At 57.1% G+C, this 56,276-nt stretch carries 57 protein-coding genes (2 of these 57 only partly in view); 30 read left to right on the top strand and 27 right to left on the bottom strand.

Going from position 1 to position 56,276, the window contains the following annotated elements; all coding sequences use genetic code 11:
- The 3 genes from DSM3645_RS25465 to DSM3645_RS25475 form a co-directional block, all read left to right on the top strand.
- Positions 1-35: the final stretch of a universal stress protein gene (locus DSM3645_RS25465; protein WP_002655518.1), read on the top strand. 403 nt of this gene lie to the left of the window's left edge; the window shows 35 of its 438 coding nt (coding positions 404-438); its start codon lies off the left edge, out of view; its stop codon occupies positions 33-35.
- A 53-nt stretch (positions 36-88) separates the two neighbouring features.
- On the top strand, positions 89-562 hold the full coding sequence (locus DSM3645_RS25470) for a hemerythrin domain-containing protein (protein ID WP_002655519.1): 474 nt from the start codon (positions 89-91) through the stop codon (positions 560-562).
- A 149-nt stretch (positions 563-711) separates the two neighbouring features.
- Complete coding sequence (locus DSM3645_RS25475; protein ID WP_002655520.1) at positions 712-2,067, top strand: chemotaxis protein CheW; 1,356 nt, start codon at positions 712-714, stop codon at positions 2,065-2,067.
- A gap of 139 nt (positions 2,068-2,206) precedes the next feature.
- Here DSM3645_RS25475 and DSM3645_RS25480 read toward each other — a convergent pair whose 3' ends face one another.
- Positions 2,207-2,650, bottom strand: coding sequence for a response regulator (locus DSM3645_RS25480; protein ID WP_002655521.1), 444 nt, complete (start codon positions 2,648-2,650; stop codon positions 2,207-2,209).
- Positions 2,651-2,858: 208 nt separating this feature from the next.
- Here DSM3645_RS25480 and DSM3645_RS25485 point away from each other — a divergent pair, with 208 nt between their 5' ends.
- Positions 2,859-5,924, top strand: coding sequence for a YCF48-related protein (locus DSM3645_RS25485; RefSeq protein WP_002655522.1), 3,066 nt, complete (start codon positions 2,859-2,861; stop codon positions 5,922-5,924).
- Between the two features lie 16 nt (positions 5,925-5,940).
- Positions 5,941-6,897: a hypothetical protein gene (locus DSM3645_RS25490; protein ID WP_002655523.1), complete on the top strand. Its 957-nt coding sequence runs from the start codon at positions 5,941-5,943 to the stop codon at positions 6,895-6,897.
- Positions 6,898-6,905: 8 nt separating this feature from the next.
- Here the strand turns inward: DSM3645_RS25490 and DSM3645_RS25495 are convergent, their stop codons facing one another.
- A complete protein-coding gene (locus DSM3645_RS25495; RefSeq protein WP_002655524.1) occupies positions 6,906-8,390 on the bottom strand; it encodes an oligosaccharide flippase family protein in 1,485 nt (494 codons plus the stop codon).
- On the bottom strand, positions 8,390-9,232 hold the full coding sequence (locus DSM3645_RS25500) for a glycosyltransferase family 2 protein (RefSeq protein WP_116344571.1): 843 nt from the start codon (positions 9,230-9,232) through the stop codon (positions 8,390-8,392). The genes DSM3645_RS25495 and DSM3645_RS25500 overlap by 1 nt, the downstream gene beginning before the upstream one ends.
- A 123-nt stretch (positions 9,233-9,355) precedes the next feature.
- Between DSM3645_RS25500 and DSM3645_RS25505 the strand changes: the two genes are divergently transcribed.
- From DSM3645_RS25505 to DSM3645_RS25545, 8 genes are all read left to right on the top strand, one after another.
- Positions 9,356-10,165 carry a carbon-nitrogen hydrolase family protein gene (locus DSM3645_RS25505; protein WP_040353016.1) on the top strand — a complete coding sequence of 270 codons (810 nt, stop codon included), beginning with the start codon at positions 9,356-9,358 and terminating at the stop codon, positions 10,163-10,165.
- A 634-nt stretch (positions 10,166-10,799) separates the two neighbouring features.
- Positions 10,800-11,531, top strand: a complete 732-nt coding sequence (folK, locus tag DSM3645_RS29010; RefSeq protein ID WP_002655527.1) for a 2-amino-4-hydroxy-6-hydroxymethyldihydropteridine diphosphokinase — start codon at positions 10,800-10,802, stop codon at positions 11,529-11,531.
- A 12-nt stretch (positions 11,532-11,543) separates the two neighbouring features.
- The gene (gene panC, locus DSM3645_RS25515; protein WP_002655528.1) at positions 11,544-12,425 is read left to right on the top strand and encodes a pantoate--beta-alanine ligase; all 882 of its coding nucleotides are present in this window, start codon (positions 11,544-11,546) and stop codon (positions 12,423-12,425) included.
- 33 nt (positions 12,426-12,458) lie between these two features.
- Positions 12,459-13,793 carry a prolipoprotein diacylglyceryl transferase family protein gene (locus tag DSM3645_RS29015; RefSeq protein WP_002655529.1) on the top strand — a complete coding sequence of 445 codons (1,335 nt, stop codon included), beginning with the start codon at positions 12,459-12,461 and terminating at the stop codon, positions 13,791-13,793.
- Positions 13,794-13,833: 40 nt separating this feature from the next.
- The gene (locus DSM3645_RS31545; protein ID WP_002655530.1) at positions 13,834-13,986 is read left to right on the top strand and encodes a hypothetical protein; all 153 of its coding nucleotides are present in this window, start codon (positions 13,834-13,836) and stop codon (positions 13,984-13,986) included.
- A gap of 252 nt (positions 13,987-14,238) precedes the next feature.
- Positions 14,239-14,952, top strand: a complete 714-nt coding sequence (locus DSM3645_RS25535) for an RNA polymerase sigma factor (protein WP_237564935.1) — start codon at positions 14,239-14,241, stop codon at positions 14,950-14,952.
- Positions 14,953-15,064: 112 nt separating this feature from the next.
- Entirely contained in the window at positions 15,065-15,271 is a 207-nt protein-coding gene (locus DSM3645_RS25540; RefSeq protein ID WP_002655533.1) for a CDGSH iron-sulfur domain-containing protein, read from the top strand.
- Positions 15,272-15,513: 242 nt separating this feature from the next.
- Positions 15,514-16,440 carry a hypothetical protein gene (locus DSM3645_RS25545; RefSeq protein WP_002655534.1) on the top strand — a complete coding sequence of 309 codons (927 nt, stop codon included), beginning with the start codon at positions 15,514-15,516 and terminating at the stop codon, positions 16,438-16,440.
- Between the two features lie 100 nt (positions 16,441-16,540).
- Here the strand turns inward: DSM3645_RS25545 and DSM3645_RS25550 are convergent, their stop codons facing one another.
- On the bottom strand, positions 16,541-16,960 hold the full coding sequence (locus DSM3645_RS25550; RefSeq protein ID WP_002655535.1) for a hypothetical protein: 420 nt from the start codon (positions 16,958-16,960) through the stop codon (positions 16,541-16,543).
- Between the two features lie 223 nt (positions 16,961-17,183).
- Entirely contained in the window at positions 17,184-17,816 is a 633-nt protein-coding gene (locus DSM3645_RS25555; protein WP_002655536.1) for a response regulator, read from the bottom strand.
- Positions 17,817-18,223: 407 nt separating this feature from the next.
- On the opposite strand from DSM3645_RS25555, the gene DSM3645_RS25560 reads away from it, so the two are divergent.
- From DSM3645_RS25560 to DSM3645_RS25570, 3 genes are all read left to right on the top strand, one after another.
- Positions 18,224-19,603: a sigma-54-dependent transcriptional regulator gene (locus tag DSM3645_RS25560; RefSeq protein ID WP_002655537.1), complete on the top strand. Its 1,380-nt coding sequence runs from the start codon at positions 18,224-18,226 to the stop codon at positions 19,601-19,603.
- Positions 19,604-19,788: 185 nt separating this feature from the next.
- The gene (locus DSM3645_RS25565) at positions 19,789-21,195 is read left to right on the top strand and encodes a sulfatase-like hydrolase/transferase (protein ID WP_002655538.1); all 1,407 of its coding nucleotides are present in this window, start codon (positions 19,789-19,791) and stop codon (positions 21,193-21,195) included.
- A 56-nt stretch (positions 21,196-21,251) separates the two neighbouring features.
- Positions 21,252-22,946 (top strand): FAD-dependent oxidoreductase, encoded by a 1,695-nt coding sequence (locus tag DSM3645_RS25570; RefSeq protein ID WP_002655539.1) that lies wholly within the window; start codon positions 21,252-21,254, stop codon positions 22,944-22,946.
- 2 nt (positions 22,947-22,948) lie between these two features.
- Here DSM3645_RS25570 and DSM3645_RS31670 read toward each other — a convergent pair whose 3' ends face one another.
- From DSM3645_RS31670 to DSM3645_RS25580, 4 genes are all read right to left on the bottom strand, one after another.
- Positions 22,949-23,080: a hypothetical protein gene (locus DSM3645_RS31670; RefSeq protein WP_261339874.1), complete on the bottom strand. Its 132-nt coding sequence runs from the start codon at positions 23,078-23,080 to the stop codon at positions 22,949-22,951.
- A gap of 215 nt (positions 23,081-23,295) precedes the next feature.
- Positions 23,296-23,451, bottom strand: a complete 156-nt coding sequence (locus DSM3645_RS30565) for a hypothetical protein (RefSeq protein WP_002655542.1) — start codon at positions 23,449-23,451, stop codon at positions 23,296-23,298.
- Positions 23,452-23,705: 254 nt separating this feature from the next.
- Complete coding sequence (locus DSM3645_RS25575; protein ID WP_002655544.1) at positions 23,706-24,425, bottom strand: hypothetical protein; 720 nt, start codon at positions 24,423-24,425, stop codon at positions 23,706-23,708.
- 59 nt (positions 24,426-24,484) lie between these two features.
- A complete protein-coding gene (locus DSM3645_RS25580) occupies positions 24,485-25,078 on the bottom strand; it encodes a hypothetical protein (RefSeq protein WP_002655545.1) in 594 nt (197 codons plus the stop codon).
- Between the two features lie 203 nt (positions 25,079-25,281).
- On the opposite strand from DSM3645_RS25580, the gene DSM3645_RS25585 reads away from it, so the two are divergent.
- Positions 25,282-26,028 carry a sugar phosphate nucleotidyltransferase gene (locus DSM3645_RS25585; RefSeq protein ID WP_002655546.1) on the top strand — a complete coding sequence of 249 codons (747 nt, stop codon included), beginning with the start codon at positions 25,282-25,284 and terminating at the stop codon, positions 26,026-26,028.
- A 68-nt stretch (positions 26,029-26,096) separates the two neighbouring features.
- Positions 26,097-27,065, top strand: coding sequence for a ribose-phosphate diphosphokinase (locus DSM3645_RS25590; protein ID WP_040353018.1), 969 nt, complete (start codon positions 26,097-26,099; stop codon positions 27,063-27,065).
- A gap of 22 nt (positions 27,066-27,087) precedes the next feature.
- Here DSM3645_RS25590 and DSM3645_RS25595 read toward each other — a convergent pair whose 3' ends face one another.
- Complete coding sequence (locus DSM3645_RS25595; protein ID WP_116344572.1) at positions 27,088-27,600, bottom strand: EVE domain-containing protein; 513 nt, start codon at positions 27,598-27,600, stop codon at positions 27,088-27,090.
- 183 nt (positions 27,601-27,783) lie between these two features.
- Between DSM3645_RS25595 and DSM3645_RS25600 the strand changes: the two genes are divergently transcribed.
- The 3 genes from DSM3645_RS25600 to DSM3645_RS29020 are packed head-to-tail and all read left to right on the top strand — an operon-like array spanning position 27,784 to position 30,941.
- Positions 27,784-28,725: a hypothetical protein gene (locus tag DSM3645_RS25600; protein WP_002655549.1), complete on the top strand. Its 942-nt coding sequence runs from the start codon at positions 27,784-27,786 to the stop codon at positions 28,723-28,725.
- On the top strand, positions 28,725-29,900 hold the full coding sequence (gene bioF, locus DSM3645_RS25605) for an 8-amino-7-oxononanoate synthase (RefSeq protein ID WP_002655550.1): 1,176 nt from the start codon (positions 28,725-28,727) through the stop codon (positions 29,898-29,900). The genes DSM3645_RS25600 and bioF overlap by 1 nt, the downstream gene beginning before the upstream one ends.
- Positions 29,901-29,921: 21 nt before the next feature.
- Positions 29,922-30,941, top strand: a complete 1,020-nt coding sequence (locus tag DSM3645_RS29020; protein ID WP_002655551.1) for an NAD-dependent epimerase/dehydratase family protein — start codon at positions 29,922-29,924, stop codon at positions 30,939-30,941.
- A 3-nt stretch (positions 30,942-30,944) separates the two neighbouring features.
- Here DSM3645_RS29020 and DSM3645_RS25615 read toward each other — a convergent pair whose 3' ends face one another.
- From DSM3645_RS25615 to DSM3645_RS25625, 3 genes are all read right to left on the bottom strand, one after another.
- Positions 30,945-31,304 (bottom strand): hypothetical protein, encoded by a 360-nt coding sequence (locus tag DSM3645_RS25615; protein WP_002655552.1) that lies wholly within the window; start codon positions 31,302-31,304, stop codon positions 30,945-30,947.
- 176 nt (positions 31,305-31,480) lie between these two features.
- The gene (locus DSM3645_RS25620; protein ID WP_002655553.1) at positions 31,481-33,001 is read right to left on the bottom strand and encodes a hypothetical protein; all 1,521 of its coding nucleotides are present in this window, start codon (positions 32,999-33,001) and stop codon (positions 31,481-31,483) included.
- A gap of 195 nt (positions 33,002-33,196) precedes the next feature.
- The gene (locus DSM3645_RS25625; protein WP_002655555.1) at positions 33,197-34,252 is read right to left on the bottom strand and encodes a transaldolase family protein; all 1,056 of its coding nucleotides are present in this window, start codon (positions 34,250-34,252) and stop codon (positions 33,197-33,199) included.
- 239 nt (positions 34,253-34,491) lie between these two features.
- Here DSM3645_RS25625 and DSM3645_RS25630 point away from each other — a divergent pair, with 239 nt between their 5' ends.
- Both DSM3645_RS25630 and DSM3645_RS25635 read left to right on the top strand, forming a co-directional pair.
- Positions 34,492-35,547 carry a DUF1559 domain-containing protein gene (locus DSM3645_RS25630; RefSeq protein ID WP_040353019.1) on the top strand — a complete coding sequence of 352 codons (1,056 nt, stop codon included), beginning with the start codon at positions 34,492-34,494 and terminating at the stop codon, positions 35,545-35,547.
- On the top strand, positions 35,540-35,845 hold the full coding sequence (locus tag DSM3645_RS25635) for a hypothetical protein (protein ID WP_002655557.1): 306 nt from the start codon (positions 35,540-35,542) through the stop codon (positions 35,843-35,845). The genes DSM3645_RS25630 and DSM3645_RS25635 overlap by 8 nt, the downstream gene beginning before the upstream one ends.
- An 8-nt stretch (positions 35,846-35,853) precedes the next feature.
- Here the strand turns inward: DSM3645_RS25635 and DSM3645_RS25640 are convergent, their stop codons facing one another.
- Together DSM3645_RS25640 and DSM3645_RS30740 are read right to left on the bottom strand one after the other, a co-directional pair.
- On the bottom strand, positions 35,854-36,240 hold the full coding sequence (locus DSM3645_RS25640; protein ID WP_002655558.1) for a glyoxalase superfamily protein: 387 nt from the start codon (positions 36,238-36,240) through the stop codon (positions 35,854-35,856).
- 85 nt (positions 36,241-36,325) lie between these two features.
- Entirely contained in the window at positions 36,326-36,691 is a 366-nt protein-coding gene (locus tag DSM3645_RS30740; RefSeq protein WP_002655559.1) for a DUF4259 domain-containing protein, read from the bottom strand.
- A 294-nt stretch (positions 36,692-36,985) separates the two neighbouring features.
- Here DSM3645_RS30740 and DSM3645_RS25650 point away from each other — a divergent pair, with 294 nt between their 5' ends.
- Both DSM3645_RS25650 and dgt read left to right on the top strand, forming a co-directional pair.
- The gene (locus DSM3645_RS25650) at positions 36,986-38,107 is read left to right on the top strand and encodes a potassium channel family protein (RefSeq protein ID WP_002655560.1); all 1,122 of its coding nucleotides are present in this window, start codon (positions 36,986-36,988) and stop codon (positions 38,105-38,107) included.
- Positions 38,108-38,361: 254 nt separating this feature from the next.
- Positions 38,362-39,714, top strand: a complete 1,353-nt coding sequence (gene dgt, locus DSM3645_RS25655; protein ID WP_161603419.1) for a dGTP triphosphohydrolase — start codon at positions 38,362-38,364, stop codon at positions 39,712-39,714.
- A gap of 68 nt (positions 39,715-39,782) precedes the next feature.
- Here dgt and smpB read toward each other — a convergent pair whose 3' ends face one another.
- A complete protein-coding gene (smpB, locus tag DSM3645_RS25660; protein WP_040353021.1) occupies positions 39,783-40,277 on the bottom strand; it encodes an SsrA-binding protein SmpB in 495 nt (164 codons plus the stop codon).
- Positions 40,278-40,488: 211 nt separating this feature from the next.
- On the opposite strand from smpB, the gene DSM3645_RS25665 reads away from it, so the two are divergent.
- The 3 genes from DSM3645_RS25665 (at position 40,489) to DSM3645_RS25675 (ending at position 42,630) form a co-directional block, all read left to right on the top strand.
- Positions 40,489-41,256: a lipoyl(octanoyl) transferase LipB gene (locus DSM3645_RS25665; protein WP_131282833.1), complete on the top strand. Its 768-nt coding sequence runs from the start codon at positions 40,489-40,491 to the stop codon at positions 41,254-41,256.
- Positions 41,231-42,169 carry a lipoyl synthase gene (gene lipA / locus DSM3645_RS25670; protein WP_002655564.1) on the top strand — a complete coding sequence of 313 codons (939 nt, stop codon included), beginning with the start codon at positions 41,231-41,233 and terminating at the stop codon, positions 42,167-42,169. Before DSM3645_RS25665 ends, lipA begins: the two co-directional genes overlap by 26 nt.
- A 122-nt stretch (positions 42,170-42,291) precedes the next feature.
- Positions 42,292-42,630, top strand: a complete 339-nt coding sequence (locus DSM3645_RS25675; protein WP_002655565.1) for a zinc ribbon domain-containing protein YjdM — start codon at positions 42,292-42,294, stop codon at positions 42,628-42,630.
- 17 nt (positions 42,631-42,647) lie between these two features.
- On the opposite strand, the gene pheT is transcribed toward DSM3645_RS25675, so the two are convergent.
- From pheT to rpmI, 4 genes are all read right to left on the bottom strand, one after another.
- Positions 42,648-44,663, bottom strand: a complete 2,016-nt coding sequence (gene pheT / locus DSM3645_RS25680; RefSeq protein WP_002655566.1) for a phenylalanine--tRNA ligase subunit beta — start codon at positions 44,661-44,663, stop codon at positions 42,648-42,650.
- Positions 44,664-44,684: 21 nt separating this feature from the next.
- Positions 44,685-45,713: a phenylalanine--tRNA ligase subunit alpha gene (pheS, locus tag DSM3645_RS25685; protein ID WP_002655567.1), complete on the bottom strand. Its 1,029-nt coding sequence runs from the start codon at positions 45,711-45,713 to the stop codon at positions 44,685-44,687.
- A gap of 99 nt (positions 45,714-45,812) precedes the next feature.
- Positions 45,813-46,169, bottom strand: coding sequence for a 50S ribosomal protein L20 (gene rplT, locus DSM3645_RS25690; protein ID WP_002655568.1), 357 nt, complete (start codon positions 46,167-46,169; stop codon positions 45,813-45,815).
- Between the two features lie 115 nt (positions 46,170-46,284).
- The gene (gene rpmI / locus DSM3645_RS25695; protein WP_002655569.1) at positions 46,285-46,488 is read right to left on the bottom strand and encodes a 50S ribosomal protein L35; all 204 of its coding nucleotides are present in this window, start codon (positions 46,486-46,488) and stop codon (positions 46,285-46,287) included.
- A 438-nt stretch (positions 46,489-46,926) separates the two neighbouring features.
- Between rpmI and rsfS the strand changes: the two genes are divergently transcribed.
- Entirely contained in the window at positions 46,927-47,388 is a 462-nt protein-coding gene (gene rsfS / locus DSM3645_RS25700; protein ID WP_002655570.1) for a ribosome silencing factor, read from the top strand.
- On the opposite strand, the gene DSM3645_RS25705 is transcribed toward rsfS, so the two are convergent.
- The 4 genes from DSM3645_RS25705 to DSM3645_RS25720 all read right to left on the bottom strand — a co-directional run bounded on the left by DSM3645_RS25705 (position 47,385) and on the right by DSM3645_RS25720 (position 52,091).
- Entirely contained in the window at positions 47,385-48,644 is a 1,260-nt protein-coding gene (locus tag DSM3645_RS25705) for a hypothetical protein (protein WP_202595009.1), read from the bottom strand. The genes rsfS and DSM3645_RS25705 overlap by 4 nt on opposite strands.
- Before the next feature lie 122 nt (positions 48,645-48,766).
- Positions 48,767-50,065, bottom strand: a complete 1,299-nt coding sequence (locus DSM3645_RS25710; protein ID WP_002655572.1) for an MFS transporter — start codon at positions 50,063-50,065, stop codon at positions 48,767-48,769.
- A gap of 428 nt (positions 50,066-50,493) precedes the next feature.
- Positions 50,494-51,078 carry a hypothetical protein gene (locus DSM3645_RS29025; protein ID WP_002655573.1) on the bottom strand — a complete coding sequence of 195 codons (585 nt, stop codon included), beginning with the start codon at positions 51,076-51,078 and terminating at the stop codon, positions 50,494-50,496.
- 74 nt (positions 51,079-51,152) lie between these two features.
- Positions 51,153-52,091 (bottom strand): DUF1559 family PulG-like putative transporter, encoded by a 939-nt coding sequence (locus tag DSM3645_RS25720; protein WP_002655574.1) that lies wholly within the window; start codon positions 52,089-52,091, stop codon positions 51,153-51,155.
- A gap of 504 nt (positions 52,092-52,595) precedes the next feature.
- Between DSM3645_RS25720 and DSM3645_RS25725 the strand changes: the two genes are divergently transcribed.
- Entirely contained in the window at positions 52,596-53,096 is a 501-nt protein-coding gene (locus DSM3645_RS25725) for a DinB family protein (protein WP_002655575.1), read from the top strand.
- Positions 53,097-54,069: 973 nt separating this feature from the next.
- Here the strand turns inward: DSM3645_RS25725 and DSM3645_RS25730 are convergent.
- The 3 genes in view from DSM3645_RS25730 to DSM3645_RS25740 are tightly spaced (at most 35 nt apart) and all read right to left on the bottom strand, a layout consistent with a single transcriptional unit that may run on beyond the window.
- Positions 54,070-54,699, bottom strand: a complete 630-nt coding sequence (locus tag DSM3645_RS25730; RefSeq protein ID WP_002655576.1) for a DJ-1/PfpI family protein — start codon at positions 54,697-54,699, stop codon at positions 54,070-54,072.
- A gap of 1 nt (position 54,700) precedes the next feature.
- Positions 54,701-55,648 (bottom strand): sugar phosphate isomerase/epimerase family protein, encoded by a 948-nt coding sequence (locus tag DSM3645_RS25735; protein WP_002655577.1) that lies wholly within the window; start codon positions 55,646-55,648, stop codon positions 54,701-54,703.
- Positions 55,649-55,683: 35 nt separating this feature from the next.
- Positions 55,684-56,276 carry the end of a Gfo/Idh/MocA family protein gene (locus DSM3645_RS25740; protein WP_002655578.1) on the bottom strand. Its footprint extends 703 nt past the window's final position, so the window shows 593 of its 1,296 coding nt (coding positions 704-1,296); its start codon lies off the right edge, out of view — the gene reads right to left on this strand; it ends in the stop codon at positions 55,684-55,686.

Genomic DNA, 56,276 nt, shown 5'->3' on the forward strand with positions numbered 1-56,276 from the left:
TAACTTTCCGCCAACCCGATAAGGTTGCGGAGTAGTTTATAGCTCGCCGCCAATTGCAAGTCATAGCGACGAGCCAAGGAGGCGTACGATGACTGGTAACTCCTATCTCAACTGTAGCGACGAAAGCATTCGTCGCCATGTTCGCGAAGAGCATCGTCAGCTCAATGTGGAACTCGACAAACTCTTCGCTTGCTGTCTCGGCGATCAGCATGGATGCGATTCGCAGACCGATTGGAAAAAGATCCGCGAGCGAGTTCATCGACTGCGGGAAAACATGGCCCACCATTTCCGTGAAGAGGAAGAAGGGTCTTGCTTGGATGAAGCGGTGGCGCGACGAACGACGCTCGCGCCTGAAGCCCGTGAGATCGAGCGAGAACATCCCGAGCTTCTAGCGGAACTGGACGGATTGATCTCTTGGCTCGACGATGAGCCGCCGCTGGAAACGACGCTGCAAATCGCGAGAACCCGCCTAAACGCGTTCGCCGCAAATTTGAAGAGACACGAAGTCCGCGAAGACGCATTGATTCGCCGCGGAGTCGGCGGTTTCGGGGAGGATGACTAGACAATCCGCTCCATTTTGCATCTTACGTCGATCGCAACAGTCCGATCAATTAGGCAGGCTGGCAAAGATTCGTCAGCCTGCTAGCAGCGGCGTGCCGATCTATGATGAGGGAGATCTCTACACTAGTCCCCTCCAACGAATGAACGCCGATGCCATCTGTAAGCAACATTCTGCTGCAAAAAGATATCTTGCTCGAAAGCGGCACTAACGAGCTGGAGATTCTCGTATTTAGCGTAGGGCGATTTACTTTCGGCATTAATGTCGCCAAAGTGCGCGAAGTATTGCCTCGCCAGACGATGACGGCGTTGCCGCAGGCGCATCCTTCGGTTCTCGGCGTTTTTCAGCTGCGAAATAATGTCGTTCCCTGCGTTTCGCTTCGCAAACATCTGCAGATCGAAAGCGATCCCGGCAGCGACCAGCAGATGATCCTGACCGATTTTAACCGGATGCAAACCGCGTTTACGGTCGATGCGGTCGCGAGAATTCATCGCATCAGCTGGGAAAAAATCTTGGCCGTGCCTGCGGTGATGGCGACCGGCAGCACCCCCGTTACCGCCGTGGCGCAGATTGACGGCAAACTCGTCTCCATGCTCGACTTTGAAATGATCGCCGATCAGATCACCGAGAAAACATTGCGGGAAGACGCAGTCTCGAATCCGCACCAACTGCCGCGAGAACAATTGCGAATCGTGGTCGCCGACGACTCGGTCACCGTACGTCAAGCGATGATTGCGATGCTCTCTGGCAGCGGCTACACGCAAGTTCAACCGTTCGAAAACGGTCGCCTGTGTTGGGAATGGCTCGAAGCGCAGTGGAAGGCGAAACAAAATCTGGCCGAGATCGCCGACTTACTTATCAGCGATGTCGAAATGCCGCAGATCGACGGTTTCCATCTGACCAAACGCGTCAAAGAGCATCCCGGCCTTGGACAACTGCCGGTGCTTCTTTATTCGTCAATCGTCACGCCCGACAATGCGAAAAAGGGGGAAGCGGTCGGCGCCGACGCGCAGATCTCCAAGCCAGAACTTCATCGCGTGGTGGCGATCGCGGATGACTTAATCCTGCGCCGGAGTGGCAATTCGCCCAATGCTGCGTCCGCCGCGAAAACGGTAAAAGCTCCTCCTGCGCCGGAAGCCCCCGTGACACAATCTCCGCATCAGCCGACTGCGAGTGAAATGCAAGACTCGAGCATCGCCGCGGGTAGTTTATTGGAAACGTTTCGCGTCGAACTTGGAGAAAGAATCGACGAATTGCGCGACTGGCTCGCTTGCAATTCTACCGACCATCGGGCGCTCTTACGCACGCTGCACAGCATCAAATCGGCGGCCCAAGTGGTCCCCGTTCACGATGTCAGCCATGCCGTGCATCAGATGGAAGAAGTCGTGCTCAGTAGCAAGCAAGATACAGCGGCCATCATCGGGCCGCTCTCGGAACTGGCCGACTGGCTGCAAGATCTCTCACAAGATCGCCAACTTTTCGCCAATCTGCTGCCGAGCGCCCTTTAATTCACGGCGATAGCCAATTCGCCAATCGGCGTTTCGCTCGCTCGACTCCGATTGGCGCGTTTGGACAGATTGCTACGGAATGCGCAAGAGAACAGGGACGATAAGTCGTCCCTGCGGTGCATCTCAGCAATTGTTTGACCTAGCCGGGGACAGCGGTCGTTTTGCGTCCCCGCAGCGCCGTCTGCCAACGGATAAACCGTTCCAGCTCTTGGTCGACCAGTTTGATCAACTCGTCTTTGTTCAGCGGTTTGAGCAGAAAGTCCGAGGCGCCGTTTTCGATCGCTTCGGTGACGCGATCCCACGAAGAATGCCCTGTCAAGAAAATCACTTGCGTCCAGGCATTGCGCCGCTTGGCGAAAATCAGCATCCCCATCCCGTCGATGTCGGGCATCTCGATGTCGCTGATCAGCAAGTCGCAGCAATTCTGATCCATCCATTGCTGCGCTTCATGAGGATCGGTGAATCCCCACAAGTTCAATTGCTCCTCAAACTGATTCGCCAAAACTTGCAGCAGAAGACGTTTCATGCTCGGATCGTCATCGACGACCACGACGTTCAACTTCCGAACCGATTGAATTGTCATTTTGGAGTACTCACGAATTTGACCCAGAAACCTTCCCAAAAAATGTAGGCCAAAATCTTCACAATAACTGGTGAATGCGTCAAAGTTGCGGTTGGCCGGCATAGGAACCGATCGTGCAATCGCTACAGTCAGTCTGGCCCCGTTTCTCGGCATCCTCTAAACTGGCGGCGTTTTCTCCCTTTCATCTGCTAGCACTGAGAGTCCAAGGATGGACATTCGCCACCGCCGAGCATCCGTTTCGATTGCATCAATCGTCGCGATTTTCTTCGCCAGTTCGGTTTGGGCTGCAGCGAGTTACTCGGGAGACGCGTCGCTGCACGATGTCCATTTCCAGAATCCCCACACGGGTTTCGCGGTGGGAGACCACGGCGTCATTTGGAGCACGCGTGACGGCGGTAGCCATTGGGAGCAAATCCCCTCTGGCGTCGACGTTTCGTTACAAGCAATCTCCTTTGCCGACGATCAGCGCGGCTGGATCGTCGGCGGACAAATCACCCCCTACAGTCGGATTTCGCGTGGGGTCGTGCTGCGTACGATCGACGGCGGTCGCTCGTGGCGTGAGATCTCCAATCTCGGGGTCCCTTGTTTGCATGACGCGGCCTTCGCCGACGCCAACCATGGTTTCGCTGTCGCCGATCCGTCGCCGATTTACCCAACCGGCTTGTTTGAGACGCGCGACGGCGGTCGCAGCTGGCGGCCGTTGGCGATTGATAAGCCTCACCCTTGGCGATCGCTGGCGCTGCTTCCTGGCCGAGGAGTGCTGTTGTCCGCGGCGGATGGCGCGACCGCTTGGTTTGATGAAGGAGTTTATCGCGAATCAATTCCGGCTGATCAAAATCGCCGCACGCATCAAGTTGCACTCGATCTGCAAGGCGCTACAGCGGTCGTCGGCGACGCTGGTCTGGTGATGACGAGCACGGATCGCGGCATCTCGTGGACTTCACGCACCAGCAACTTGCCTGGAGTGACAGGGCGACAATTCGACGCTCACGGCGTCTCGATTAGCGGAGATCGGATTACGATTGTCGGTTCGCCTGGCTCGCTCACACTGACCTCCCATGACGGCGGCGCCAACTGGGAAACGTCGCCGACCGGAATTCGAACGCCGCTCCATGCGGTGACCTTCGTCAATTCAACCAACGGCTGGGCGGTCGGATCGCTCGGCACGATTCTCACGACCCATGACGGCGGCGCCAGTTGGTTTGCGCAGCGTCGCGGCGGCGAGCAAGCGGCGTTGTTTGGCGCGTTCCGCAGCGGACAAAAGCTGCCCTGCGAAGCGTTTAGTCGCCTGTCGGCGGCGGAAGGTTATCTGACCGCGGTAGAAATCATCGGTCGTCCCGAGACCTCCTCGGCGATCGAATTGCAATATACCGATCAGATCCGAGCCGCCTGCCTTCAATTGGGAATCAGCGACGTCGACTACGCCGCGAGCTTCCCGCTTCCGAGCGACAAACTCGGACTCGACGGCCGCAAGATCGTCGAGCTCTGGGATCAAGCGAACGACGGCGCCGCGTTAAAGCGAGCCGAAGAACGCATGGTGCGACAGTTGCGCACCTGGCGACCGCAAGTGGTGCTAACCGAATACGCCGATCCGCGCGGGACCGACGCAACCGGTTATCTGATCAATCAAATCGTCCTCTCGGCCGTTGAGAAAGCAGCCGACTCTAACGCCTATCCCGATCAGCTCGAATCGCTTCGTCTGACTCCCTGGCTGGTGAAAAAGGTTTTTGCGGCGCTCCCCAAGGGACAAGACGGCGCGATCACGATCACCGGAACGCAAATCGCGCCCCAATTAGCGATGTCCTTCAACGAACATGCGACCGCGTCGCGCAGCTTATTGCATAACGATGAAGCCCCAGCGCCGGCCGCGATCTCGTTTGAACTTAACCGCAACGCATTGCAAAGCGAGTTTGGCGATCGCGATTTCTTTTCCGGCATTCCACTCGACTCTGGCGGCGTCTCCCGCCGAGCCGAACGGTCGCTCGCTTCAAGCAATCTCGACGAACTACGTCGGCTGGCGCAGCGCCGGCACAATGTGCAGCGAATCGTCGCTTCGGCCCGCTTGCGTCCCAACGGCGGAGCGGCCTGGATTGCTCAACTGGGCGATTTGACCAGCGATTTGCCGGGCGATACCGGACCACAAACGCTGTACCAATTAGCGATGCATCAGCACGCCGGCGGGAATGGCCCCATGGCCGCCGAAGTGTTGTCGGCAATGGTCGATCGATTTCCAGATCATCCGTTGACCGAAAAAGCGGTCGCCTGGCTATTGACCTTCTATGGTAGTCGCGAAGTCGCCGACCGCTTCGCCACCGCCGATTCGACTGCGGAAGCCGCTCCGCTGGCTGCAGAAATTCACCCCACAGCGGTCACTCCGGCCGCCGCATTTTTGCCGATCGACAAACCGTCTCAACCAGGACTCGTATCGACCGGACAGGCCGTCTCCATCGGTCGAAATTATTCTCGCACCGCTGCCGAGCTGGCCCAGGAATATAGCCGCCGATATCCCCACGTGATCGCTCGCCCGGAAGTTGCGTTTACCGTATCGCGAGCGCTCAGCAGCGAAGGCTCGGGGCGCACTTCCGAAAACCTGCTGCACCGTCTGGTTGGACGAGGGGAGAACGATCCCTGGAGCGCCTGTGCACAGTCCGAGTTTGTCCTTGGTCGTAACGTCGGTATTCCGCCCAAATCGATCGCCATGTGTTTGCGAGTCACTTCGCCGCCAAAGTTGGATGGCCGACTCGATGACGAAACCTGGAGACATTGCAAGCCGTTTGAGCTAAACAGCCCCAAGCGTGACGACTCGAAGTGGCCAGCCGCGGTTTTCCTGGCGTACGATCGCGAATACCTCTATTTCGCAATCCGCGCCAAGCATGCGCCCGGCTCCAACTACACCAACAAGCCGAGCGGACAGCGTAAGCGTGACGCCGATCTCGCGAAACGGGATCGCTTCGAGCTATTCCTTGATATCGACCGCGATTACGCTTCGTTCCACCATCTTGCCGTGGACTGGTGCGGTTGGACAAACGAATCGAGTTTCGGCGATCCGACCTGGGATCCGCAGTGGTATGTTCAAGCGGACGACATCGCCGGGATCTGGACCGTCGAAGGAGCCATCTTGCTAACCGATTTGGCGAAGACGCCGCCGGCGTCGGGTGATACCTGGAGCATCGGTCTGCAGCGCATCGCCACGGGTAGCGGGTTTCAAGCGTGGACGATTCCCTCGGATCCTGACGTAACGCCGGCCGGTTTTGGTCTGCTCCGTTTCCAATAGTCGACAAGCGAATCGTATGACATGGTTGATCGGCGTCGACGAAGCAGGCTACGGCCCTAACCTGGGTCCGTTGGTCATCGCCGCGACGGTCTGGAAAGCGCCAGACTCGCTCTCCGGCAACGATTTGTACGAGGCGCTCGGTGAAGTGGTCGCCGTTGCAAAATCTTCCTCGCGCGATACGCGTCTGCTGATCGCCGACTCCAAAAAACTGTTCACCGCCCAAAAGTCGCTCGCGCCGCTGGAACGGGGAGTTCATACGGCGGCGAAACTTATCCAACGCGACATCGGTTCCTGGCGTTCGGCCCTGGTCCAGATCGGCCAAGCTGGGCTTGATCGACTTGCGCCGATACCCTGGTTCGCCGATTTTGATCGTCCCTTACCCGGCGTTATTTCGGCGGCGGAAATCGATGACGGCGCCGCTCTATTGCAGGAAACGTTCGACAAATCAGGCGTGCGTCTGGTTGATGTTCGCGCTGCATTGCTCTTCGCCGGCGAGTTTAACGAGCGACTACGCAGCGGCAACAAAAGCCGTGTCCTGTCCGAAACGACGCTCCGTCTGGTTCGCGATCTGCTTCCGCAAGAGGCCGGCGATGTGACAATTGTTTGCGATAAACATGGGGGGCGCGATCGCTATGCGCCGCTGCTGCAAGAAACCTTCGGCGACTTGCTAATTAGGGTTCGCGAAGAGTCACGGCGGCGGAGCAGCTACGACTGGCGACGCGAACAAGGAAACTGCCTGATCGAGTTTCGTCAGGGCGGCGAAGAGTTCTTGCCGGCGGCGCTCGCATCGATGACCGCCAAGTACTTGCGTGAGTTGACGATGGAAGCGTTCAACGCGTTTTGGCGTTCACACGATCCGCAGCTTCGTCCCACCGCCGGATATCCGCTCGACGCCAAGCGTTTTCTGCAAGAGACCGTCGCGCTGCGAGCCGAACTTCAGATAGCCGATGACCTGCTCTGGCGACAAAAGTAGCGCTGGCGTTAGTCATTTTTCATGCGCTGCAAGAGCCAACGGACTTCGCCGCGGGCAAGCGCCATGTAGGCAATCGTCCCCGTCAAAATCGTCACGACCAAGGTGACGATCGGCGGCGACGTCGTGTAGCGAATCAACAGCATTTGTAGGCCCAGCGTGAGCAGCCCCATCACGACCGCGGCCATAATCGACGGCGCCATTGCTGACGTGATACGCTTTCCGCCGGCATCGCTTACCGTAAAACAGTAGGCCAAATAGAGGGGAGCGAGCAGCAGCGTGCTTGCGGCGTAGGCGATCGCCAGGCTGATCGTAACGGCCAGTTCTCCGGCAAATTGTCGCGAGACCGCAATCGCGATCGCATATCCGATCGTCAAGACGCAACCAACGACTGCGGCCCCCAGCGCTAGTCGTTTTGCGTATCCTACGGCCGCCAGCAAGCTGCCGCAGATATTGATCAAACCTTGTGCGAGCGCGGCGAGCGCCATGATCGAGAGCAACAGTCCGGCCGTTTCCCACTCAGGACCGCCGAGGACGACCATCGCGTTTTGTCCGACGACCGCCAATCCTGCGGCGCAAGGAGCCATGACGATCGCGGCGAAGCGATAGAAATCGGCGGCGGTGTCGCGGAAATGGACCGGCTGATCACGCGTAGCGGCCAGCGCCGGCAGCATTGCGGAGGCCAGCGGTACGGTGGTCAAATAAACCGGCTTCATCATTTGGTTGTAGGCCTGACTGTAGTAACCAATCAGACGTTGCCCCGCTTCGGTATGACCAATCAGCACGGCGAGGATCACCTTGTCCAGGTTCTGCGCCGCCGCAAACAACAGTCCGCTCAGCGTGTAGTAACCGCCAAAGTGAAGCAACGGAGACAAACTGGGCTCTCGTCGTAGAGCATCGGGGCGCCAAGGTTCAATCCACCAGACGCCGATCGTCAGTAATCCCAACTCGACGTATTGCTGGGCCACCAGCGCCCAGATTCCCCCGCCGGCCAGCGCGATTAATATCGCGACCACGCCTGCGACCAACTGCGCCGAGAAACGGACAATCGCCAACTCACGAAGTCGTAGCCGCTTTTCGGCCATCGCTTGATGCTGCGTAAAAAGATTGGCGGCGAGCGATGTGCCAGACATCGCCAGCGCCGGAGCGAGTAGATTGGGCGCCGCGTAAAAGTAAGTAATCGCGGGAGCCAGCGCCGCGGCGACCAACGTCAGCGCGGCGCCTGCGGCGATCTGCAACCAGAACAGAGCCGACGCTTGCGACTGCGTTAGATCTCGCTGCTGCACCGCCGCGATATTCAAACCCAACGTACCGACGCTGCGCAACAGTAGCGTCACCGGCAAGATCATTCCGAGCAGACCAAACTGACTGGGATCAATCAGGCGGTAGAGCGCCGCCAGTACGGCAATCGAAACGACTTGGCCCGCCAACTGCAGGCCGATGACCGCGCGAGCACCGCGACGGACTTGTTGCGAAAGTTCGTCGGACTGATTCATCAATATCGGATCACGCACCAAAGAGCGCGCAGACCGTCTCGCCAGCCAATCTTTTTCCCTTCGGCGTAGGTGCGGGGGAAATAGCGAATGGGAACCTCACGCAGTTTCAGACCAGGGATGCGCGAAAGCTTGGCGGTCATTTCCGGCTCGACGCCAAATCGCTTTTCTTGGAGGGTCGGACCGATCTTCTGAATGATCTCGCGACGGAAGACTTTGTAGCAAGTCTCCATGTCTGTCAGCAGAAAATTGGTGAATAGATTCGACCACCAGGTCAACACTTTGTTGGGGATGTAGTGTCGCAGACGCGGCACGTTACGCGCGCCAGGGATGAACCGACTGCCGTAGACGACGTCGGCGCCTTCCATCACGATCGGTTGCAACAGGGCGCGATAATCGTCCGGCGAGTATTCAAGGTCGGCGTCTTGAATAATCACGGCGTCGCCGGTCGCTTCGACAAATCCGGTTCGCAGCGCGGCGCCTTTCCCCTGATTCTTCTCGTGGAAGATGATCTTCAGATCGGACTGATCACGCCAGGTGTCGAGCATTTCCCGCGTGCCGTCCTGACTGCCGTCGTCCACCAAAATGATCTCGCAGCGGACTCCGTTGTCGCGGATCGCGGCGATCAATTTGGGCAGGGTCTCGACTTCGTTATAGACCGGCACGACGACCGACAGCACGAAATCATCCGGGAGACGGTAGACGGCCAGTTGGCGGCAAGCGGCTCGCCCTAGCAGTTGCGTTAAAAACTCAACCCGAATGTCCTCATTTTCGCAAAGCGATTCGAGCAATTCGCGCACCGGGCCATTATCGGCCGTCGCAGGCGACTGAGAAGAAGTGCTCATGCGGCGCAGGCTTTCCTTCGTTGGATTCGGGGTTAGCTTTAGTATAACACGCGTCTGCGGCGCGCGGCGGAGCGGAATTTGGACTTCTCGCGCCGCTTGGCCCCTTTTTTGAGGAATTTCGCCATGTCCGGTCACTGGATTGCCGCGGCTGTTCAAATGAACGCCGGCGAGGACAAAGAGCTCAATCTGCAAACGGCCGAGCGGCTGATCGCACAAGCCGCCGAACGAGGAGCGCAATTGGTCGTGCTGCCCGAGCTGTTTAACTATTTGGGCCGCTTAGAAAACTTGGTGGAACATGCCGAAACGATTTCGGGCCCAACCGCAGTTCGCATGCGGAAAGCCGCGCTGAAACATCAGATTTATCTCGTAGCAGGCAGCTTCGCCGAGCGGAGCGAAACAGAAAGTCGCGTCTTTAACACTAGCCTGATTTTCGATCCGCTCGGGAAACAGATCGGCGTCTATCGAAAGATCCATCTGTTTGACATCGACTTGCCGGACGTGCAGGTGCATGAATCGAGTTTCGTCGCGCCGGGCAGCGAAGTTTCGCTCTGTCAAACGGCGTTGGGCGGCGTCGCCCAAGCGATTTGTTATGACTTACGGTTTCCCGAAATTGTCCGTTCCTACGATCTAGAAAAAGTCGCCTGCTTGGCGTTACCTGCGGCTTTCACGGCGAAAACAGGCGCCGCGCATTGGCAAATTCTGGTGCGATCACGTGCGATCGAGAATCAGCTTTTTCTGATCGCCGCCAACCAATATGGTCGCTATACAAATGGGATCCAAAGCTACGGACATTCGCTGATCGTCGATCCCTGGGGAACCATTTTGGCGGAAGCCGGCGGTGACGCGGAAGAGGTGATCACGGCGGAAATCTCGCTAGAAAGACTCCGTGAGGTTCGTCAGCATATGCCGGCGCTGCGTCATCGGCGCATGTAAAACTCGATCGCCAGCATGGCGCAACTTGTTCGGATTCGATGACAAGTTTGTTGCGTGTTTGCGACCGGCTCGAGTTTCGATTGCATCTTTTGTGAAACAATTCAAGCCGTTTGTTCCCCGCAATACGACCGAATTGCAGGCCTTCCAAAAAACATTTCGCTAGGTTGCTTGACAATTCGTCTCGCCTCCAGAAAATGGTGCCTTGTGATGACTGAAACCTTTCGCGGATATTGCTTGTTTTCCCTTTCGACTTGCTGCTAATCGACTCACTGGATCTCCTCCAAGTCGCTCTGACGCATTCGTCCTTGCAGCGAAAATCACGACCCCAATCGTGGTGATACTGCGCGCTGACATTCGATGGATAGCAGGCAAAACTTCGCTAACTACTAATTGATACCGACTACAAATTTGCATTGCCCCGGCAGCGTCTGGCGAATGGAATCTCCGCAAGAGGACGCACCCAAGCCGGTTGCAAGATTGGGCGTGAAGGGCGACGACTGACTGGAACGATAGTCGACTTCAGTGTGGAACGGATGCCCCCTTTATGCTTTTTGTTTTTTGACGGCACTACGCCAGCGCCATATCGCGTTAAAATTGGAGCTTCCCTCCAAGCCTTGGTCTGGATGTGCGGCGTATGCCTGACTCTTTGATTGCTTTGGGCGCCAATCTTGGCGATCGACGACAAACGCTCGATAGCGCGGTCGCGATGCTGCGTGAGACGCCCGGCGTTGCGGACTTGCAAGTCAGCCGCTACCACGGCACGACGCCGATCGGCGGTCCTGATGGACAGCCAGAGTTCCTCAATGCGGCCGCTCGGTTCTCTACCGATCACTCTGTCGAAGAAGTCCATGCCCGACTGATCGAGATAGAGCAAGACCATGGACGCGTTCGCATCGAGCGCTGGGGCGCGCGTCGCTTGGATCTTGATCTGCTCCTGTTTGATCAGCAGCGGATCGATACCGAGACGCTAGAAGTGCCTCATCCACGGATGACGTTTCGCCGGTTTGTCATGGAGCCGGCCGTTGAAGTCGCCGCAGATATGCGACATCCTATCTGTCTGCGAACGCTCGGTGAGCTTCTCGAGCAATGGTACGCCGCCGATCCGGTAGTGCGCATCGTCGCTCCCAACGACGCGGCGGTCGAAGCTTTGATCGAGCAAGTTCGCCAAACCACCGACTATGCGATCCTGCGAGACGATCCCACGACGGCGAGCCAAGAGTCGAGCCTACTCGTTTTTTGGCAAACTCCCGAAGATATATGCAGCCAGCGACGACCGCACGGTCCCTACCTGCCGATTCCGAGCGCCGATGTAGAAGCGGCCGCGACGGAGATCATCGCAGCGATCGCCGCGATGAGATCGACCTAAGCGAAATTTGTGATGAACAACTCCCCCATTCAAACGCCCGAGCTGATTCACTCTCCCAAAGAAATTCGGGCCAAAGTCGTCGCCGCGCAAAAGAGCGGACTAACGGTCGGTTTCGTGCCGACGATGGGCGCATTGCACGAGGGACATCTCAGCCTGGCCGGCCGCGCCGCGGCCGAATGTGATGTCACAGTCGTCAGTATCTTCGTCAACCCAACGCAATTTGGGCCGAGCGAAGACTTCTCAAAATATCCCCGCACGCTGGATAGCGACATCGAATTGCTTTCGCATTATCACCCGGTCTGGGTTTTCGCACCGGAAGCGGCCGATATGTATCCGCCGGGGATGTCGACCGTCGTTTCGCCTCCCCGCGTTTCGTCGCCGCTGGAAGGAGTGTCACGACCGACGCATTTCGCAGGCGTTGCGACCGTCGTGCTGAAACTGCTGAATATGGTTCCGGCCGATATCGCCTATTTTGGCCAAAAGGACTATCAGCAAGCGTGCGTGATTCGGCAAATGGTGATCGACCTGGATGTGGCGACCCGAATTGCGGTTTGCCCGATCGTACGTGACGACGACGGCTTGGCGATGAGTTCACGCAACCGCTATCTAACACCGGCGGAACGAACGGCCGCCTTGTCCATCTCTCGCAGCTTGCGTGTGGCGACCGAACGCCTGGAAGCGGGGGATCGCGATGCGGAATCGATCGCAGCGGGAATGCGGGCCGAGATGCACGCCGCCGGGATTCGTGAGATTGATTACGCAATCCTGGCGAATCCGCAGACGTTGGAAACGCTACAGACAGCGACCGATACAGTCGTTATTCTGATTGCTGCACGCGTCGGCGGAACGCGTCTGATCGACAATTGCGTCGTGAGTCTCTCGCCGACCGAGTAGTACTTCCTTCCGCCGCGAGAGAGAACGGGCCACGTGCGCCAAACTCTATTTTTAATTCCGCAAGAACTATTCGGACTGCCGCTGGCAGGCTTCGGTTGGCTGCTGATCGTCTGGTGCGTCGTTTCGGCCGTACTGCTGGCGATCCTCGCCCGCAAGCAAGGCTTCAACAAGGATACGGCCAGCTATCTGCCGATGATTATCATCGTCGCGGTAGTGATCGCCTTCGGGTTGCCGATGTTCGTCGCGCAGCATCATGGAATTCCGATTCGCGGCTATGGAGTCATGCTGCTGGCGGCAGTCGTCGCCGGCGTCAGTTTCGCGGCGCATCGTGCGCAAAAGATGGGCCTGCATCCCGATGCGATCTATTCGCTCGCTTTTTGGATGTTTATCCCCGGCATTCTCGGGGCACGCGTCTTTTTCGTCATCGAGTACTGGAACGAATACTTCTACATTCCCGGCGACTGGAAAGCGACATTCTTCAACGCGATCAACTTTACCGAAGGGGGCCTGGTCGTCTACGGTTCGTTGATCGGCGCGATGATCGGTTTCGCCGCATTTTGTTATCGCCATCGTCTGCCTGCTTTGGCGCTGGCCGATTTGATCGCCCCCAGCTTGGTGCTGGGACTTTGTTTGGGACGCATCGGGTGCTTGCTGAACGGTTGCTGTTATGGGGGCGTTTGCGAATACCCCTGGGCGATCCCGTTTCCCCAGGGGAGTCCGCCGTATGAGCGACAACTAGAGACCGGCGAGTTTTTCGGCGTTCGCTTGACCCAGAATCCGCGCGGCGAAATAGCGGTCGGATTGATTCGCCCTGATTCGCCTGCCTCGGGACAAGTGCTCGCCGCCGGCGATGTGATCGTCGAGATCAACGGCGAGCAGCCGACCGCCGGAGTCAACAGTCGCGGCGAAACGGTTCCTCCGCTTGTTGCAGCGCAACGATTGGTCCTCGCAGCGTCGCATGAAGGGATACTGCGACTACGCAAAGCGGACGGCACGATCATCCGCATCTTGCTGCCCAAACCGCCTACCTGGAGCGTGCCGGTTCACCCCACACAGATTTACGCGAGTATCAACGCGCTGTTGCTCTTTTTCGTCGCGGCCCTTTACTATCCGGTTCGCCGTCATGACGGTGAGGTGATCGCGCTGACGCTCGGTATTTATTCGATTACGCGCTACCTGCTCGAGTTGATTCGAACCGACGAACTTTCGTTCGCCGGCACCGGCCTGACAATCTCGCAAAACGTCAGCCTGGCGATCTTCGGCTTGGCTTTGGTAGTGCTGATTTACCTGCGCCGCTCTCCGCCGCACACCGTCTGGCCGTTACAATCCAGCGAATCGACGAGCGGCGGCAAAGCGGCTCGCAAGTAAGCTTAAAGCTTGTCTCTTCTTCTGCTGAGAGTCATGGCGAATGCCCCCATTGATCGGGTCGCCCAACATCATCGCCGCGTCAGACGACAAGCCGAAAAAAAACGAAGAATTCATCGGCCGAGTTAATTCGCAAACCTCCGAAATTAGAATGGCGCGCACGACCAGTCCCGGCGGTGGAGCGAACCCGCACTAACGCCCGAATTTGACGAATATGCGGTTGTTGGGGCCGGCGCGCTGCAAGTCGAAACCGAAACCGGCGTTATAACCGTTCAATCTGGCCAAGCCGTCATCGTGTCAGCGGGTAAGTAGGTCCGCTATTCGATGCCGGCGAAAGAAGGCGCCGCGTACTCGGCGGTCTGTCCGCCGGGTTTTTCTCCCGAGATCGTCCGTTGCGATCACGAGTAATCGATCGCGGCGCGGCGAACTCCTCGTATTGCCGGCTGGTTTGGAATACTATGAGCAATACGTTGCTCGCAGCTTTGCGTGTGCGTTAAAGGGGCCTTTCCGAATACTCGTCTCGACGGCGACCAGCAGCGCCGTCATCCGCGACCTCCCTTTCGATCCGCTCACCACTTGCGCATCATTCGTGGACGATAGCCAGCTTATCAAGCAAATTCTCTCCGGCGACACGGCGTCGTATGCGCTGCTGGTGCGCAAATATCAGGACCGCCTCTTCAACACGCTGGTTCACTTTCTCGGCTCGCGAGAAGACGCCGAAGACATCGTGCAAGAGTCGTTTGTTCAGGCATACCTGAAGCTGGCCACCTTCCAGGGCAATAGCCTGTTCTATACCTGGCTCTATCGCATCGCGTTTAACGTCGCGGTCAGTCATCGTCGTCGCCGCAAGCCGGTTTACTCGGTCGACCTGGGCCGCGAGATCGCCGGCTGTGAACCGGTCGACGGTGGAGCCGGCCCCGAACAACGGATGCAGCGGCACGAGAACGTCGAGCAGGTCCGCGCGGCGTTGGAGACCCTGAGCGAAGAGCATCGCTCGGTGTTGATCCTACGCGAGTTGGAAGGCTTAGAGTATGACCAGATCGCCGAAGTGCTAAACACCCCCATCGGCACGGTTCGCAGCCGTCTTCATCGCGCCCGTGCGCAGCTTCGCGATCATCTGCATAATCTGATTCCTGAAGACCAACGCGAAATGTTGCCCTAGTCGATCGCCGACGAATAACTGTGCGACGCGCAGACAGTCTGGTTCGACTGCGGTAGAATTCAGCAGCATCAGGTCTGCTAGGACTAGGCCTCATCTTTCGAGGGTAGGGAATATGTCGGAAACAAAGATTCGCGTACGTGACAACGGTCCGTTTTTGGTCGAAGGTCCGATCACTCTCGAAGACGCCGACGGCAATACCTATACGATCGACAAACCGACGGTTGCGCTCTGCCGCTGCGGTCAATCGGCCAATCGCCCGTTCTGCGACGGCGCCCACAAAGGTTGCGGCTTCGAATCGAGCGAGCGCGTCACCAGCTGAGCGCTGCGTCGACGCTTGGTCGACAACTTATCCCCGACGCCGGCGGCAACTTCACGGCGATTTCTTTTTCTGGAAACCGTGTCCTCGAAACGGTTTGTCGCCGCGGCGATGAGATTTGGTGAACAATCTCACGACGTGACCCGTTTTCTAGCTATCGGCAGGCGCCTAGAATCCAACCCGCTTCAGTTGATCAACCGCTTTTTGGCGGCGCTTGCAGTCTTTTAACCGAGGAATCTCAGGGCATGGAAGAACAATCGCCCGAATCCCCAATGGATTCGATCGAAGCATCGGCAGCGGACTTTAACGATCAGGAAATCTCGTCGGAAGAAGTCGCTCGTCTTAATACGGTTTCGCAACCCTACGTCGGTCAATGGAACTCATTGGTCTCCACCACCAATTGGGAAAAGGGACGCATCATCGGACAGTGGCGCACGTCGTTGACCGAACAAAACGCGCCGGCGACCGAATACTCGGACGAAGCCTGGGCGAGCCGTGTCGGCTCGGTCACGGGCCAGCATGTCGGCCGCCTGCGTCGCGTCTACGAACGCTTCGGCGATGTCCATGAGAAGTTCGAGAAGCTCTTCTGGAGTCACTTCCAGGCCTCGATCGACTGGGAAGACGCCGAGATGTGGCTAGAAGGCGCCGTCCAAAATGGCTGGTCGGTCGCTTCGATGCGCAGCCAGCGTTGGGAAACGATGGGCAGCCTAGAAGGGGAACGTCCCCGCGATGAAGATATCGTCGTCACCGAACTGGACGAAGACTTCGAGCCGCATGCCGAAGGAGGCGATTCGGAGTTGAAGGGAAGTCTCGGAGATATCGAGCCGCACGACGGAATGCCGGTTCCGGAAGGTCCCGACTTTGGCGATGAAGAGGGTCCTGGCGCGGTTCCGCGCGAGGTCTCGCAAAACGGAGAAGGGGACGAAGCGGCGCTGGAAGAACAACCGGCCCTCATCAAACCGTTTACCGAGATCGGCCAACTTCCGGAGGACGTGCTCGACGCGTTCGATGCGATGAAGTTGGCGATCATTCGCCACAAAGCGGCTGGCTGGTCCGAGATCAAGCTGGAAGAAATGATCAGCTGCATCGAGTCGCTGAAAGTCCTGGCCAGCGCTCCTAGCGGCGAACCGGTGACCAAACCGCGCGTGACCAACGAAACGCCTTCCGAATAACTCGGATAGCGCGAGAGCACCCAAGAACGCGAAGAGGCGATTCCTGACGGAATCGCCTCTTCTATTGCGCTGACGTAACGCGTTCGCTTGACCGACTTATTTATTCAGCCGCGGCGGACTTTGTCTTTTCGATAAGGCCGAACAGATGTCCGCTTACTTCTCCGTGCGTCCAGGTCCCGGCATATTTGTCACCATCGATCACAACATGAGCGCTGAACGTGCCGAGTCCCGGGATCGCGACATCCTCCAGCGTGATCACCGGCGTCTTCCCGGCCCATTTCACTTCGAGCGGCATCGGGATGACCGCGTCATTCTCGCCATATTTCACCCGAGCATTGAACAGCCAGAGGTCTCCCTCCTCTAGTTTGTGGACGCTCCGAATTTCGTAGCGTTCTTCTTTCGGGGACATGTCACGGCCAACCACCGTAAACTTGCCGACCAGCGTCGCGCCTGTCAAAGTCTCTGAGAACTTTGCAAACAACGCCTTTTGCTCGGCGTTGGGCTCGGCGGCAGAGACCATCGGCGCGCAGGATGCGATGGTAAGAACGAGGAAAAGCAGGAGAGCAGTGGAGCGCTTCATATTAGGCGACTCTCGATGGAATACTGTGAGTGAAGGGAAAACCAACGAACAGTTTGGCGGCTGTTTTCATTTTGGCCGCTTTCTCCCGGGCAGGCAACGCGCAAAAAGAGAGACCGCCTTCGGAAAGACGGTCTCTCTTAATTCTCTAGCTCGTCGACTGGCTTTAGACCAAGCCGCGTCGAACCGCCCAAACGGCGGCTTGCGTGCGATCGGTGACATCGATCTTGCGCAAAATGTTTTGCACGTGTTCTTTGACCGTTTCGATGCTAATGGTCAACGAACGACCGATCTCACGATTACTGAGTCCCAACGCCAGATGGCGGAGAACTTGCATTTCGCGATTGGTGAGCGGAATATCGCTGTGCTTCGCTTCTTGACGCTTGGCCATCGCGCCGCGAACGCGATTCATAAGGCTATCCTCGGCGATCGGGCTATCAGTCGCGGCGTTTTCGATCGCGGTGACGATCGTTTCCCGCGATGATCCCTTCAGCACATAGTCGTGAGCGCCTAGCGCAACTCCCCGAGCAATGTAAGTCGGGTTGTCGTACGTTGAGAGCATGACGACCCGCGTATTGGGAGACTCTTTTTTGATTTTCTCCAGCGCCGCCAAGCCATCGGTATCAGGCATGCGAATGTCCATCAGCACAACATCCGGTTGATGGGCAAGCGCTTTTTCAACCGCTTCGCTACCGGTAGAAGCTTCGTCTACGATGCTGATTTCGGTTCCTTTGAGCAGACTGGCAAGTCCGCTGCGAACCACTTCATGATCGTCCGCAACAACGACGTTAATTCCCATTTTCTCTACTCCACAACATTTACGAGCGGTGCAACTACATGCATACCTGCCCGCTACCAGCGGGACCTGACCAAGATTGGGCGATGAGACCGCGAATGCCCAGTCAAACATTAGTTGGCTAACTACAGGATATCTTAACGCTGTACCCGTAAATAGCTAGTGCTTTTGGCGGGGTGGTGCGCGATTTGCGGCGTACCACGCCCCAATAGGTGGCTAAAATGGCCAAAAGTAGGCATTCCGTTCGTCCAACCCGCAGGATAGTGATTACCGCAGTGTTGCGTTTTCGCACCGGTGCGTTGACTTCCGGCAAGGCGTGACCTAAATATCTCTGGCGGCGCCAACTGCAGATTCGCCCTGCCAGCAAACCCCCTGGTCGCCAAATTCCCGCCAAGCATCAAAGTGAAATCATGAGTCAGCCCCAAATACTGTTGGTCGACGACGATCGTCATGTGCTCGATTCGATGGGCATGTGGCTGCGCGAGATCGGCTATACGGTCACGACATCTCCCGGCTATCAAGACGCAGTCGCGCAACTGGCCGAGCATAAGTTCGACCTGGTGCTAGCTGACGTCCGTTTGCAGGATGGTGATGGGTTTGAATTGCTGCGACACATTCGCAAGGCGCAGCCGGAACTGACGGTCATCTTGATCACTGGATACGGCACCGCTGACGACGCGGTCGAAGCGATCCGTCTCGGCGCGTTCGACATGCTGACCAAACCGCTGATCGATCGCGAATTAGAAATGGCGATCAGCCGCGCTTTATCGCAGCGTCAGGTCCTGGCCGAAAACGAAAAACTGAAAGAACAGCTCGATCTGCGCTACGGCCTCGAGAACATCATCGGCCACGACCATCGCATGTTGAAGATCTTCGACATGGTCGACAGCGTCGCCGATACCCGCGCCACCATCTTGATCACCGGCGAAAGCGGAACCGGTAAATCGCTGCTGGCTCGCGCGATTCATCGTCGCAGCAATCGCCGCGAAAAGCCATTTGTCGAAGTCGCTTGCGGCGCCTTACCCGAGTCGCTACTTGAAAGCGAATTGTTCGGCCATGTCGCCGGCTCGTTCACTGGCGCAACAACCGACAAACTGGGCAAGTTCAAGCAAGCTGACACCGGTTCGATTTTCCTCGACGAAATCGGCACCGCGCCGCAAAGCATGCAGGTCAAATTGCTCCGCGTGCTGCAAGAACTGCAATTTGAGCCGGTCGGCGGCAATACGACGATTTCAATCGATACGCGCGTCATCCTGGCGACCAACGAAAACTTGGCGAACCTGGTCGAACGGGGAACGTTCCGCCAAGACTTGTTCTATCGCGTGAACGTTATCAATCTGGAACTGCCGCCGTTGCGTCAACGCATGACCGACATACCGCGCTTGGCCAATCACTTCCTCGAAGAAGTTCGCCAAGACACCGGGCGTCAGATCCGCGGCTTCACCGAGGAAGCGATTTCGGCGCTGCAGCGATACCAATGGCCCGGCAACGTTCGCGAACTGCAAAACGTCGTTGAACGTTCGGTCCTGCTGTCGAAAAACGAGATGATCGGTCCCGGCGAATTGCCGGCTGCAATCGCGTCGGGCGCCCCGGTTTCGGTCCAACGGACCAACGGCCGGACCTTGAAGGAAGCGCTCGAAGCTCCGGAACGTCAGATCATCCTGGAGACGCTCGAGTCAAACGGCTGGAACCGCAACCTAACTGCCGACGAATTGGGCATCAACCGTACGACGCTCTATAAGAAAATGAAACGCTTGGGACTGGAAGATCTAGCCGGCGTGCATCACTAAGCGTTTTCCGACAAACCACCAGAATCAGGCCGCCGTCGTTGCGGCTTGGCTCGTTTCTTGGGCCAATTGCTGGATTCGCCTCCTCAAATCGGCGAGAATGTTTTTCTTGAGCGGCAGTGATGCTCCGTGATATCATGCGGATTCCGCTCACACCGCATTTCTCCCTTTCTCACCGATGCTCGCCCATGTTTTCGACTCGACTGATGACGTTCGTTTGCGCGCTGGCTTCCGCGTTGCTCGTCTCCAATGCCGTTGCCGCCGAAAAAAGCAAGCGTCCACCCAGCATCGTCTTGATCGTTTCCGACGATCAAGGCTTCGCCGACCTCAGCTGCATCGGCGACAACGGATGTCGCACGCCGCGTTTGGATCAGTTGGCCGCAAGCGGAACGCGGCTGACTAGTTTTTACGTCTCGTGGCCTGCTTGTACCCCGTCGCGGGCATCGCTGATGACCGGCCGCTACCCGCAGCGTAACGGCACGTACGACATGATCCGCAACGAAGCGCCCGACTACGACTATCTCTACACGCCGGAAGAGTACGCCGTTACCGCCGAACGAATTCTCGGCACCGACCTGCAGGAAGTTTTTCTCGCCGACGTTTTGAAACAGGCCGGTTACGTCAGCGCCGTTTTCGGCAAGTGGGACGGCGGTCAACTGAAACGCTATTTGCCGTTGCAACGCGGTTTTGATCAGTACTACGGATTCGCCAACACCGGAGTCGACTACTTTACGCATGAGCGTTACGGCGTGCCGTCGATGTTTCGCGATAACCAGCCGACCGAAGAGGACAAAGGAACTTACCTGACCGATCTCTTCGAGCGTGAAGCGATTCGCTTTATCGACGAGAACCACGATCGCCCCTTCTTCCTCTACTTGCCGTTTAACGCCCCGCATAGCGCCTCGAATTTAGATCGCTCGATCCGGGGATTCGCCCAAGCGCCGCAGGAATACCTGGATCACTTTCCCGGCGGCGAGAGCAAACAGGAGAAACGTCGACAAGCCTATCTCGCGGCGGTCGAGCGAATGGACGAAGCGATCGGCAAAGTTGTTGATCAGCTTCAGCAGCACCAGATCGCTGACAATACGTTGATCATTTTCCTCTCTGACAACGGCGGAGGAGGGGGGGCGGACAACTCGCCCCTTCGCGGTGGGAAAGCGAAGATGTTTGAGGGCGGTAACCGCGTTCCGTGCATCGTTCATTGGCCCGGCAAGGTTCCGGCCGGCAAAGTCAGCAACCAGTTTCTCACGTCGCTAGAGGTTTTTCCGACCGTGATCGCAGCGATCGGCGGAAAACTTCCCGACGACGTGATCTACGATGGGTTCGACATGCTGCCGGTTCTAAACGGCGCAAGCTCGCCGCGTGAAGAAATGTTTTGGAAACGTCGCGGCGATGTCGCAGCGCGGGTTGGCGATTGGAAATGGGTCGACAGCGCCGCCGGCAAAGGCCTGTTCGATCTCGCCCATGATATCGGCGAGAAAAAAGATCTCTCGAAAGAACATCCCGAAATGCTCGCCAAGTTAAAAGCGAGGTTCGACGCTTGGACTGCCGAAATGGAAGCGGCCGATCCGCGAGGCCCCTTCCGCGATTACTGATCGGTCCTCTCTGCACGCTGCGTTCGCCCCTTCGATTTCTCCCGCCTGGTATCCTCATGACTCTCGATCGTCGCTCTTTTCTTCGTATCGCAGGTGGATTGACTGGCGCGATTTCGTGCACGCCGTGGCTATTGGCCGACGCACCGGAACAAAGCGGTGAATTTGCCGCTGACGTGGCGATCATCGGCGGCAGCTTGGGAGGCTGTGCTGCGGCGATCGCCGCTTTGCGGCGCGGCCTAACCGTCGTCATGTCCGAAGAGACCGATTGGATCGGCGGCCAACTGACGTCGCAAATTGTTCCGCCGGACGAGCATGCTCAGATCGAGACTCGCGGCGCTAATGCGTCCTATCGCAAATTTCGTCGCGATATCCGCGCCTATTATCGCGATCACTATCCGCTAACCGACGCCGCGAAGAGTCAAACGAATCTGAACCCCGGCGGCGGCAGCGTTTCGCGTCTTTGTCATGAGCCGCGCGTCGCGTTGGCGGTGCTGACCGAGATGCTGGCTCCCTATCAAAACAGCGGTAAGCTGACGCTGCTGCTGGAACACGTTCCGGTGCAAGCCGACATGCAAGGAGATCGCATCTCCAGCGTGACGGTTCGGTCGCTGAATAAAGGAAGCGAGCAGACGCTGACGGCGCCTTACTTTATCGATGCGACCGAACTGGGCGATCTCCTACCGTTGACCGGAACCGAATACGTCACCGGCGCCGAAGCGAAAGCCGACACGGAGGAACTACATGCCGCCGACGTCGCCGCGCCGGCCAATCAACAAGCGTTTACTGTTTGCTTTCCGCTGCAATTCGTCGCCGGCAAAGACTTTGTCGGCGATCGACCGGCCGACTATGATTTTTGGCGTGACTATGTTCCGGCGCTCACGCCTCCTTGGTCGGGTAAATTACTGGATTTGAGCTATTCTTCGCCACGCGACCTCAAGCCGAAAAAGCTCGGCTTTGATCCCACAGGCGCCGCGACTCCCGGCTCGCTCAATCTGTGGCTTTATCGGCGGATTCTCAATACGGCGAACTTTCTCCCCGGATCGTTTGCAGGGAGCGCTACGCTGGTCAATTGGCCGCAGAACGATTACGTGTTGGGCAATTTGATCGATGTCTCTGAGGCCGAAAAGCAAAAGCATATCCATCAGGCGAAGCAGCTGAGCTTGTCTCTCTTCTATTGGCTGCAGACCGAATGTCCGCGCAGCGACGGAGGCGCCGGGTTCGCCGGTTTGCGGCTGCTGCCCGAAATGACCGGCACGACCGACGGCATGGCCAAGTATCCTTATATTCGTGAGTCGCGGCGCATCATCGCCGAGACCAGAATCACTGAGTTACATGTCGGCGCCGAGCAGCGATCTGTGATCACAGGGCAATCGGGCAAACAGCTAAAGGCAAAGTCGTTCGCCGATTCGGTCGGCGTCGGCTCGTACCATATCGATCTGCATCCCAGCAGCGGCGGCGATAACTACATCGATTTCGCTTCGTTGCCGTTTCAAATTCCGCTGGGAGCGATGATTCCGCGGCGCATCGAAAATTTGATCCCGGCCTGCAAAAACATCGGTACTACGCATCTGACCAACGGCTGTTACCGTTTGCATCCGGTCGAGTGGGGCATCGGCGAAGCGGCCGGCTGCTTGGTCAGTTTCGCGCTGGAGAAAAAAGAGACTCCGCGGGGGATTCGGTCGGCGCCCGACAAGCTGGCTGATTTCCAACGTTCGCTGACGGCAGAGGGATTCGAGCTTGCTTGGAGCTAATTTTACCGAGTAACTTCGTCAAAGATCATTTGGACCGCCAACAGTGCACGGGGAGTCGCCCAGAGCAGTATGGTCATCGCAACAATGCCCGTCGTGACCGCGATGCCCCAGAGCAAGAGATTCCGATACGTCACGGTTGATTCCCACGCATTCATCGACGTACCTTTCGGAGATAAGTCATTCAGGTCGACGCCAGCAACAAGATGACAAGCGCGCCCACTTTCCAAATTACGCCAACGGCGACAAGCACAATCACTTGACGAGCCGTTGGCTTATACTTCCCCCATCTCATGACATCTCCTGTCGTGAAGTTCATGCGAAGCCATTGCCGCCGCACGCTGTACCGGGATCAATAAGGGGAGTTGGTTCCCCAACACTCCGACAGGACGGCGAAGAGAACGAATCCAGCGCCGCACGTTCCCAATCCGCAGGTCAACACGAGCCCGATCCGCCAAGTGAAAGACTCCAGCGGCAAACGGTCCTGATTCTCTTGCGGATAACTCATCTTGATTGCTCGCTGGATGGAAAAAAGGGAATCAGGAGCTGAATCCACTGGAACAGGCCAGCGCCCCGGAGACTGCCGCGAATTTCCAAACGATGCCGTCAACGATGAAGAGAGCGATTCGCTTAGCCGTCTGTTTCGTCCAGATCTTCATCACGTTTTCCGTTCGGTGGATAGAGTCGTTTTCGCCTGCAAATAGATAGGCGAAATCGAAACGGAAACGGGGTAATCGAAAAGTCGACGGGAGAAAGTTCGTGCTACAGCGAAGTTGGAGTCTCGCCGCTAGACGCTGCTTCCTTCAGATCGGCGTCAATGACGTCGGCGGTTGTCAGAATACGCTCATTTTCGATCTGAATCGGCGCTGGAACATACTCGACCAACGTCTGCGGATGAGCGTCGCGGAATTCCATTTCCCACTTTTCTGGGAGTCCTTCAATGTGGGCTTCGTGCGGCAGCGGCATATCCAACAACAGCAGCCGCGAACGCCCTGTCAGCGCGTGTCGATAAATCTCGAGACGTTCGATCGGAATCTTTGCATCGCTCGCCATGGCCAGATAGGCCGCCAATTTGGGCAAATCGTCGTCACTAAACTGCGGATTGTCGACCGAAATTCGCAGGCCAGCGCCCCCATATTCGTAGGAAGCGCCGAGCAACTCAATGTTCCCCAAAATTCCGGCGCGATGATTGTTGATCTGCAATTTGCGATCGTAGTTGGCGGCGGCAAAGAAGAGAGCGATACAGGTCGATAGCGTCACCATCTCCGGCAGGCTGATGTGAAATCGCTTTTCTTCGGCCCAGCGGCGACGGATCTGTCCGATGATATAGATGGCGCCCCCTAGCAGAACCGACATGCTGAGGGGAAAACGCCAATAGAAATGGCCTGTTGCGACCCCCAAAATGGTGATCGCAACCGCCAGATTTAGCAGCGCGACTGCGGCAGGCAGTCGCCAGGCATGGAAGTAGGTGGCATATCGCATAGCTCTTGTACCCAACAAAGCTGGCGCTCAAAAGCTTGTGACCGGCCGTCGCCCCCCCCCTACTGGAAGGCAGCCTCTAGTTCTTTCAGCACCATTTCCTCTTTATCGGATATTCGCACGCCAAAACGTCCTAAGATTCCGCCAGTTGCGTCGGCAACTTTGCGAGCGCGTCCGATCGTTTCGTCATGAAACGCTTTATCCTGCTCAGGCGACAAACTTTCGCGCAAGGCGCGAACGTAAACCTGCCAGACTTTCATGCTCTTTTCTTGCGGCTTGTGTTCCAGCCAGTTTTGCAGCACTTCGTAGCTGGGGTGCCCCTTTTCGACGTGAAATTCCAGTGCGGCCTGCAAAATCGCCGCTTTCTCTTCAACCTGCATAATTCCATCGGCCCAAGCGACGGCCATCAGCGGGAAAAGAGCCATCGCGGTTAGATTTTCCGCGGTCACGCCGATGTCGACAAAGTGCTGCAATAGCGCAAGATCACTGACCCCAGTCGCCTTCTGCAGCGCCGCAATCTGCTCTTCCTTTTGGACCTGTTCCCACAGTTGGTCCCACAGTTCTTGGTTCTTGGGGACGAACATCGAATCCAACAAGGTTTTGAAGTTGGTCGATTCGTGGTGGTGCGGATGCAGCGGGTTGTTTGGTTGATTCACGGGGCGCCTTCGCAGCTTACGTGCACAGAGAGGAGAGTTTCCATTACTACTCGCATTTTATCCCCATTGATCTGCGGGAACCACTACAAGGTTTCGGCTGTCCGAAAACAGTTCGCGGGCTGGAACCAAGACGCGGTTCGTGGGATATTGGCGACCCGCTCCATTCATTCGAATCGATGGCCGAAACCCCCTAAGAGCCGATAATGAAAAGACTTGCAGTCGTCCTTGCCGCCGGCAAGGGAACCCGCATGAAGTCGGAGCTGCCCAAGGTTCTGGTTCCGGCTTTGGGGCGCCCGATGATCGAGTATGTGCTCGACGCGCTGGCCAAAGTCGGCGTCGATCAGGTCTTGGTCGTAGTTGGACATCGCGCCGATCTGGTTCGCGAAACGTTGGCTCATCGCCGCGGCGTCCGCTTTGTCGAGCAGACCGAACAACTGGGAACCGGGCACGCAGTGATGGTTTGCCGTGACGAACTGGCCGATTTTGACGGATCGGTCGTTGTGCTGACCGGAGATTCGCCGCTGGTGCAGACCAGTTCGCTAGAAAAGCTGCTGGCTCGGTTCGAGCAAGAGAAGATGGCCTGTTTGTTGGGGACCCTAGAAAAAGAAAATCCAACCGGTTTGGGACGGATTGTTCGCGATGCCGAGGGGAGATTTACCGGCATTGTGGAAGAAAAAGATGCGACTGAGCAGCAGCGGCAAATTCGGGAGGTGAATATGAGCACCTACGTCTTCGATTGTCAAAATATGCTGTCGGCGCTCGATAAATTAACCAATCAGAACCGTCAGCGTGAGTACTACATCACCGACTGTCCCGCGATTTTGCGGCAGTTGGGCCTGCCGGTCGACGCTTCCCCGGTCCTGGAGCCCTGCGAGGCGCTCAGCGTGAATTCGATGGAGGATTTGCGTTTGGTGGAAGATCAAATGAGCCGTCTCGGTTACACTAATTGATTCTCGCTCGGCCCTTGCTGCCTGTACCAGACGCCCCTTCGGTTTAGATCGTGCATTCCGCTTCGAAAATGAGAGAGATCAAAATCTTTAGCGGTCGCGCGAATCCGCGTCTGGCCGGCGACATTTGCAAATTCCTGAACATACCGCTCGGGCGAATAACGCTGGGCGAGTTCCCCGATGGTGAGAACGCCTGCAAAATCGAAGAAGATGTCCGCGGTCGCGACGTCTTCTTGATTCAGCCGACCTGTCCTCCGGTCAACAACAACATCATGGAGTTGTTGATCATGATTGACAGTTGTCGCCGCGCCAGCGCCGAACGGATCACCGCCGTGATCCCCTACTTCGGCTATGCGCGTCAGGATCGCAAAGACGAAGGTCGCGTGCCGATCACCGCCAAGCTGGTCTCTGACGTCATCACCGCGGCCGGCGCCGATCGCGTGTTAACGATGGATTTGCACGCCGCGCAGATCCAAGGATTTTTCAACGTGCCGGTTGACCACTTGTACGCCGCGCCCGTTTTGAATCATTTCTTCCAGGCGCTGAATATCCCCGAAGACGAACTGGTGATCGTCAGCCCCGACGCCGGCAGCATTAAGCGTGCGGTCAGTCATCATCGCCGCTTGGGAGGACGCTTGGCGATTTGTGACAAACGCCGTCATAGCGCCAGCGATACGACCCAAGAAAACATCATCGGCGGTCCGGTCGAAGGACGTACGGCGATCATCTTTGACGACATGATCAGCACCGCCGGCTCGATCTGCGGCGCCGCCAAGACAACTTTTGAAGCCGGCGCCAAAGAGATCTACATCGCGGCTACCCACGGCGTGTTGTGCGGAGACGCGATCGCTCGTCTGCAAGCGGCGCCGATCAAAGAGATCATTCTGACCGATACGATTCCGCATCAGTCAGGGCACTTGCTTCCCAATACGAAGATCTTGACCGTCGCGCCGCTCCTGGGGGAAGCGATCAAACGCATCCACAATGACGAGTCGATCAGCGCGATCTTCCGCGAAGATTTTGGCGCGTTCCAGGGTTAAGCGGCGACGCCAGCGAAGTTGACTATTTGCTCTTCTTCGTTCGTTTCGCCAATTTCAAGATCGCGTCCCATTCCGACTTTTTGACCGGTTGCACCGAAAGCCGCGAACCTTTCCGCATCAATTCCATCTCGGCCAGCGCCGCGACGCCGCTCAGTTGATCCCGGCCCAGCGCCTCGTCGAAGATCTCGGTCAATTGAATGTCGACCATAAACCAGCGAGGAGCGTCCGGCGTACTCTTCTCGTCAAAGTGATGGTTCTTCTTGTCCCAAGAGGTATGGTCGGGATAGCTTTCCTTGACGATCTTCGCCGTGCCGACAATCGCCGGCGGCTTGGCGTTGCTGTGATAGAAGAAGACCTCGTCCCCGACCTTCATATCGTCGCGCATGAAGTTGCGAGCCTGATAATTACGGACTCCGCTCCAAAACGTCGTTTGTTTTTTTTCGTTGGCCAGATCGTCAATCGAATACGACTCAGGCTCGGTTTTCAACAACCAATAACGCTTTGCGGAGCTTGATTTTGCTGCTTTTTTGGCCACGACGTGCAACTTTCGGCGATAGCATGCCAGAAAACGGGTTGGGAGAGTTCTGTCTCATCATCTAAAATCAGCTAATTGCCGCAAGATAGGAAACCGGACTCACCGGCCATTTCTTCTATCATTGGCCCCCTGAATTCAACCAATTTGCATGCGACTTTTGCGAATAACAAATAACCAAAACCAATGAACCAAACGCCTCCCAGCAAAACGATTCAGCTTGACCAGTTTATGGCCGTGCCGATGTTCTGCGCGTCGCTGCTGTTTCTGGTCTTGGTCGCGGCGGCGGTGCAAGAGTTCACTTCCGATTCGATTTACCAATCGAGCGAAATCAGCCTCTTTTTCTTTGGCTGCACGTTAGCGATGTTTCCGCTATTTTTAGGGGAGGCCATCGCCCACTATCGACTCGGCAGCCCCCACTGGAAGTCAGCTCTGAAACGCGCGTTTCTGCCCCCGCTGCGTCTGGCGGCTCGCGATCATGAAACCGGCCGAACGATGTGGCTCCCGATGATGGGATGGCACGAAGTCGATGACGATTTGCATGAAGAAGTCGAGAAGGCCTTTAGCGGCCCCATGATTGTCGTCGCGCTCATGATCTTGCCGCTGCTTTGTCTCGATTTCATGTCCCACTTCCGCTTCAACATCAACGAATATCCCTGGATCCAGGTCATTATCGAAACCGGCTATAGCATCACCTGGCTGGCGTTTACCGCCGAGTTTATCGTGATGTTCTCGCTGGTCGACAAGAAATTTACCTACGTTAAGAAACATTGGGTCGATCTCCTGATCATTTGCCTCCCGCTGGTCGCCTTCCTGCGGATGGTGCAATTTTCTCGGCTTCTGCGGTTGCAGCAAGTGACTAAAGCGACGCGCATTTACCGACTGCGAGGACTGTCGCTGCGAGTTTGGCGCGGCATCGTGGCGCTCGACGTACTTTCGCGTCTAATGCGGATTGATCCGCAGCGTCGGATCGAATTAATGGAAGAGTTGATTTCTGAAAAGGAAGATGAGATCAAAAAGATTCGTCTCCAGATAGCCGAACTACAGACGCGGCTCGATCTGAAATCGCCGATTTCGCCGTCGCACATTTCGTCAGCCGCGCCGGCCAAAGATACGGAAGCGGCCTAATGACGCGACGCCCTCTAGCTTGGATCGATGAAGAACTGCAAACGCTCGATCAACTCGAACTCCGTCGGCGTTTGCGCACGCACGCCGGTCCGCAAACGGCCGAGATTGCGATCGACGGTCAGTCGCTGATCAACTTTGGCGGCAATGACTATCTTGGTCTGGCGGCCGATCCCCGCATCGCTGCGGCGGCGACAGCCGCGATTCAGACTGAAGGCTGGGGATCCGGCGCAAGTCCGTTGGTGACGGGCCATGGCCAATCGCATGCAGCGCTCGAAGCGGCGGTCGCCCAGTTGGAAGGAGCCGAAGCGGCGCTTCTCTTCTCCTCCGGTTTCGCCGCCAACGTCGGCGCCATCACCGCTTTGGCCAGCAAAGGGGATGTGATCTTTAGCGACGCGAAGAACCATGCCAGCATCATCGACGGCGTCCGACTCTCCGGCGCTCGCCCCCAGATTTATCAGCATCTCGACATAGATCATCTCGAAAAATTGATCGCCCAAGCGGCGCCGTTTCGGCGCCGACTGATCGTGACCGATTCGTTGTTCAGCATGGATGGTGATTTCGCCCCACTGGTGGAACTGACCGAACTAGCCGCACAGTACGACGCGATGCTGCTGGTCGACGAAGCCCACGCAACCGGCGTTTTCGGCGAGCAGGGGCGCGGAGTTTGCGAGCAACTGGGAGTCGAAGACCAAGTCGACGTTCGCGTCGGCACGTTCAGCAAAGCGCTCGGCGGGCATGGCGGATTTGTGGTCGGCAGTCAGTCGCTGATTGATTGGCTGCTGAATCGGGCTCGCAGCTATATCTTTTCGACCGCGGCGCCGATGGCTTCGGCGGCGGCGATGGTCACCGCATTGCAAATCGTGCGTGACGAACCGCAACGTCGCCAACTGCTGCTAGAGCGTGCGACGAAACTGCGTAACGATTTACGTTCTCAAGGCTGGCAAGTCGGCGGCGAAAGTCAGATCATTCCGATCCGCTTAGGCGAGCCTGAGCCGACGATGCAAGCCTCGCTGCGACTGCGCGAACAAGGTCTGTTCGTACCCGGCATTCGTCCTCCCAGCGTTCCCAGCGGCGAATCTCTGCTACGCATCAGTCTTAGTTTCGCTCATACTGTCGAACATCTTGAACAACTGGTCAGCGCGCTCGATCAACTTCGCGACCAGCGGCGAATCTAAGTCCATGCTCGATAGGCGTCTATGGCGAAATACTTTGTAACCGGCGCAACCGGTTTTATTGGAAGATATCTCTGCCGGCGGTTGGTCGCTGACGGTCATTCGCTGCGCTGCGCGGTGCGTCAGACTTCAGCAACCGAACCTCTGGAACAGTTGGGCGTAGAACTGGTCGAAGTCGACCTGAGCAATCCACACGACCTAGAACAGGCGATCGAAGGTTGCGAAGCGATCTTTCATGTGGCGGGTCTCATCTGCGCCACGGCGCCGGAGAAACTATTCCACGTCAATCGTGACGGCACGCGACGAATTGTCGAAGCGGCGGCCGCTCAGACCAATCCTCCCACGGTCCTTTACATCTCCAGCCTGGCCGCCGTAGGTCCGTCGCGAACGGAACACAAGAAACGTCCCGACCACTTTCCGAAGCCGGTTTCCAACTATGGACGAAGCAAGCGAGCCGGCGAACGCCAAGCCGAGCTTGTCGCCGACCGCGTTCCGATCACAATTGTGCGGCCGAGCATCGTCTTTGGCGGAGAGAATCGTGAGATGCTGCCGATGTTTCAAGCAATTCACCGCTTTGGCGTCCATCCAATGCCCAGCGCTGAACTGCGTCTCTCCTTGATCCATGTCGACGATCTAATCGAACTAATGCTCATAGCGTTGGCTGCGGGGATGCGTATTCGGGCTCGCCGCGAAGCGAATGCGAAATACGACGGCGTCGGTTATTACTTTGCCGCCGATGAAGATCAGCCGACGTACGAAGAACTGGGAGGGCTGCTAGGGCAAGCGCTGGGAGTCGACAACGTTCGCACGCAGGAAATGCCAAAACTGGCTTTGTGGACGACGGCGACCCTCTCGGAATTGGCCGGCAATGCGATCGGTCATCCAAGTATTTTGAATCGTGACAAAATTCGCGAAGCGACTGCCGGCGATTGGATCTGCGACATTACCAACACGCAAGAGCAGCTCGGCTTTTCGCCGGCTCGTTCGCTGCAAGATCGACTGCGTCAAACGGCCGACTGGTATCGAGAAGCCGGTTGGTTATAACCGTTATCGCCTGCGCCGCAGTTCGCCCAGGATAGTCCGCTGATTCGCTAGACCGGCGAAGCCGATACCGAGCAGCATCCAGCCGAAAAAGAGCATCATCACCGGCGGGTGAACCCGGATAAACATCATCGCTCCGGCCGTAAAGACGCCGAGGCCAAACGTCGTCGCGGACAACACGCTGCAGGTCGTCCGCCAACCATCGGCCAGTTTGTGCAAATCGTCCGTCGGCGGCAGTACACGCAGTTCGACAATGGTCGAACCTGTTTCTTCGAGCTCACTGCGCGCCGCCTGTTCGTCATACGCATCGATCTCGCGGCGTTCGACCTTACCGGTCGAATCTCTCAAGTAGGCGGCGAATTGCATGCGGAAAATACCAGAGGAAAGCAGAGGCGTGAGTTTTGAAGTTGGGTTATTTGAAGTCGCCGGCGCCTATCATTCTTCGTAGTATTTCTTAAATAGCCCCACTTCAAAAAGCGCAAGCGAGTGCGAAGCTCTATTCTACCGCTCGCTCTTCCGACTGCTATGCCCGCCGGTTATGATTACGCCAGCGCGGCCCGCGTTCTTTCGACCAAGCTATTGTCGCGATCACCGGAGCCTGGCAGATTGAACATGCTCAATCCTAGATAAAGATCGCGCCATGGGGGCGAGACGTGATAATAGTCCTCTAAGACCGCTGAGCTAAACTTGTAGTCATGCGCGTCATTTCCCTTCAGGAACACAAGCACGCGGGCGGCATCCAACAACTGCCGGCCTCCTGCCACCCCAGACTCGGCCAGGTAACCTCGCGTCTTTCGCGCAGCCGTCATGGGATCACGGCTGAGATCGGCGAAAATCTGCTCGGTCGCCGCCGCACTGGGATCCAGCTTTTCGGCCGTCAGGTCGTCGATGGTGACTTCTTTGATCTTGCCGCGACTCTTCATCGCACCGCGAAACATCGGCAAAAAGGCGACGTTTTGCAGCAACATCAGCCGCCGTGTCTGATCGTCGCCCGAGGTTTGATACGCGTAGTGGAGCGCATTGGTCGAGGTCATCGCGTGCAGCACCACAATCCCCGGTTGCTGCATCAGCATCTCACCGGCCGTCAGGTGCAGCGCGTCCCAGATCGACTGCGGCGATGCACCGTGATTCAACAGATCGACCGTCAAATCGCAGGCGTCATCGTTCGAGGCGCTGCGCATTGCGACGATCAGCTCTTCGGTCGCCGCTTTGTCGAGATCGCCATCTTGCCACTCATTGCGAATCTTACTCGCTAGTTCGCTATTGCGGCGATAGGGACGATCGGCGTCATCATCCCGTTGAGCGGGGTTGCTTCCTTCGTGCATCAACAGCGCGTAGGCGAGCGAGCGCAGGACTGGCTCGGCATGTTCGCGGCCGACAAATTGCAACGTCCGCTGGCTGTTCGCAACGAAAATCGCCTTGTGACCGATCGAGCGAAAATCACGAGCGCCATAACGGTAGAACTGCTCGTAGATCTCGTTCATCCCGGCAGTGCGCGCCAACGCGGCGACCGCCGTATCCGCAGCCGCATCGTCCCAGTCGTCCATCGCGTCCGTAAACGATCGCTCCGCCGCATGCGGCCTCGGCAGCTTTCCTTCGGCGACCGCCGGCATGACCCAATCGCCCCGCTCTTGAACGTCGCGCGCCGCCGCCGACTTGTAATAGTCGAGCGCCCAGAAAATCGGCAACCAGCGGTGCTCTGGCGGAGAAGCGATGCTGGCCAGATGGGCCGAGTTGACCACGAGCACTGCGTGAAATTTATGACCGACCGAGGGGCGCGGTTCGACGTTTTTGACGCCGACCAACATGAGCGCCGCCAACAGATCGCGATAGCTGAGGCCGCCGTTAATCCGCGTGCCGATTTCTTCCAACAGGCGATCGCGCGGCGTCTCTTCAATCAACTTCACCAGCGGCTCGATCTCGGGCTGCAGATGAACGTGCGACAAATTAACGTTCGCCTCTTCGGCCGAAACCGGGCGAAGCCCTTGGAGGAACGCCAAGTTGCCTAAACCAACGATAGCGCCCGTTTGTAGAAATCCACGTCGCGATTGTTTGCCGAACATGTGCTCCGCCTCCTATGAGTTTTGCCTGGGATCCGCGCACGGTTCGCTTCCTTCTTTATCTCCGCTAAGACGCAAAGAAGCAAATGAAAAAGAGGAATGGAATACGGTCAAGTGGCGCAAACGACGGCCAGAATCAAAAAACGCTGGCCATTCGCATGGCCAGCGTCTTGGATTGAACTGAAAATCTTGTCGTAACTAGCCAACCTTGATCGCGGCTCGTTTTTCGCCGATCAGTTTCAGTAGGCCCTTTTGCGGATTCGCGAACTTCGCGATGCCTTCTTCCATCAGCGTCTTTTCGAGATGCTGATAGTCGACATGCTTGTCGAGATCGGCCAACACGACGGCGCTCGGCATCTCTTCAATTTCGCTGGTGATCATCTTGCCGCTCTGTTGGACTTTGTCGTTGGTCCCCGGCGGGTTGGTTTCGATGTCGCTGCCGGCGAACGCTGCGACATACTTCCACGCGGGGTCTTCCGGTTTCTTGGTGCCGGTCGACGCAAAGATCATTTCCTGCTGCAACTTGACCGGCTTGTCGCTCCAGAACGCTTTGTTCGCTGCCCAAATCCGTTTGGCGTTGACGATCCCCAGTTGTCCTTGGGCGGCGTCGGTCAATTGCGATAAATGCTGTTCGGTATAGACATCGACCCGCGAAACGAAGATCGAGTAAACGCTCTTGAAGTCGTCGAGGTTCTCGCGACGTTGGGCTCCACGCCAGACAGCGTCACGCGCCGCTTCGTACTGACGCTCGGTAAAGATCAACGTCACGTTCAGCGTGATGCCGGCGGCGCACAGTTCTTCCAATGCATCGAGTCCCGCAGGCGTGGCCGGAACCTTGATCATGCGGTTCTTCTGCCCCTGGGCCCATTGCTTTCCTAGCTTAATGTACTGGGCGACCCGATCGGCATGCGGCATATCTGCATCGGGATCTTCTAGCAACGGATCGAGCTCGAAGCTGACATAGCCGTCGTTGCCGCTCGTCTTTTCCCAGACCGGCAGGAAGACGCTTTGGGCGTCGGAAACCAGATCATCGGTCAGTTTCCAGGCAAGGTCGCTGTCAGTGAGCCCCTGCTCTAACAATGCGGCGATCTTGTCATCAAACCGGCCCGTCTTGATCAAGTCCGAGACGATCACGGGATTTGAGGTCGCCCCGGTGGCGCCAAGGGCGAAGTTCGAGCGAACCAGATCGGGATCGATTGAGTCGAGCCACAGTTTTGTACCGGCAGCGATCAGCGATTCAAGCGGTGAGGCCACAGCGCCCTCCTTTGATTTGTATTGGCGGAAGCATTCTGCCCCATTCTAGCGGATTCCCGTGATCAGGCCAGCAAGGCATAGCGGGGCCCAACTGCCCAAAAAATGCTCACATGTGGAGATTTAGTTTCCATTAACAAGTTTTTCTCCAAACATTCGCCTTCACATTGATTTGCCGCGCCATATTCTGTATTTTGATCTCTCAAACTTTCACACAACAGTTGCAGAACATGGAGCCGGAAATGAACCTTGATTCGAAAAGCTTTTCGCCCCCGCGTCGTAGACGCTTTGCCTTTACGCTGGTCGAGTTATTGGTGGTCATCGCGATTATCGGCGTCTTGATCGCGCTGCTGTTGCCGGCCGTCCAACAGGCCCGCGAGTCCGCTCGCCGAATGCAATGCACCAACAACCTGAAGCAGATCGGCATCGGCCTGCACAACTACCACGACACGCTTGGTTCATTCCCATCCGGCTACGTCTCGTACAACAAGTACGGCTCGATCAGCAGCTTGCCGTCTGGCGACTATGACGCGACGACCTGGGACGCGGCGCCAGGCTGGGGTTGGGGAAAATTGATCCTGCCGTATGTCGAACAGACCAATATTGCCGATGCGCTCGACAATCGAGGGAGCGTCTGGGATGCGACGCATCAAGCCGCGGCGCAAACCAACGTCGAAATGTTTCTGTGTCCTTCTTCGGCAGGCCCGACCGAACCGCTGTTGGTAGTCGACGACTCTGGGGTCGCACTCGACAAAGGGGGCGGATCGATCTACCTCGGCCGCTCCCACTATGTCGCTAGCCATGGACAGGAAGAATGCTGGGGAGACGCCAGCGGGCCCAGCGGCGGCTACAACGGAGACGCCGGCTTTATTGCGGACGGCCCCTTCTATCGTAATTCCAACACGCGCTTTCGAGACGTGATCGACGGGCTGTCGAACAGCGTCTTTTGCGGTGAGCACACGTCGCGGCTAAGCGACAAAACATGGGTCGGCGTCGTGCCGGGCGCCTTTGTGCACCCGCGAATTACCTCGCCCGACAACGGCGTCGAGTCTGCGGCGACGCTGGTGCTCGTCCATAGCGGTCCGGCGATCGGCGAGCAAGACGCGCTCGGCAATCCGATCATTCATCCCCCTAATTTTCCGACACTGCATGTCGGCCAGATGCAGTCCGAACATACCGGCGGCGCCAACGTGCTGTTGGGCGACGGTTCGGTCCGCTTCATTTCCGAAGTCGTCAATCGGCAACAGTTCGCCGCGATGACCAGCATCGCCGAAGGAGAAGTGGTTTCTCATGAGTAAGTATTCTCGACTCTTCCTATTTGCGGCGCTGCTGCTAGTGCTCGGCTGCACACGCTATCCCGCAGTCAGCGGCGAAGCGTATGAAATGGCCGAAACCCTGTCGACCGTCTGCAATTTGCAAAACGGCAAGCAACTGCAAGAGTATCGCGATCTGATCAACGATCGAATGAACGCCAAACAGTTGAGTGAAAGCGAGCACGCGCTGCTCACTCGCATCGCCGACATCGCGGAAGCCGGCGATTGGCAATTGGCCGAGCAGGAGGCGCGGCAGTTGATGTTGGATCAAGCAGATAGATAGAGGAAAGGCTACACCTCCCCATCCGATTTGATCTCTTCATTAAACTGCAGCTGATTGCGGAACGGGTCGATCACCTTCATGCAGAGAGAATTGTAGAACGTCTTTTCGACGCTGGGGCGAATGTCGGCGTATCCCTTCGCGGTGATTTCGGCATGGAGCGATTCGACGCCGGTCATCCAGATAAAGACATTCGCGCCGGGGCTGGCGTCGTTATGGTGCTCGCTCAGATGCAAGATCAGCCCACCTCGGGAGACCTGCATGTAAAGCGGTGCCGTCGGTTCAAACCGATGCTCCCAGTCGATGGCGAACCCCAAGAAGTCGACGTAAAACTGCTTGGCCTTGTCGACATCAAAGATCCGTAGAATCGGGATCGTTTGTTGGAAGGCGATAGTCATGAGACCTGTCTGCGATCGCTTGAAGGGAGGAGTTGCCCCCATAGCCTCCGCCATTTTCGACCCGCTGTCAATTTTTGAAGAATCGTCACTCCTCGGCAAACATCTTCGCCAGCGTCACCAAATCCTCGAACGTCGCTTCCACCACTTGGCGACGTTCCGCTTTGTAGGCGGGCTCGGGATCCAGATCGTCGATCTGCTGATCATAGATCGCCAGAAAACGCTCGCGCCACGAATAGATCACCTCCAGATCAGGCGGCGCCGCATGACAGTTTTTCGCCAACAAGCTGATGACCGCGACAGCCGGCAACAGGACGGCGTCTCCCTCTTCTTCGAGATCGGCGCTCCCATCCTCAAAACAAGTATTGATCTTGTCCGTCAACTGGCTGACCATTTCGCAGACAAAGTCGAGCGCCCCGTCGTTGTCAAATACGCCTGTGCCAAATGTCCCCATCTCAGGCTCCGCCTTTGTCTTGTTGGAAAATATCGCCCTCTTTGCTGGACGGCTATTTGCCGACCAGCGGAAAAGTTTGATTTTGTCGAGGCTTGACGGCAATTTCAACCCGGCGACTTCGTATTCGCTTTTTCGCAGGCTCGGTGCTAAACTGAACAAACTAGTTGGCAAAGCAGGCGGACTCTCTTTACCAGCGAAGTAACCGGCGGCCCCATCGTCAGGCAAGACGATCGCGGCAGCGGCGCTTCTAGCGATGCGCTTCACCTTCCACTTACCGTCCGCGACTTTATATCTGTGGAAACTGACGATAGTTTCGACCATCACGTCGACCCCAAGCGTCCAAGTCCGCTGTCGGCGCCCATTCGCAAGATGGTCACCGGCGCCGTGCTGTTCGTATTGATCTGCGTGGTTGCCGTTATCGGTTATGTTTCGGCAGGCTGGGAGCTGGCCGATTCCATCTACATGGTGATCATCACCATTTTCGGCGTGGGCTACGGTGAAGTGCAGCCGGTCGAATCAATCCCGCTGCGAGCGTTGACGATCGTCGTCATCATCGCCGGCTATGGAGCCGTGATTTATACCGTGGGCGGGTTCATGCAAATGGTGGTCGATGGCGAATTGCAAAAGGCGTTGAGGTCGAGACGAATGACAAAAGACATTGAAAAATTGAGCGGTCACACCATCCTGTGCGGCGTCGGTCGAATGGGCTCGATCCTAGCGCGCGAACTGCACGCCGAAGGAAAGCCATTCGTCGTGATCGATGCCGACGACGCCCGCTTGCAAGCGGCCGACGCGATGGGCTACCTGATCGTTAAGGGAGATGCGACCGAGGAATTCGTCCTCGAGCAGGCCGGCATCCGCAAAGCCAGCGTCTTGGCGACGGTCCTCTCGGCGGACGCGACCAACGTCTTTGTGGCGGTCACCGCGCGCGAGATGAACCCCGACCTGATGATTATCGCGCGGGCCGAGAATCCGCGCACCGAGAAAAAGCTGATCGGCTGCGGCGCCAACAAGGTGGTCTTGCCGACGGCGATCGGCGCCAAAAAACTGGCCCAAATGATCATCCGCCCGTCGGCCGAAAACATGCTTGAGCAGCTGACCCATCGTAGCGACATGAACGAAGAACTGGGACGCATCGGCCTGCAGTTTGATGAGCTGCAAGTCGCCGAAGGCTCGACGCTGGTCAACAAACAACTGGGCGACATCGAACTGCGCAGTAACCATGGTTTCTTGATCGTTGGAATCCGCCGGCTGGATGGCTCGACGATGCTCAATCCGCCGGCCAATACGGTTCTCGCCGCCGGCGACATCGTCATCGTGCTAGGACACGACGACGACATCCCGCAACTCGCCGAACGCTTCAGCGCGACCAAAGGCAAGATCATGTACCGCGGCGCGATGATCGACGCGGATTAAGAAGAAAAGCGGAAAGCGGTGAAGAGCTTGGCCGTAGCCCATGGCGCGCTCTATTCAGGCAGGGTGGAACGGGTCGCTTCGCTCAATTGACGTCACTCGCTGGCCTAACCCACCTTGGACTTGCCTGCCGAAGCCCGCTTGCACGGTTTCCGGTATACTTCCAGGGAATTCCGGCAACTAGATTTTGGCGTTTGTACAAACGCAGAGACGCACGGCGAGACTGGCAAACTGAGATGGACCTTCCCTTGAACTGGATGACGCTTTTATCTTCCGCACGAACCGCTTGGCGGAAAGAGGGGACAGCGACGGTTGCTAGCGGACCGCGACGCGTCGACAAGCGGACCCCGTTTGAGCGAGATTACGATCGCATCGTCTTTTCGCTCCCGTTTCGTCGCTTGGCGAAAAAGACGCAGGTTCATCCGATGGCGCAGAATGATCATATCCATAATCGGCTGACCCACTCGATTGAAGTTGCTAGCGTCGCCCGCTCGTTCGCTCGCCGCGTCACCGATTTAATCGTGCAAACAGGAGAACTCACTCCCGATCAACTGATCCCTATCGATTGGATCGTGCAATCCGCCTGCTTGATTCACGACATCGGCAATCCGCCGTTTGGTCACGCCGGCGAAGAGGTGATCCGGACCTGGGCGGCCAAGCACCGCGACTATCTTTTCCCCGCATCAATTCATGCTGAACAACATGCCGCCGCGCAAGCCGAAATCGCATCTAGCCTGGCGGACTGGGAGCACTTTGAAGGCAACGCCCAGGGATTCCGCATCGCTTCGCGGGCCGACAATCCCCAAGCCGGCTATCTGCGGCTGACCTACGCTACGCTGGGCAGCGTGGTGAAGTATCCCTGGGGCTCGACCGATGCACAGACCACGATCAAGCGCAAGCACAACTTTCATTCGCTGGAGAAGCAGGTATTTCACGATGTTTTTCAAACGCTGGGGCTGGTGCGCAGCGACGGCGTCTACTGCCGGCATCCTTTGTCATTCTTGACCGAAGCGGCCGATGACATTTGTTATCGGATCCTCGATTTAGAAGATGCCGTCGCAATGCAGATCTTTGACAAGCAACGCGTCCACCACTTGATGCTTGACATCTCGGGCAATCCCAACAATGCGCATATGGGCATCTCCCAGCTTCGGGGCGAAGTGATCGAGCGAATGGTCGACCAGTTTTGGAAAGTGTTTGAGGACGACTACCACCGCATCATGCGTGGAGAACGCGTCGAGGACTTGAAGTCATCACTACCGACAGAGTTCAAAGATTACCTGGACAAGGTCGGCGAGATGTACGAAGAGATCTTTGGGCACCGCAAGAAGATTGTGACCGAACTAGGCGCCTACCATGTGTTGGGCAGGATCTTAAAAACGTTGCTGAAAACGGTCGAAGAAATTAGCAAAGCGAGCCAATACGGCGAGCTCCATTTTCTGGCGAAGAACTGCGCCGAGCTCGCATGGGGAAAAGAATACGTCGAAGCGAATCTCGCGAAAGAACATCGCTGGTGGTTGGGCCAGGCGATGGATTTTGTCAGCGGGATGACTGACAACTATGCGACCCGGTTGTCACGTGAGTTGGACGGTTTGGCGTTTGAGCTGTAAGGTGCGTCTGGACGCACGAAATTGGGGCTGCGTCGATCTCGGTGCGTCCCGACGCGCCTAACATTTTGCTAATCCCGGCTGCGCATCACCCGGGCGATATCCCGCTTGGCGTCCTGCTGTTTCAGCTTGTCTCGCTTGTCATGTTGCTTGCGTCCGCGGCCGATGCCTAACAGTACTTTGACGAGACCTCGTTTGAAGTACATCTTGAGCGGAACGATGCTCAGCCCTTTATCTTCGCTCTTGGCGGCGAACTTCACGATTTCGCTTTTACGCAACAACAGCTTGCGAGGGCGTTTCGGGACGTGATTGAGAAACATGCTGGTGTTGCGATACTCGGGAATCTCGCAATTCACCAAAAAGACTTCGCCGCGCAGCACGCGGGCAAACGCTTCCCCCAACGAAACTTTGCCGTCGCGCAGCGTCTTCACTTCGCTGCCGACCAGTTGGATGCCGCATTCGAGCGTGTCGATGATTTCGTAATCATGCCGCGCTTTACGGTTCTCGCCGATCGGACGTTCGAGCTTCTTCTTTTCGTCTTCTTTGGAATCTTTTTTTTTCGCCATGGGTGCTTTCGCATAGGCCGCTAGCGGCGTGCGCAATTTTTTGAATTGATCTTGCGAAGCGGAAAATCGCCGCTTCGACTGCTAGTCGTTATTTACTACGGAGTTAGCTACCGTCCGGATCTCGGCTGGGCTTTTCCCCAGCCCAGGGAATTGCTACTCTCCCCGTCCTTGATCGCAGCCAGAAATTAGCCTCTTGCGGTGACGATAATCCGTGTCTTCTCGTACAAACGAACATTACGATTCGGCAGGCGTCGACTTCCACTACTTAGGAATGATCGACTTCGACCTGTGCCTCGCTTTACAGCGCCGATTGGTTTACGAAGCCAGCGGCCGTGATGACGAGCGCATCACCGTCCTGTTGTGCCAACATACGAGTATGATCACCGTCGGCCGAGCAGGTTCGCGGCAACATATTCGTTTGACGCAAGACGAGCTCGATTCGCTTCGCTGGCAAGTTCGCTGGGTCAGCCGGGGGGGCGGTTGCGTGCTGCACGGTCCCGGCCAACTCGCGATTTATCCCATTGTACCGCTACGAGCCCGAAATTGGACCGTCGGCGAATATTTGGAGCGATTGCAGCAAGCCCTTGTGACTTCAGCAGTTTCGCTCGGCGTGCCGGCCTATACCCGACCGGGGCGCTACGGCGTATGGGGAAAAAGCGGCCTCTTAGCCGCGGTTGGCGCCGCCGTGCAGAACTGGATCACCAGCCACGGAGCGTTTCTCAACATCCACGCGAGCGGCGACTCCCAGTCATTTGTTGAAGCGAATCCCGCCGAATTGGCTGCGCCCGGCGACTCGCCCATTATGGGGAGCCTGCTGTCCGAAACGGATCGACCAGCTAGAATTGAGACTGTGGCCCGAATCGCAGCGCGACGGCTGGCTGATTCCTTTGACTGCGTCGACCGGCGTTGGTACGAAGGGCATCCTTTGCTATTTGAAATCTCCGAGCATCAACGTGAGCGACTCGCACGAGTTGGTTGAACTTCCGATTATCGACCTGCCGATTATCGACGCCCCGGCGGCGAGTTCCCATCCCAAACAACGTCTGCCGAAGTGGTTGAAGCGGAACGTCCCCAAGGGGAACGCCAACCACTTTACGCAAGAGCTCCTAGAAGAGCTGAAGCTCGAAACGGTCTGCGACAGCGCCAAGTGTCCGAATCGGATGGAGTGCTATTCGCAGAAAACCGCGACCTTCATGATCTTAGGCAACATCTGCACGCGGGCATGCAGCTTCTGCTCGGTCCCCCGCGGCAAGCCGGAAGAATTGTCCAGCGATGAGCCTGAGCGTTTGGCCGAAGCTGCGTTCCGCTTGGGACTGAAGCATGTGGTCATCACGTCGGTAACCCGTGACGATTTGCCGGACGGCGGCGCCCAGCACTATATCCGCTGTATCGAAGCGGTCCGCGAGCGGACCGGCGCGACGGTCGAAGTGCTGACGCCGGACTTTATCCACAGCAAAGAGTCGCTCGATAAGATCATCGTCGACGCGTCGCCCGACGTCTTCAACCACAATACCGAAACGGTGCCGCGACTCTACAAACGGGTCCGCGGTCCGAAGTCAGAATATGCCTGGACGCTTGGTTTGCTTAAACGGGTTAAAGCGCTGAACCCCAAGGTCAAAACCAAAAGCGGTTTGATGCTAGGGCTGGGCGAGACGCACGAAGAGGTCTTTGCCGTCCTCGAAGACCTGCGAGCCAACGACGTCGACTTCCTAACGCTTGGTCAGTATCTGCAACCTGACGAACAACGATTCTTACCGGTCGACCGCTACATTCCGCCGGAAGAGTTCGAGATGCTCGGCCGCAAGTCGAAAGAGCTCGGCTTCAAACAGGTCGCCAGCGGCCCGTTTGTCCGCAGTAGCTATCATGCCCGCGATATGGCCGAAGCGTACTAAGGCGAAAATGCCTAATTTCTAATGACGAATGTCTAATGCCAAAGGCGTAGAGTTCGCTGTGCGGACCAGGAAAAGCGCCACCGATTTTCGGTCCGCCCAAAGCGGCCCCTGCGGGAGACGAGATGAGCGAATTGCCAAACTGCCCTGAATGCGCCTCTGAATTCACCTACGAAGACCGCGACCTGCTGATTTGCCCCAGCTGCGGTCATGAGTGGACCAAAGCCGCCGCCGCCGAAGCAGCCGACGCCGCCATCATCCGCGACGCGAACGGCAACGAGCTGCAAGATGGCGACACAGTAACCGTCGTCAAAGACTTGAAGGTCAAAGGCTCGTCGTTGGTCGTCAAAGTCGGGACCAAGGTCAAGAACATCCGGCTGGTCGACGGCGATCATGACATCGATTGCAAGATCGACGGCATCGGCGCGATGCAGCTGAAGTCGGAGTTTGTGAAGAAGGCTTAGGCGTTGGGTTCCGCGATTTAGCCCAACAGCTTCGCGTCCAACTGCTTCTCACACGCGGCGACGATGTTATCCCGCACTGCATCCGCTTCTTCGCCGGTCAGCGTGCGATCGGCGGCTCGTAGCGTGATGGTGAAGAGCACCCGTTTTTTACCGGCGCCATCTTTTTGCGTGTCGCGGAAGATCTCACGATACTCGACCTTCTCTAGCAGTTCGCCGGCCGAGGCGCTGACGGTCGCTTCTAGCTGATCCCAGGTCAGCGTCTCGTCGACCACCAGATTCAGGTCGCGCGTCATTACCGGATAGGTGCTGAAATCGAAGTGCTGCGGAATCAGCACCGTCAGCTCTTCCAGCACGCTGAGATCCAACTCGGCGACGGTGGCCGGTTGTTGCAACTCAAACTGCTTTTGGGCCGAGGCGCTCAACAGGCCCAGGAACCCCAGCGTCTTGCCGTTGACCTTTAGCTCGCACGCTTGCTCCACATCGAGCAGCGAATCGGAGAACCGCGACGCCGTAACGCGAACAGTCGGGTTAAGCGAATGCACCAGCGTTTCGATCACTCCTTTGAGTCCGCGGAAATCGCGCCCGCTGGTCATGCTGACCATATAGCGTTCATCCGGCAGATCATCTTTGCGCGGCAGATAAACCTTGGCGACTTCGTACAACTCGATCGGCGAGTTGTCGAATTTCTCATTCATCCGTCGCGCGCCTAATAGGCTCGGCAGCACGCTTAAGCGGAGACAATCTTCGCCGCGGACCATTGGGATAGTGACGGTCAAAGCTTCCGACTGACTCCAACCATGGAACGCAGCCGACCACTCGCTGCTAACGACGCTGCGCGTGACGGCTTCATTCATGCCGGCGGCGATCATCAAGGACCGCACGCGCGAGCGAACCCGGTCGGCGTCGCTCCGATGCGAGGCCGACATCTTCACCGCGGCGTCTTGCGGGATCTTGTCGTAGCCATGGATCCGCGCAACTTCTTCGACCAGGTCGACCTCGCGATCGAGATCGCGGCGCCAACTGGGCGGGATGACGGTGATTTTTTGGCTGGCGACCGATTCGATTTCGTTGCCCAGACGCGACAAGATCCGCTCGACCTCGTCGGCGGGAACTTCGATCCCCAGGATCCGTTTCAATTGACCGAGCCGCAGCGTGACCGACTTGCGCGGCTGCGGTTGGCTGCCGGCGTAGATCGAGCCTTCGGCGAGTTCGCCGCCGGCCATGTCCAGGATCAGCTCGCAGCAGCGGCGGCTCGCCCAATCGATCATCTCGGGATCGACGCCGCGCTCGAAGCGGTAGGACGAATCGCTTTTTAGCTTCAAGCGGCGCGAGGTCGTGCGAACCGGCAACGCGGCGAACTGAGCCGCTTCGATCAACAGATCGGTCGTCGCTTCGGTCACTTCCGAGTCAGCTCCCCCCATGACGCCGGCGATCGCGACGGCGCCAACTTCGTCAGCGACGACATAATCGCCCAGCTCCAGGTCGTACGTCTTGTGATCGATCGCCATGAACTTTTCGCCGGCGTGAGCCTGACGCACGGTGATGCCGGATCCATCGATCTTGGCCAAGTCAAACGCGTGCAGCGGCTGGCCGATCTCCATCAACACATAGTTGGTGATGTCGACCACGTTGTTGATGACGCTGATGCCGAGGGTATCGAGCCGACGCGCGAGCCACTGGGGACTGGGGCCGACCGTCACTCCTTTGATCGTGCGGGCGATGTAGCGTGGGCAAAACGATTCGTCCGCGATCGTGACGCTTAGATAGTCGCTGATCGCTGGGCCGGTTGCGGTGACTTGGGCCGGCGGAATTTGCAGATCAAGGTCGAACAACACCGACGCTTCGCGCGCAATGCCGATATGGCCGAGCCAATCAGGGCGATTGCTGGTCACTTCCAGATCAAGCTGGCGATCATCGCCAACCGACTCGGAACCGTCGTAGTTGAGACCCGCCATCGTGACGCGGTCGCAGAATTCCGCTTCCGAAACGTCAAGTTGCAGATAATCGTTGAGCCACTTCCAGGAAACTAACATGGCGCCCTAGACTCTCCGCTTTTAAAACTGCGACAGGAATCGCACGTTGTTGTTGTACAAATGCCGAATATCGTTCACCCCATGGCGACGCATGCAGAGCCGCTCGACCCCCAAGCCAAAGGCGAAACCGGTGACGACTTCAGGATCGTAACCGACCGCGCGCAAGACGTTGGGATCGACCATGCCGGCGCCCCCGAATTCGAGCCAAGTGTCGTTCCATCGCATGTCGACTTCGACACTCGGTTCGGTGAACGGGAAAAACGAGGGACGAAAACGAATCTCGACGTCTTGTCCCAAATAGGTCTTGGCGAACAGATGGAGCACGCTCTTTAGGTCGGCCATCGTGACGTCGGTGTCGATCATCAGACCTTCGATCTGATGGAACATCGCGTAATGCGTCGCGTCAATCTCGTCAGGACGATAGACGCGGCCGAGCGAAACGATCCGGATCGGCGGCTGCGTTTCTTCCATGACGCGAATCTGCACGGTGCTGGTTTGGCTGCGCAGCAACATGTCGCCGCCGGCCGCTTTCGCTCCGGCGTGCAAATAGAAATTGTCGAGCGGATCGCGCGCCGGGTGCTCCATAGGAATGTTGAGCGCCTCGAAGTTGTGCCAGTCATCTTCGATCTCGGGGCCTTCGACCGCCGCGAAGCCAAGCCGGCCCATGATGTCTTTCAGCTCTTCGATCGTTTGCGTGATCGGGTGGACGTGACCGACCGGCAGCAACGCGCCAGGCAAGCTGACGTCGAACGCTTCCGACGCAGGACCGCCGCCGCTGGATTGGCTCAGCTTGGCGACCGCCGATTCAAACAGCTCTTCGATTCGCTGCTTGACTTCGTTGAAGCGTTTGCCGGCCGCCGGCTTGTCGTCTTTGCCGACCTTGCCGAGCCCCTTTTGCGCCGACTTGAGCTTGCCGCTCTTGGCGCCCAGAAACTCGACGCGGGCCGCTTCTAGCACATCGCCGTCGAACTTATCGACCGCTTCATTGAAGCGCTCGACAGCCGAGTCGACCAAGGTATCCAAATCGCGAATGAAATCGTTTAGCGACATCGCTCTCTCGCTCGCGGGTACTTCCTAGAAAGTAAAAAAGCCGCCGAGAAGTCCCGGCGGCTCATGTTGTTTCGGCATCGATTGCACGTGACGTGCGCCTTACGCGGCCAGGGCGGTTTTCACCAACTCGGTCACTTCGTCAAAGGCGCGCGGGTCATGGATGGCCATTTCCGACAGCGTCTTTCGATCAAGCTCGAGACCCGCTTTGCGCAGTCCATAGATGAACTGGCTATAGCGGATGCCGCGCTGACGTGCGGCGGCGTTCAAGCGCACGATCCACAGCTTGCGGAATTCGCGTTTGCGCACCTTACGGTCGCGATAGGCGTAAACGCCGGCGCGAATCAAGGTTTCCTTCACCGTTCGCAGCAACTTGCCGCGACCGCCGCGGAAACCGCGGGCCTTCTTAAACAGTCGCTTCTTCGACTTGTGCCGTGCGGCGCCGTAAGTCGTTCTCATTTTGTCACCTCGTTTCGTCCACTAGGCCCTCCGCCGATGTTTGGCGAAGCGTTTTTGCCCGTGCACTGGGAATAAATCAAGCTCGAATCCACAATTCCGACGAGGATATCGCTACCTAGTAGCTGTATCCACAAAGCGCTTTGGTCAGCATCACTTCGTCCACTTCGGCCAGCACGCGAGTGCCGCGCAGATTGCGAACACGCTTGGTGCTAAGGCGAGTGGCCAAGTGGCTCGTACCGCACTGGCGGTGCTTGACGTGCCCGTTGGCGGTCAGTCGGAACCGTTTCTTCGTTCCCTTGTGCGTCTTCATCTTTGGCATCTTTAGACCCACTTTCTCTATGGAAGGTTTGGAAACGGTCGAAAACCCAAGATTGTACGCCCTAATTAGCGACTTCGTAAGGGGGATGTGAAAAAAACGAGGGTAGTTCGCCGTGAATCCAAAAATGCCGTAAGCGGTTTAATAGCAAAGCGTTACTGATTTTCTATCGAGCCGGTCCGGCCGGCAATTTTCGCCGATCGGCCCCGGGAAAGTGAACCTGCCGGCGGCGGACTGCGCCTTTCCCTGGCGGTTCGCGCCTAGCCGCCCCGGAGATCGCCAGTAGAATGCAGTGCTAGGAAACGCCGTTTTCTAGGTATTGGCGCCATGCTTGCGATTCGCAGGCATGACTTCTCGTCGCTGGCTTCGGCCGTGCTTACGTGAACCAAGCGGCGATTCCATCCGCAGATTTTTCAGCTTTCGACCCCACAGAGGAACTACGTGTCGGAGACGACTTCCCCCCACAAACGGCCCGATGCGCAGACGACCGCCAGCAGTCTTGAGTTGGCGCACGCTGCGGCCCAAGTTTCCGAGGACAATCGCGCCAAGAATATCGTCGTCCTCGACATGCGCAAGTTGACGTCCGCGTTCGATTACTTTGTGATCGTCACCGGCGCCAGCCGGCGGCAGTTGCACGCGATCAGCGACGAAATCGACAACAAGTTTGAGAAAGAACTGGGCGACACGCGTCTCGGCCGTGAAGGCTACGACGACTCGCGCTGGATCCTGCTCGACTACGGCGATGTCGTCATTCACATCTTTGACGACGTGACGCGCGATTACTTCTCGCTCGAAGAGTTATGGGCCGAAGCGCCGCGCGTTGATCTGAGCCAAGTGCTGCACGACCATGCCGCCAACGAAGCGTCAAAATCGGCGCCGTTGTCGTCGGAAAATCAATTCTAAGGCGACTCGAGCGCCGCTTTGTCGTCTGAGAAAAGCTGCTTGATCGTCTCTTCTTGCGAATAGCCGACCGGACATGCGGCGCTGCGCGTATTCGCGCGATAGTTGCCGCCCGTCTCGTTGGGGCACGTGATCATCCGATTAACCGGCAACTGCAAATGCCCGTTGGGATCGTGTTGGCGAATCCAGCGATGCGCGTAGACGAGCCAAGCGTTGCGATAGGTCTCGTCTTGTTGCGCAAACCAGGAGATCTCGTCCCAGCCCCAGACGAAGATCGACTTGGTGTCGGCGACGTTTGCGTTGCGGCTGCGACCGTAGTTATCCAATTCGACCAGATAAGGGAGACTTTCGCACTTCCAACCGCTGGGAGAAATGCAGCCGCGACTGCGACCAAAGATCGCGTCGAGATAGCCAACCTCCAATTCGCCTTCATACGGCTTATCGACAATCTCTTTGATCCGCAGCGGAAACGAGTTGAAGTCAAGCAGGCTCTTGCCGTCGACGATCATGCCTCCCTTGGGGACGTGCGCATCTAGAAGAACCCAATGTCGTCGTCCCTGTTTTGCGGCGTGAGCTCGAATCCGCGAAATCAAATGGGACCAATGCGTGAAATCAGGATCATTCATGCCGATCAAGCTGACTTGCCCTAGATGGAGCGCCTCGCAGCCTAAGTCGATGTAGGCGCCTGCGAGATAGTAGAACCACATTTGCGACTCCAGCCGACTGATGTCGGGCACGCTGCTGCGCCCCCAATGGCGAACAAATTTCCCCTGTTCGTTGAGCATCGCGTCGTACGAAAAGTTGCGATCTTCGACCGGCAGTTGAAATTCGGCGAAGACCCACGGCGGGATCTTTACCTGGTTCACTTCGAGACTGATCGTCTCGAACAAACAGCCTTGAAAGATCACCTGATCGTCGCTCGCATGGACGCGCTCGATGATCTCTTTGGCGCTGCTCCAAAACGTCGGCTCGTTTAAACGACTTTCCCCATTCCAACGATAGATGGCGCGGCCAATCAGTTTTGGCCGGATGTTCCGAATCAACCGCAGGTCATCGTCTGGGTAGTCATAGTCGCGTGAGCCTTCGACCTGTCCCGTCACCAACAAGCAGGTCATCGTCACGCTACGTTCGAGATAGTTCTCTAGCACGGTGCGCGAGATCGGGCCGTCAAAGTCAAAGTTGGGTTCGGCTGCGGAAACGGCGTGCGCCATGCACAGGACCGTGAAACAGGCGAAGAATGACCAGTAGAGAGATCGCATGAGAGCTTTCGGGAAAGACGTGTCGCGCATCCTCCAATACCAGAGGAACTCTCGATTCTAAGGGGTCGTGCGACCGACTTCCACTTCTTTCCCCGGCGAAGCAGACTTTCGCTCGGCGCGCTCTAACGCATCACTTTTGGCGTCGGTTCCAACACCAGTTGCGAAGACGACTGCGCTTCGCTCGAAGCCGCGCCATCTGCGCGATCCGTCCGCCATCCCAGGGCGATCAAACCGATCGCCAGCACCACCACACCGGCGCTGACCAACGGAGTCGCTCCTAGTCCGAGCGGCGATGCGACCACCTGACCGCCGATCACGGCGCCCAGCGCGATTCCCAGATTGAAGGCCGATTGGTTGAGCCCCGCGGCGACGTCGACTGCGCCTGACTTCCAGCGACGCGCCTGATTGACGACTAACATTTGCAGCCCGGCGCCGGGGCTAAACATGAACAGGCCAAAGAAGATGACCGCGACGATCATCCCAATTTTGAACGGCGCGGCCAACCATAGCCCGAGCATTGCGACCACCACCAAGGCGAACAGACCAGCCAGCGCCGGGTAAATATTTCGATCGGCCGCTTTGCCGCCGATGATATTGCCGATCGTGATACAGACGCCGAGGACTCCTAAGATCAACGTCACGGCGACCGCGTGGAAGCCGGAGATCTCTTCGAGAATCGCGGTCAGGTAAGTGAACGTCGCGAACGTACCGGCATAGCCGAGCGTCGTCATGCTGAGGGCGAGCAAGACGCGCGGTTGCTTCAACACCATCGCCTGACCGGCGAGCGTTAATCGTTTGGTCGGCGCCGGCAGCTTTGGCAGATAGCGAGCTTGCGCGATCATCGCGAACAGCCCCAAGAAGGCCGTGCCGGCAAAAGCGACGCGCCAGCCCAAGGTTTGGCCGAGCAGCGAGCCAAGCGGAACGATCGTCGCCATCGCGACCGATAGTCCGGCGAAGATCACGCCGATCGCATGCGCCTCTTTCCCCTTGGGAACAAGTGAGGTCGCGACGGTTGTCGCCGCGGCCAGGAAGACGCCGTGCGAGATCGCTGTAAAAAATCGGACGCCGAGCAAAATGCCGTAGCTGGGCGCCAAGGCGCACAGCAAGTTGGTCACAAAAAAGAGCCCCATCAAGCTGATCAGCATCCCTTTGCGCGGCAAACCAGAAAACATCGCCGACAAAATCGGCGTTAGCAGCGTGACTCCCAACGCATAGCCTGAGACCAACAGCCCAGCCGCCGGAAGCGACACTTCCAGATCTGCGCCGATTGTCGGCAGCAGCGCGACCGGCAGGAATTCGGTCGTTCCGATCGCAAAGGCGCCCATGCAAAGCGCCAACAGCGCGGCGCCAGAGTTGCGCGGCGTGTCGCAAGCAGGCCCAATCGTCGATTCAAAGGCAGCAGCAGCGGACGCGTCGATCATACGACCAAAGTTCCAGGGTAAAAGTAGTGGGCGATTCGCAGGCGTGAAATCGGCAGGGGTGGGAAAGTCTCCTTGGATTCTCACGAGAGATATCCGAGTCGACAAGTTGAGTTCTGGCATTTGGGTGCGAATTGCGCCAATCCTCACGAGTTATTGCAAAATAAGGGGGACTATTTCCCTTGCGTCTGTTGGACAGAAAGAGCCCTCGCGATCGGGAAGGTTAAAATCGAATCCCCTTTGAGCAGATTTTGAAGTCGGATTTCGCCTTGCGACAAATACGCCGGGGAGAAGCGACTTTTCAAGCCAAGCAGGTGGGCAAAGAAGTAGCGGAGGCAGGGGTAAGATCAGCCCGCTCGCTGGAATCGGAAATTATTGCCGCGGAGCAGACGCGTCCGCGACAAGTATCCGGCGTTGCGCAAGAGTGCGCACTAACGCCCTGATTGGAGATCAAAATCGGCTTGGTTGTCGCCGCTCGCTTTGACGGTAAATTCCAGCTCGGTCTGAGAGTTATACTTGGCTGGCAGCGTTTCTTTGGGCGCCACCACTCGCACAACGTCACTGAGGTAGTTGTTCACCATTTCCTCTGTGATCTCTGCGTTAGGATTGCCGCCTTCGGTCTCCTGCTTCTGCAGGAGTGCCCTGGCTTTTGATCTCTGCGCGTCGGTATACGTCGGCAATCTCGTTGTCACAATTCGCACGCGGTGCTGGCCGATCGCGGCCCCATCTTGATCGGCGATCGGGCAATGAAGCGAATATTGCCCTGACGCATCGGTGCGACCGTACGAAGGCCTGCCGCTCGTATTGCCCTGGGAGTCGCCGATGGGCTCAAAAATCAGTTTGGCGTCTTCGAGTGGTTGGCCATCTAGCAGTACTGTGCCAGAGACAGGCAAATAAGGATTGCTTCCACAGCCGATCAGCGCGATGAGACAACAACTGCCTGCCGCTAATTGCAGCAATGCGGTCAAGTGGGACTTTGCACGATTGACTGCGATGGCGTTCTGCAGGGGATTCATGGGGCTCTCAAAGGAATACCTGGACTTAAATCGCTGGTAACTCGGGTCAGAGATTACTTCTCTATTGGCAATGACTAGGGAAGTACTTCGCTACCAGATGCCGTCGCATGACCGCCTAAGATGGCTTGGTCGATCGTTTCAGAAGTGAAGCTGACGCTGCCATCGGCCCGCGCAAATTGAACGCCGCCGGTGTGCATTGAACCGAGATACCGCTTGCAGGCGTCTACACCAACTCCCTGGTCGTTAGCGACGGCAACGCAATTGGAATAATCAGTAATCCCAAAGGTCGGGGCTGGATAGCCAACCGTGATTGAACCGAGCGCGTACGAAGTAAACGTATGAGCCCAGAAGGTGCTTCGTTCAGGCGATCCAGTAGCATGTGCCTCACCTACCAAAAAGGTATTGCTAGTACCGTCCGTAATATCTGCGAATCGGGATGCTCGTCCCCCTTCCTCTAGTGCGGTGAGGATTCCCCCGTCTTCCTTCTTTGCTACGCGGATATGGCGAATATCATCGAAGTAATTAACCCCCTCGGAGCGGCCAGAAATACCGCGGTACGAGCTACTGGCAAACTTGCGTCCACAGCAGGCCCCTGTGGCGGGCTCGAAGAGTTGGCCCGCGTTGGGATCACTTGGGCAGTTGTAGGTAGAAATCACGCTCTCTCGAACAAATTGGTTTACCGAGGAGAGAGAGCCATTCGACGAGTCATAGCGATCAAATAAGTTTTGTTGCTCAATGAATCCCAGAATACCAATCGACCAGCCCATGAATGCGCGATTCGTATAGAAACCGCTTGCATCAAACTGATAAGTGCCGATTGGAAAGTACTGATAGGTGTCGTGGTAGTTGTGCATCGCCAACGCCATCTGCTTCAGATTGTTGGAGCACTGCATCCGCCGTGCGGCTTCACGCGCCTGTTGCACGGCGGGTAGCAAGAGTGCGATCAGAACTCCAATGATTGCGATGACTACGAGTAATTCGACCAGGGTGAAAGCAAATCTTTTACGGGGCATGTATCGAAGCCTGAAAATTAGATTATTAAAAAAATATCGGTCCCGATACTACCTATTGGCAGGGACTGTGTCAACCAATTTCGCCGGCGCAAGGAAATTGGGAAATTGACTTCGCGTCAAGGACCGATTTACGCGGCGATATTCTTGATTGATCCAATTGTCTCCCCAAAACGCTGGCAATCGCACTACCATGAACACTGGAATTTTGTACACTGTCGATCGGCGTGATATCGGCAAGCAGCACGGTGGGAGAGTCTGCATTGATTCTCACGAGAGATCACCGAGCCGACAAGTTGAGTTTCGTCGTTTGGGTGCGAATTGCGCCAATCCTCGCAAGATATTGCGAAGCAAGGGGGCGGATTTCCCTTACGCCCGTTGACGAAAATCAGCCGTCGCCGCGCCTATTGGTATTTTCAATGAAAATTTGTACACTATCGCGAGCCGTGGCTTTCCATTGTCAGAACCTTCTCCATCACAAGCAACTTCTTTCGAGAGAGTAGACCCATGACGATCGCAGAATCACTTTTGCCGGAATTCGACGAAGAGATGTCGCTCACTCGCAAGACGCTGGAAGCGATTCCGAATGACAAGCTCGATTGGAAGCCGCACAAGAAGTCGAACACGATCGGCTGGAACGCGAACCATCTGGCCGACATTCCGAACTGGATCGAGTTCATGCTGGATCACGATTCGCTCGACATTGCGCCGGTCGACGGCCCGGCCTGGAAATCGCCCAGTTTAGAATCGATTGAAGAGATCCTCGCGTTGTTCGATAAGAACGTGGCGACCGCTCGCGCGGTGTTGGCGAAGACGCCTGACGATGTCTTTGCGCAAGACTGGGCGTTCATGATGGGCGGTCAGGTCATGTTCACGATGACCAAAGGCGCGACGCTGCGAAAATGGGCGCTCAGCCATATGATCCATCACCGCGCAACGGTCCGCGTTTACTTACGGATGAACGATATTCCGGTGCCCGGCGTCTATGGACCTTCCGGCGACGAATAATTGATCGCTTCTAGCCAGAAAAAACGCCAGCGAATCTAGCTGGCGTTGAGCGATGCGGGACCTTTCTCACCGCAGCCCGCGACGCGCGATTTGAAGCTGCGCTGTTTCCCATGGTTGGCGCCGTCGATGGTCCAAGATTATCCGTTGACAAAGCGCACGGACTCGTGGTCGATTGCCGTACAGCGAGCTGAAAAATCGGCGCTGCCTACGAATCCGCCTGCGTCTGAGACGAGCATCCGTCTCCAGCTCTGTTGCAGCTCCGCTGCTCTTTGACAATTCGCGTTTTTCCCTGCGCTGGCGGTCCGGTCCCACGCGCCAGCGGCCCCATGCTAAACCCGCCCAGCTTAACTCTCAGGCTGTTTGGATAATTGGATAGAAAATTTTCGCTGCGGTCCGGTCCAGTCCGACTTGAGTGCCAAACCTCCCAGATTACCCCTCAGGCGATTTGGGGAAGCTGATAAAAAAAACGCAGCGGTCCGGTCCAAGGGTCCGGTGCGGTTTGGACGTTAAACAAGACGGTCAAACCACCCAGTCTAACTCTCGGGCACACGGGATAAGTTCATAAAAAACCACGGCAGTCCGGTCCTTCTTGGCCGGCGGGGGAGGCCAGCAAACCTCCTAAATCAACATTCGGAAAATCTGAGTGCCGCGAAAAAATCGTCGCGGTCCGGTCCTACGTCAGCGATTCCCAATTTCAAGCGGCGGTTTTGAAGTTGCCGTTTTTGCAGTAAGAGAAGAATAGAACACGGCAAAGCCACGGATCAAGAACGGTAAAACAGCGGCGGAAAGAAAGCACTAAGACCATGCAAAAGGACCGGGCGAAATGCATTTTCATGACTCGCAAACGGAATTGCGACTCGTTGAGCAAGTCGGCATGATCTCGTTTCTTACCCTGTCTTTCCGTCCTTTCTCCGTGGCGTCGGTGTTCTATTTCTGGCGAACCTGCCAAAAATCGCAACTTCAGAACGTGCGTTTACGAATGGACCCCGTTGGTGGTCAATCGAGCCGCTCCGCTGGCATCGGTCGATTTGCCGTTGCGCCGTGCGTCACGAGCTTCGTCCAGTTGTTTCATGAACGCGCCAAAGTAACGCCCATTGTCGTGAAACGTTCGCCCGCTGACGATGTTGCCGTCAACAACGCAGGGCTCGTCGACAAAGACGCCGCCGCGAACTTCGAGATCGAACTTGCACTTGGGAACGGTCGCCATGCGGCGGCCGCGGACGCAATCGGCATAGGCCAAAATCTCGACTCCATGGCAAACCGAAGCGACCGGTTTGCCTGATTCCACAAAGTACCGCGTCGCGTTGACCAGGTGTTCGTCATAACGAATATATTCGGGCGCTCGACCGCCGCTCAGCATGATGCCGGCGTAATCTTGCGGCACGATATCGGCGAAGGCGATCTCGGCCTTCAGCGAGTAGCCTTCCCATTCTTTGGTGATCGTCCAGCCCGGCTTCACTTCATGCATCACCATCTGATACAGGCGCTGCTCCGGTGCGGCGACAACCGGTTGGTAGCCCCCCTCTTGCAGACGATAGTAGGGATAGAGCGTGTCGAGCGTTTCCGACGCGTCGCCGATGATGATTAAAACTTTGTTCGACACGTTAATTCCCTTTCGCCAGTTGGGCGACAATTTGATCTAAATAGTTGCGCCCCCGAGCGATTTCGGCGGTCGTTTCTGAAACGGTAGGTAAAATCGGCACGCCGCGCGGAACGGGGTGCATAAAGACTTCGGTCCAGCCTTGGTATTGTATCGATGCAAGCGCGGCGACCAAGGGTTGAAAATCGAGCGGACCGCGACCCGGCATTTGCAACAGTTGACGCTCGGTCGGCAGCGGGTCATGCGCGCCGTCGCCATGTTGCCAGGCGTAGAACATTTGCATCCCCTCGGCCAACTCATGAATCAGTTGCGCGAGAAGCTTTTCGTCTTGCGGCAGATGGTAAGGAGCGAACGCGATCGCCAAATGCTTCGACGGACGCAGCTCCAGCAGCCAACGGAGCGAATCGGGCGATTCAATCAGATTGTTCGCATGGTTCTCGATCGCAATCGTTACGCCGGTTTCTTCGGCGACTTCCAAATGCGGTTTCATCTTTTCGACGAAACCGGCGACCGCTTTTTTGAGCTCGGCGCCTTTCAGACCGCGGGGACCGGCGCCTCCGGTCACCATCAGTTGGCAGCCAAATCGCTGGGCCAGACGCATCTCGTCCTGCAGACCAAACGGGCCGAGCTTGTACTGCGTGATGCAGCCCAGCTGAACGTGGTTCTGCTTGAGAAGGTCGGCGAACTTATCGGCGCCCAAAGCGTCGATCTGTTCACGCTGATCACCGTGCACTTTGGGCCACACGTCAATCTGCGCAGCGCCAATCTTCTGCGCTTCCGGTAAGATCTCTTCCAGCTTGGCGTAGCCGTACATGCAGGAAGGAAGCATGTAGTTGAGCTGGAAGCTGTCGCTCGTCGGCTTGGCGGAACTTGCGCCGGCCCAACCAGCGCTTAAAGCGCCAGCGGCCAACACGTGAAATGTACGACGACTAAGTCGTGTCGATTCGGTCATGATGGGGTCTCACAAGTAATTTGGAATGAGAAAATCTAGCCAACTTCGTAACCGGCGCGTTGTTCGCGGCTCAGATGTTGGTTCGCTTCGTCGTCACCGACGAACTTTTCGCTCTTCGGATCCCAAGTCAGTTTGCGGCCCAGCCTCATCGAAATGTTCCCCAAATGGCACGTGCTCACGCTGCGGTGCTGTCCCTCAATGTCGGAGATCGGCGTCTTGCGAGCAGCGACGCAGTCAAAGAAGTTGCCCATGTGATTGATGATCGCGTCGAGCTTGCCGGCTCGTTCGGGGCGCTCTTGATTGTCAAAGTCGTACAGGACGAAATCCTCACGCGGCAACGGCTTTTCGGTCGGCGCGCCATCCAGTGAGCCGCGATTGACGAAGATGCGGCCTTTGTCGCCGGTAAACATCACGCCGTTGCGGCCGTTGTCGGAAACCGTCATTTCGACGCCGTTGTCCAACTTGTAACGAACATGAAAGTCGACTGCGACATTGTAGCCATCGGCCAAATCCGGCATCTTGGCGGTCCCTTCAATCTCGACCGGCAGCGCGCCAGCGCCCCATTGGCCGATGTCGATATGGTGGGCTCCCCAGTCGGTCATCTGGCCGCCGCTATATTCGTACCACC

This window comes from Blastopirellula marina DSM 3645, assembly GCF_000153105.1.
GTDB lineage: Bacteria > Planctomycetota > Planctomycetia > Pirellulales > Pirellulaceae > Blastopirellula > Blastopirellula marina.

Excerpts from the sequence above, each read along its gene's own strand:
- DSM3645_RS25620 (WP_002655553.1), bottom strand. The coding sequence starts at position 33,001 with ATGTTCGGCAAACAATCGCGACGTGGATTTCTACAAACGGGCGCTATC.
- rplT (WP_002655568.1), bottom strand. The coding sequence starts at position 46,169 with ATGAGAACGACTTACGGCGCCGCACGGCACAAGTCGAAGAAGCGACTG.
- DSM3645_RS25480 (WP_002655521.1), bottom strand. The coding sequence starts at position 2,650 with ATGACAATTCAATCGGTTCGGAAGTTGAACGTCGTGGTCGTCGATGAC.
- DSM3645_RS25590 (WP_040353018.1), top strand. The coding sequence starts at position 26,097 with ATGAGAGAGATCAAAATCTTTAGCGGTCGCGCGAATCCGCGTCTGGCC.
- DSM3645_RS25555 (WP_002655536.1), bottom strand. The coding sequence starts at position 17,816 with ATGGGAATTAACGTCGTTGTTGCGGACGATCATGAAGTGGTTCGCAGC.
- bioF (WP_002655550.1), top strand. The coding sequence starts at position 28,725 with ATGACGCGACGCCCTCTAGCTTGGATCGATGAAGAACTGCAAACGCTC.
- DSM3645_RS25495 (WP_002655524.1), bottom strand. The coding sequence starts at position 8,390 with ATGAATCAGTCCGACGAACTTTCGCAACAAGTCCGTCGCGGTGCTCGC.
- DSM3645_RS25640 (WP_002655558.1), bottom strand. The coding sequence starts at position 36,240 with ATGACTATCGCCTTCCAACAAACGATCCCGATTCTACGGATCTTTGAT.
- DSM3645_RS25705 (WP_202595009.1), bottom strand. The coding sequence starts at position 48,644 with ATGCGATCTCTCTACTGGTCATTCTTCGCCTGTTTCACGGTCCTGTGC.
- DSM3645_RS29025 (WP_002655573.1), bottom strand. The coding sequence starts at position 51,078 with ATGAATCCCCTGCAGAACGCCATCGCAGTCAATCGTGCAAAGTCCCAC.
- rpmI (WP_002655569.1), bottom strand. The coding sequence starts at position 46,488 with ATGCCAAAGATGAAGACGCACAAGGGAACGAAGAAACGGTTCCGACTG.
- DSM3645_RS25490 (WP_002655523.1), top strand. The coding sequence starts at position 5,941 with ATGACATGGTTGATCGGCGTCGACGAAGCAGGCTACGGCCCTAACCTG.
- DSM3645_RS25600 (WP_002655549.1), top strand. The coding sequence starts at position 27,784 with ATGAACCAAACGCCTCCCAGCAAAACGATTCAGCTTGACCAGTTTATG.
- DSM3645_RS25475 (WP_002655520.1), top strand. The coding sequence starts at position 712 with ATGCCATCTGTAAGCAACATTCTGCTGCAAAAAGATATCTTGCTCGAA.
- pheS (WP_002655567.1), bottom strand. The coding sequence starts at position 45,713 with ATGTCGCTAAACGATTTCATTCGCGATTTGGATACCTTGGTCGACTCG.
- DSM3645_RS25725 (WP_002655575.1), top strand. The coding sequence starts at position 52,596 with ATGACGATCGCAGAATCACTTTTGCCGGAATTCGACGAAGAGATGTCG.
- DSM3645_RS31545 (WP_002655530.1), top strand. The coding sequence starts at position 13,834 with ATGCCCCCATTGATCGGGTCGCCCAACATCATCGCCGCGTCAGACGAC.
- DSM3645_RS25540 (WP_002655533.1), top strand. The coding sequence starts at position 15,065 with ATGTCGGAAACAAAGATTCGCGTACGTGACAACGGTCCGTTTTTGGTC.
- pheT (WP_002655566.1), bottom strand. The coding sequence starts at position 44,663 with ATGTTAGTTTCCTGGAAGTGGCTCAACGATTATCTGCAACTTGACGTT.
- folK (WP_002655527.1), top strand. The coding sequence starts at position 10,800 with ATGCCTGACTCTTTGATTGCTTTGGGCGCCAATCTTGGCGATCGACGA.
- DSM3645_RS25585 (WP_002655546.1), top strand. The coding sequence starts at position 25,282 with ATGAAAAGACTTGCAGTCGTCCTTGCCGCCGGCAAGGGAACCCGCATG.
- dgt (WP_161603419.1), top strand. The coding sequence starts at position 38,362 with ATGACGCTTTTATCTTCCGCACGAACCGCTTGGCGGAAAGAGGGGACA.
- DSM3645_RS25630 (WP_040353019.1), top strand. The coding sequence starts at position 34,492 with ATGAACCTTGATTCGAAAAGCTTTTCGCCCCCGCGTCGTAGACGCTTT.
- DSM3645_RS29020 (WP_002655551.1), top strand. The coding sequence starts at position 29,922 with ATGGCGAAATACTTTGTAACCGGCGCAACCGGTTTTATTGGAAGATAT.
- DSM3645_RS25615 (WP_002655552.1), bottom strand. The coding sequence starts at position 31,304 with ATGCAATTCGCCGCCTACTTGAGAGATTCGACCGGTAAGGTCGAACGC.
- DSM3645_RS25720 (WP_002655574.1), bottom strand. The coding sequence starts at position 52,091 with ATGCCCCGTAAAAGATTTGCTTTCACCCTGGTCGAATTACTCGTAGTC.
- DSM3645_RS25485 (WP_002655522.1), top strand. The coding sequence starts at position 2,859 with ATGGACATTCGCCACCGCCGAGCATCCGTTTCGATTGCATCAATCGTC.
- panC (WP_002655528.1), top strand. The coding sequence starts at position 11,544 with ATGAACAACTCCCCCATTCAAACGCCCGAGCTGATTCACTCTCCCAAA.
- DSM3645_RS25570 (WP_002655539.1), top strand. The coding sequence starts at position 21,252 with ATGACTCTCGATCGTCGCTCTTTTCTTCGTATCGCAGGTGGATTGACT.
- DSM3645_RS25635 (WP_002655557.1), top strand. The coding sequence starts at position 35,540 with ATGAGTAAGTATTCTCGACTCTTCCTATTTGCGGCGCTGCTGCTAGTG.
- DSM3645_RS25550 (WP_002655535.1), bottom strand. The coding sequence starts at position 16,960 with ATGGTCTCTGCCGCCGAGCCCAACGCCGAGCAAAAGGCGTTGTTTGCA.
- DSM3645_RS25675 (WP_002655565.1), top strand. The coding sequence starts at position 42,292 with ATGAGCGAATTGCCAAACTGCCCTGAATGCGCCTCTGAATTCACCTAC.
- DSM3645_RS25470 (WP_002655519.1), top strand. The coding sequence starts at position 89 with ATGACTGGTAACTCCTATCTCAACTGTAGCGACGAAAGCATTCGTCGC.
- DSM3645_RS25735 (WP_002655577.1), bottom strand. The coding sequence starts at position 55,648 with ATGACCGAATCGACACGACTTAGTCGTCGTACATTTCACGTGTTGGCC.
- DSM3645_RS25545 (WP_002655534.1), top strand. The coding sequence starts at position 15,514 with ATGGAAGAACAATCGCCCGAATCCCCAATGGATTCGATCGAAGCATCG.
- DSM3645_RS30565 (WP_002655542.1), bottom strand. The coding sequence starts at position 23,451 with ATGAGTTATCCGCAAGAGAATCAGGACCGTTTGCCGCTGGAGTCTTTC.
- DSM3645_RS30740 (WP_002655559.1), bottom strand. The coding sequence starts at position 36,691 with ATGGGGACATTTGGCACAGGCGTATTTGACAACGACGGGGCGCTCGAC.
- DSM3645_RS25565 (WP_002655538.1), top strand. The coding sequence starts at position 19,789 with ATGTTTTCGACTCGACTGATGACGTTCGTTTGCGCGCTGGCTTCCGCG.
- DSM3645_RS25500 (WP_116344571.1), bottom strand. The coding sequence starts at position 9,232 with ATGAGCACTTCTTCTCAGTCGCCTGCGACGGCCGATAATGGCCCGGTG.
- DSM3645_RS25505 (WP_040353016.1), top strand. The coding sequence starts at position 9,356 with ATGTCCGGTCACTGGATTGCCGCGGCTGTTCAAATGAACGCCGGCGAG.
- DSM3645_RS25710 (WP_002655572.1), bottom strand. The coding sequence starts at position 50,065 with ATGATCGACGCGTCCGCTGCTGCTGCCTTTGAATCGACGATTGGGCCT.
- DSM3645_RS25575 (WP_002655544.1), bottom strand. The coding sequence starts at position 24,425 with ATGCGATATGCCACCTACTTCCATGCCTGGCGACTGCCTGCCGCAGTC.
- smpB (WP_040353021.1), bottom strand. The coding sequence starts at position 40,277 with ATGGCGAAAAAAAAAGATTCCAAAGAAGACGAAAAGAAGAAGCTCGAA.
- DSM3645_RS25560 (WP_002655537.1), top strand. The coding sequence starts at position 18,224 with ATGAGTCAGCCCCAAATACTGTTGGTCGACGACGATCGTCATGTGCTC.